The organism is Pseudoxanthomonas sp. SL93 (assembly GCF_026625825.1).
Lineage (GTDB): Bacteria > Pseudomonadota > Gammaproteobacteria > Xanthomonadales > Xanthomonadaceae > Pseudoxanthomonas_A.
Map to the genome: position 1 here is coordinate 1 of NZ_CP113065.1, position 56,460 is coordinate 56,460.

At 66.8% G+C, this 56,460-nt stretch carries 52 protein-coding genes (1 of these 52 only partly in view); 27 read left to right on the forward strand and 25 right to left on the reverse strand.

Annotated features, from left to right (window positions below; genetic code table 11):
* The coding region (gene sufB / locus OVA13_RS00005) for a Fe-S cluster assembly protein SufB (RefSeq protein ID WP_267791812.1) at positions 1 to 1,173 on the reverse strand (1,173 nt) is incomplete at its 3' end.
* Between the two features lie 15 nt (positions 1,174 to 1,188).
* Complete coding sequence (locus OVA13_RS00010; protein WP_267791813.1) at positions 1,189 to 1,647, reverse strand: SUF system Fe-S cluster assembly regulator; 459 nt, start codon at positions 1,645 to 1,647, stop codon at positions 1,189 to 1,191.
* Positions 1,648 to 1,840: 193 nt separating this feature from the next.
* Between OVA13_RS00010 and OVA13_RS00015 the strand changes: the two genes are divergently transcribed.
* The gene (locus OVA13_RS00015) at positions 1,841 to 2,044 is read left to right on the forward strand and encodes a hypothetical protein (protein ID WP_267791814.1); all 204 of its coding nucleotides are present in this window, start codon (positions 1,841 to 1,843) and stop codon (positions 2,042 to 2,044) included.
* A gap of 19 nt (positions 2,045 to 2,063) precedes the next feature.
* Here the strand turns inward: OVA13_RS00015 and OVA13_RS00020 are convergent, their stop codons facing one another.
* Positions 2,064 to 2,612 (reverse strand): c-type cytochrome, encoded by a 549-nt coding sequence (locus tag OVA13_RS00020; protein WP_267791815.1) that lies wholly within the window; start codon positions 2,610 to 2,612, stop codon positions 2,064 to 2,066.
* A gap of 153 nt (positions 2,613 to 2,765) precedes the next feature.
* On the opposite strand from OVA13_RS00020, the gene OVA13_RS00025 reads away from it, so the two are divergent.
* Entirely contained in the window at positions 2,766 to 3,233 is a 468-nt protein-coding gene (locus tag OVA13_RS00025; protein ID WP_267791816.1) for an SET domain-containing protein, read from the forward strand.
* Positions 3,234 to 3,352: 119 nt separating this feature from the next.
* Positions 3,353 to 5,563, forward strand: coding sequence for a DUF5916 domain-containing protein (locus OVA13_RS00030; protein ID WP_267791817.1), 2,211 nt, complete (start codon positions 3,353 to 3,355; stop codon positions 5,561 to 5,563).
* 9 nt (positions 5,564 to 5,572) lie between these two features.
* Here the strand turns inward: OVA13_RS00030 and OVA13_RS00035 are convergent, their stop codons facing one another.
* The 8 genes from OVA13_RS00035 to fusA all read right to left on the reverse strand — a co-directional run bounded on the left by OVA13_RS00035 (position 5,573) and on the right by fusA (position 11,649).
* Complete coding sequence (locus OVA13_RS00035; protein WP_267791818.1) at positions 5,573 to 6,145, reverse strand: DUF1439 domain-containing protein; 573 nt, start codon at positions 6,143 to 6,145, stop codon at positions 5,573 to 5,575.
* Between the two features lie 12 nt (positions 6,146 to 6,157).
* A complete protein-coding gene (locus OVA13_RS00040) occupies positions 6,158 to 6,727 on the reverse strand; it encodes a DUF1439 domain-containing protein (RefSeq protein WP_267791819.1) in 570 nt (189 codons plus the stop codon).
* A gap of 53 nt (positions 6,728 to 6,780) precedes the next feature.
* The gene (locus tag OVA13_RS00045; protein WP_267791820.1) at positions 6,781 to 7,083 is read right to left on the reverse strand and encodes a helix-hairpin-helix domain-containing protein; all 303 of its coding nucleotides are present in this window, start codon (positions 7,081 to 7,083) and stop codon (positions 6,781 to 6,783) included.
* Between the two features lie 10 nt (positions 7,084 to 7,093).
* On the reverse strand, positions 7,094 to 7,405 hold the full coding sequence (locus OVA13_RS00050; protein ID WP_267791821.1) for a DUF3861 domain-containing protein: 312 nt from the start codon (positions 7,403 to 7,405) through the stop codon (positions 7,094 to 7,096).
* Between the two features lie 99 nt (positions 7,406 to 7,504).
* Positions 7,505 to 8,074, reverse strand: coding sequence for a M23 family metallopeptidase (locus tag OVA13_RS00055; protein WP_267791822.1), 570 nt, complete (start codon positions 8,072 to 8,074; stop codon positions 7,505 to 7,507).
* A gap of 9 nt (positions 8,075 to 8,083) precedes the next feature.
* Positions 8,084 to 8,719 (reverse strand): tellurite resistance TerB family protein, encoded by a 636-nt coding sequence (locus OVA13_RS00060; RefSeq protein WP_267791823.1) that lies wholly within the window; start codon positions 8,717 to 8,719, stop codon positions 8,084 to 8,086.
* A 196-nt stretch (positions 8,720 to 8,915) separates the two neighbouring features.
* A complete protein-coding gene (locus tag OVA13_RS00065) occupies positions 8,916 to 9,314 on the reverse strand; it encodes an HU family DNA-binding protein (RefSeq protein ID WP_056878154.1) in 399 nt (132 codons plus the stop codon).
* Positions 9,315 to 9,588: 274 nt separating this feature from the next.
* Positions 9,589 to 11,649 carry an elongation factor G gene (gene fusA, locus OVA13_RS00070; protein WP_267791824.1) on the reverse strand — a complete coding sequence of 687 codons (2,061 nt, stop codon included), beginning with the start codon at positions 11,647 to 11,649 and terminating at the stop codon, positions 9,589 to 9,591.
* 207 nt (positions 11,650 to 11,856) lie between these two features.
* On the opposite strand from fusA, the gene OVA13_RS00075 reads away from it, so the two are divergent.
* From OVA13_RS00075 to OVA13_RS00105, 7 genes are all read left to right on the forward strand, one after another.
* Positions 11,857 to 12,291, forward strand: a complete 435-nt coding sequence (locus OVA13_RS00075; RefSeq protein WP_267791825.1) for an OsmC family protein — start codon at positions 11,857 to 11,859, stop codon at positions 12,289 to 12,291.
* Positions 12,292 to 12,348: 57 nt separating this feature from the next.
* Positions 12,349 to 13,044 (forward strand): alpha/beta fold hydrolase, encoded by a 696-nt coding sequence (locus tag OVA13_RS00080; protein ID WP_267791826.1) that lies wholly within the window; start codon positions 12,349 to 12,351, stop codon positions 13,042 to 13,044.
* A gap of 69 nt (positions 13,045 to 13,113) precedes the next feature.
* Complete coding sequence (locus tag OVA13_RS00085; protein ID WP_267791827.1) at positions 13,114 to 13,803, forward strand: glycine zipper 2TM domain-containing protein; 690 nt, start codon at positions 13,114 to 13,116, stop codon at positions 13,801 to 13,803.
* 156 nt (positions 13,804 to 13,959) lie between these two features.
* Positions 13,960 to 15,630 carry an amidohydrolase gene (locus tag OVA13_RS00090; protein ID WP_267791828.1) on the forward strand — a complete coding sequence of 557 codons (1,671 nt, stop codon included), beginning with the start codon at positions 13,960 to 13,962 and terminating at the stop codon, positions 15,628 to 15,630.
* Between the two features lie 67 nt (positions 15,631 to 15,697).
* Complete coding sequence (locus OVA13_RS00095; protein WP_267791829.1) at positions 15,698 to 16,828, forward strand: DJ-1/PfpI family protein; 1,131 nt, start codon at positions 15,698 to 15,700, stop codon at positions 16,826 to 16,828.
* Positions 16,829 to 16,831: 3 nt separating this feature from the next.
* On the forward strand, positions 16,832 to 17,521 hold the full coding sequence (locus OVA13_RS00100) for a response regulator transcription factor (protein WP_267791830.1): 690 nt from the start codon (positions 16,832 to 16,834) through the stop codon (positions 17,519 to 17,521).
* Complete coding sequence (locus OVA13_RS00105) at positions 17,518 to 18,822, forward strand: sensor histidine kinase (RefSeq protein WP_267791831.1); 1,305 nt, start codon at positions 17,518 to 17,520, stop codon at positions 18,820 to 18,822. Before OVA13_RS00100 ends, OVA13_RS00105 begins: the two co-directional genes overlap by 4 nt.
* A gap of 68 nt (positions 18,823 to 18,890) precedes the next feature.
* Here OVA13_RS00105 and OVA13_RS00110 read toward each other — a convergent pair whose 3' ends face one another.
* Both OVA13_RS00110 and OVA13_RS00115 read right to left on the reverse strand, forming a co-directional pair.
* The gene (locus tag OVA13_RS00110; protein WP_267791832.1) at positions 18,891 to 19,769 is read right to left on the reverse strand and encodes a PhzF family protein; all 879 of its coding nucleotides are present in this window, start codon (positions 19,767 to 19,769) and stop codon (positions 18,891 to 18,893) included.
* A gap of 29 nt (positions 19,770 to 19,798) precedes the next feature.
* Complete coding sequence (locus OVA13_RS00115; RefSeq protein ID WP_267791833.1) at positions 19,799 to 20,674, reverse strand: PhzF family protein; 876 nt, start codon at positions 20,672 to 20,674, stop codon at positions 19,799 to 19,801.
* A gap of 102 nt (positions 20,675 to 20,776) precedes the next feature.
* Here OVA13_RS00115 and OVA13_RS00120 point away from each other — a divergent pair, with 102 nt between their 5' ends.
* The 5 genes from OVA13_RS00120 to OVA13_RS00140 all read left to right on the forward strand — a co-directional run bounded on the left by OVA13_RS00120 (position 20,777) and on the right by OVA13_RS00140 (position 27,516).
* Positions 20,777 to 23,422 (forward strand): bifunctional aspartate kinase/diaminopimelate decarboxylase, encoded by a 2,646-nt coding sequence (locus OVA13_RS00120; protein WP_267791834.1) that lies wholly within the window; start codon positions 20,777 to 20,779, stop codon positions 23,420 to 23,422.
* Positions 23,422 to 23,916, forward strand: a complete 495-nt coding sequence (locus OVA13_RS00125) for a hypothetical protein (protein ID WP_267791835.1) — start codon at positions 23,422 to 23,424, stop codon at positions 23,914 to 23,916. The genes OVA13_RS00120 and OVA13_RS00125 overlap by 1 nt, the downstream gene beginning before the upstream one ends.
* Positions 23,913 to 25,268 (forward strand): UDP-N-acetyl-alpha-D-muramoyl-L-alanyl-L-glutamate epimerase, encoded by a 1,356-nt coding sequence (gene murL / locus OVA13_RS00130; RefSeq protein WP_267791836.1) that lies wholly within the window; start codon positions 23,913 to 23,915, stop codon positions 25,266 to 25,268. Before OVA13_RS00125 ends, murL begins: the two co-directional genes overlap by 4 nt.
* Positions 25,249 to 26,652: a UDP-N-acetylmuramoyl-L-alanine--D-glutamate ligase gene (gene murD, locus OVA13_RS00135; RefSeq protein WP_267791837.1), complete on the forward strand. Its 1,404-nt coding sequence runs from the start codon at positions 25,249 to 25,251 to the stop codon at positions 26,650 to 26,652. The genes murL and murD overlap by 20 nt, the downstream gene beginning before the upstream one ends.
* A gap of 129 nt (positions 26,653 to 26,781) precedes the next feature.
* Entirely contained in the window at positions 26,782 to 27,516 is a 735-nt protein-coding gene (locus OVA13_RS00140) for a dienelactone hydrolase family protein (RefSeq protein WP_267793577.1), read from the forward strand.
* Between the two features lie 51 nt (positions 27,517 to 27,567).
* Here the strand turns inward: OVA13_RS00140 and OVA13_RS00145 are convergent, their stop codons facing one another.
* Positions 27,568 to 28,566, reverse strand: a complete 999-nt coding sequence (locus OVA13_RS00145) for a polyprenyl synthetase family protein (protein ID WP_267791838.1) — start codon at positions 28,564 to 28,566, stop codon at positions 27,568 to 27,570.
* A gap of 152 nt (positions 28,567 to 28,718) precedes the next feature.
* On the opposite strand from OVA13_RS00145, the gene OVA13_RS00150 reads away from it, so the two are divergent.
* From OVA13_RS00150 to OVA13_RS00180, 7 genes are all read left to right on the forward strand, one after another.
* Positions 28,719 to 29,210: a single-stranded DNA-binding protein gene (locus OVA13_RS00150; RefSeq protein WP_267791839.1), complete on the forward strand. Its 492-nt coding sequence runs from the start codon at positions 28,719 to 28,721 to the stop codon at positions 29,208 to 29,210.
* A gap of 44 nt (positions 29,211 to 29,254) precedes the next feature.
* Positions 29,255 to 30,310: a dTDP-glucose 4,6-dehydratase gene (gene rfbB / locus OVA13_RS00155; protein WP_267791840.1), complete on the forward strand. Its 1,056-nt coding sequence runs from the start codon at positions 29,255 to 29,257 to the stop codon at positions 30,308 to 30,310.
* 17 nt (positions 30,311 to 30,327) lie between these two features.
* Positions 30,328 to 31,215 (forward strand): glucose-1-phosphate thymidylyltransferase RfbA, encoded by an 888-nt coding sequence (gene rfbA / locus OVA13_RS00160; protein ID WP_267791841.1) that lies wholly within the window; start codon positions 30,328 to 30,330, stop codon positions 31,213 to 31,215.
* Positions 31,212 to 31,769 carry a dTDP-4-dehydrorhamnose 3,5-epimerase gene (gene rfbC / locus OVA13_RS00165; protein ID WP_267791842.1) on the forward strand — a complete coding sequence of 186 codons (558 nt, stop codon included), beginning with the start codon at positions 31,212 to 31,214 and terminating at the stop codon, positions 31,767 to 31,769. The genes rfbA and rfbC overlap by 4 nt, the downstream gene beginning before the upstream one ends.
* A complete protein-coding gene (rfbD, locus tag OVA13_RS00170) occupies positions 31,766 to 32,662 on the forward strand; it encodes a dTDP-4-dehydrorhamnose reductase (protein WP_267791843.1) in 897 nt (298 codons plus the stop codon). The genes rfbC and rfbD overlap by 4 nt, the downstream gene beginning before the upstream one ends.
* 56 nt (positions 32,663 to 32,718) lie before the next feature.
* The gene (locus tag OVA13_RS00175; protein WP_267791844.1) at positions 32,719 to 34,701 is read left to right on the forward strand and encodes an alpha/beta hydrolase family protein; all 1,983 of its coding nucleotides are present in this window, start codon (positions 32,719 to 32,721) and stop codon (positions 34,699 to 34,701) included.
* Between the two features lie 152 nt (positions 34,702 to 34,853).
* Positions 34,854 to 36,785 (forward strand): alpha/beta hydrolase family protein, encoded by a 1,932-nt coding sequence (locus OVA13_RS00180; protein ID WP_267793578.1) that lies wholly within the window; start codon positions 34,854 to 34,856, stop codon positions 36,783 to 36,785.
* Between the two features lie 77 nt (positions 36,786 to 36,862).
* On the opposite strand, the gene OVA13_RS00185 is transcribed toward OVA13_RS00180, so the two are convergent.
* Complete coding sequence (locus OVA13_RS00185) at positions 36,863 to 38,674, reverse strand: peptide MFS transporter (RefSeq protein ID WP_267791845.1); 1,812 nt, start codon at positions 38,672 to 38,674, stop codon at positions 36,863 to 36,865.
* Positions 38,675 to 38,796: 122 nt separating this feature from the next.
* On the opposite strand from OVA13_RS00185, the gene OVA13_RS00190 reads away from it, so the two are divergent.
* From OVA13_RS00190 to OVA13_RS00200, 3 genes are all read left to right on the forward strand, one after another.
* Positions 38,797 to 40,785, forward strand: coding sequence for an OPT family oligopeptide transporter (locus tag OVA13_RS00190; RefSeq protein ID WP_267791846.1), 1,989 nt, complete (start codon positions 38,797 to 38,799; stop codon positions 40,783 to 40,785).
* A gap of 93 nt (positions 40,786 to 40,878) precedes the next feature.
* Positions 40,879 to 42,960, forward strand: a complete 2,082-nt coding sequence (locus OVA13_RS00195; protein WP_267791847.1) for a S9 family peptidase — start codon at positions 40,879 to 40,881, stop codon at positions 42,958 to 42,960.
* Positions 42,961 to 43,020: 60 nt separating this feature from the next.
* Positions 43,021 to 44,283, forward strand: coding sequence for a DUF819 family protein (locus OVA13_RS00200; protein WP_267791848.1), 1,263 nt, complete (start codon positions 43,021 to 43,023; stop codon positions 44,281 to 44,283).
* Positions 44,284 to 44,448: 165 nt separating this feature from the next.
* Here the strand turns inward: OVA13_RS00200 and OVA13_RS00205 are convergent, their stop codons facing one another.
* From OVA13_RS00205 to OVA13_RS00250, 10 genes are all read right to left on the reverse strand, one after another.
* Positions 44,449 to 44,673 (reverse strand): YbdD/YjiX family protein, encoded by a 225-nt coding sequence (locus OVA13_RS00205; RefSeq protein WP_267791849.1) that lies wholly within the window; start codon positions 44,671 to 44,673, stop codon positions 44,449 to 44,451.
* Between the two features lie 15 nt (positions 44,674 to 44,688).
* Positions 44,689 to 46,776, reverse strand: coding sequence for a carbon starvation CstA family protein (locus OVA13_RS00210; RefSeq protein WP_267791850.1), 2,088 nt, complete (start codon positions 46,774 to 46,776; stop codon positions 44,689 to 44,691).
* A gap of 112 nt (positions 46,777 to 46,888) precedes the next feature.
* Positions 46,889 to 47,911: a magnesium and cobalt transport protein CorA gene (locus OVA13_RS00215; RefSeq protein ID WP_267791851.1), complete on the reverse strand. Its 1,023-nt coding sequence runs from the start codon at positions 47,909 to 47,911 to the stop codon at positions 46,889 to 46,891.
* A gap of 199 nt (positions 47,912 to 48,110) precedes the next feature.
* The gene (locus OVA13_RS00220) at positions 48,111 to 50,144 is read right to left on the reverse strand and encodes a glycoside hydrolase family 97 protein (RefSeq protein WP_267791852.1); all 2,034 of its coding nucleotides are present in this window, start codon (positions 50,142 to 50,144) and stop codon (positions 48,111 to 48,113) included.
* 47 nt (positions 50,145 to 50,191) lie between these two features.
* Complete coding sequence (locus OVA13_RS00225; protein WP_267791853.1) at positions 50,192 to 51,373, reverse strand: lipoprotein N-acyltransferase Lnb domain-containing protein; 1,182 nt, start codon at positions 51,371 to 51,373, stop codon at positions 50,192 to 50,194.
* Positions 51,366 to 52,241 carry a CorC family transporter gene (locus tag OVA13_RS00230; protein WP_267791854.1) on the reverse strand — a complete coding sequence of 292 codons (876 nt, stop codon included), beginning with the start codon at positions 52,239 to 52,241 and terminating at the stop codon, positions 51,366 to 51,368. Before OVA13_RS00230 ends, OVA13_RS00225 begins: the two co-directional genes overlap by 8 nt.
* Positions 52,242 to 52,326: 85 nt before the next feature.
* On the reverse strand, positions 52,327 to 52,938 hold the full coding sequence (locus tag OVA13_RS00235; RefSeq protein ID WP_267791855.1) for a hypothetical protein: 612 nt from the start codon (positions 52,936 to 52,938) through the stop codon (positions 52,327 to 52,329).
* A 4-nt stretch (positions 52,939 to 52,942) separates the two neighbouring features.
* Complete coding sequence (gene ybeY / locus OVA13_RS00240; protein ID WP_267791856.1) at positions 52,943 to 53,431, reverse strand: rRNA maturation RNase YbeY; 489 nt, start codon at positions 53,429 to 53,431, stop codon at positions 52,943 to 52,945.
* Between the two features lie 24 nt (positions 53,432 to 53,455).
* The gene (locus OVA13_RS00245) at positions 53,456 to 54,439 is read right to left on the reverse strand and encodes a PhoH family protein (RefSeq protein WP_267791857.1); all 984 of its coding nucleotides are present in this window, start codon (positions 54,437 to 54,439) and stop codon (positions 53,456 to 53,458) included.
* A 26-nt stretch (positions 54,440 to 54,465) separates the two neighbouring features.
* Positions 54,466 to 54,759 carry a hypothetical protein gene (locus OVA13_RS00250; RefSeq protein ID WP_267791858.1) on the reverse strand — a complete coding sequence of 98 codons (294 nt, stop codon included), beginning with the start codon at positions 54,757 to 54,759 and terminating at the stop codon, positions 54,466 to 54,468.
* Between the two features lie 152 nt (positions 54,760 to 54,911).
* Between OVA13_RS00250 and OVA13_RS00255 the strand changes: the two genes are divergently transcribed.
* Positions 54,912 to 55,640: a TetR/AcrR family transcriptional regulator gene (locus OVA13_RS00255; RefSeq protein ID WP_267791859.1), complete on the forward strand. Its 729-nt coding sequence runs from the start codon at positions 54,912 to 54,914 to the stop codon at positions 55,638 to 55,640.
* Positions 55,630 to 56,460, forward strand: the 5' portion of a protein-coding gene (locus tag OVA13_RS00260; protein WP_267791860.1) for an HlyD family secretion protein. It continues 129 nt past the right edge of the window; only the first 831 of its 960 coding nucleotides appear in the window; its start codon is at positions 55,630 to 55,632; its stop codon lies beyond the right edge, outside the window. Before OVA13_RS00255 ends, OVA13_RS00260 begins: the two co-directional genes overlap by 11 nt.

The window sequence follows — 56,460 nt, forward strand, 5'->3', positions numbered from 1 at the left end:
GCTGTCGCACTGGGTGTGGTTGCGCGCGCCGTCGGCATTGCGGTCCATCTTGACCAGGCCACGGTAGGTGTTCTGGCCGCGGCCGGCGCTGATGCCCTTGCTGACGATCTTCGACTTGGTGCGCTTGCCGATGTGGATCATCTTGGTGCCGGTGTCGGCCTGCTGGCGGTGGTGCGTCAGCGCCACCGAATGGAACTCGCCGGTCGAGTCGTCGCCCAGCAGCACGCAGGAGGGATACTTCCAGGTGATCGCCGAACCGGTTTCCACCTGCGTCCAGATCACCTTGCTGCGGTCGCCCCGGCACTCGGCACGCTTGGTGACGAAGTTGTAGATGCCACCACGGCCTTCCTCGTCGCCCGGGTACCAGTTCTGCACGGTGCTGTACTTGATCTCGGCGTCTTCCAGCGCCACCAGCTCGACAACGGCGGCATGCAGCTGGTTCTCGTCGCGCATCGGCGCGGTGCAGCCTTCCAGGTACGAGACGTAGGCCTTGTCCTCGCAGATGATCAGCGTGCGCTCGAACTGGCCGGTGTGGCCGGCGTTGATGCGGAAGTAGGTGCTCAGTTCCATCGGGCAGCGCACGCCCTTGGGGATGAACACGAAGCTGCCATCGGAGAACACCGCCGAGTTCAAGGCGGCGAAGTAGTTGTCGCCCACCGGCACCACGCTGCCCAGGTACTGCTTGACCAGTGCCGGGTGTTCCTTGATGGCCTCGCTCATCGAGCAGAAGATCACGCCCTTCTCGGCCAGTTCCTTGCGGAAGGTGGTGCCGACGGACACGGAGTCGAACACCGCGTCCACCGCCACGCCGGCCAGCCTGGCGCGCTCATGCAGCGGCACGCCCAGCTTGTCGTAGGTATCCAGCAGTTCCTGCGGCACGTCGTCCAGCGAGGCGTACTTGGCCTTTGGCGCGGAGTAGTAACTGATGGCCTGGAAGTCGATCGGCGCGATCTTCAGCTTGGCCCAGTGCGGCACCGGCATGGTCAGCCAGTGGCGGTAGGCGGCCAGGCGCCACTCGGTCATCCACTCGGGCTCTTCCTTCTTCGCCGAGAGGGCGCGCACCACGTCCTCACCGAGGCCCGGGGGCAGCGAATCGGACTCGATGTCGGTGATGAAGCCAGCGTCGTAGCGACGTCCCAGCTGTTCCAGGATTTCAGCGTTTTCGGTGGCCATCGGGCTGCCTACAGGTCAACTGGCGGCGACATGCACGGCGATGGGGCGCCTGCGCGTGTCGTCGGAGGAAGGGGGAGGGGTGATCATCTGGGCCAGCGTGAAGCCGCGCAGGGCGTCGGCCACCACGTCGTTGATCAGCCGCCAGTTGGCGCGCGCGCCGCACTGGTGGGCGATGCCGCAGTGGCTCTCGCTCTGGCTGCATTCGGTCATGGCCAGCGGACCTTCCATGGCCTCGACGATCTCGACCAGGGTGATGTCGGCCGCGCCACGGCTGAGGCGATAACCGCCGTGGACGCCGCGCAGGCCTTCCACCAGCCCGGCTTGGGCCAGCGGCTTCAATACCTTGCTGACCGTGGGCGACTCCAGGCCCGAATGCTCGGCCAGGTCGGACGCACTGAGCACCTCGCCCGGTCGTGCGGCGAGCACGGTCAGGACCACGGTGGCGTAGTCGGTAAGCTTGGTGACGCGGAGCATCGGGGGAAGGGTCCAGAAAGCGTACCGAAATTGTACGCTTTTATGCCCCCGGGCTCAAACCGGCTCTTTCGCGGCCCGGACAACCTGATGAATGTCACCCGCGATGGCTGATGCCTCGCACTGATGTCGGGCATGGGGAATCCGGACCATGGGCACCGTCCACTCCAGGACGAGACCCACAGGAAGCCTCGCCATGACCACCGCGCATTCCGACTCGACCGGTTCCCGGGCCAGCCAGGGCCCCGATTACCGCCCGCTGCTGCATGCCCTGCTGGCAGGGGGTGGCGTGTACCTGCTGTGGCGCCTGGCGCGCGGGATCGGCAACCTGTTCTGGACGATCTTCGGCCTGACCTTCGCGTTCTACTGGGTATGGGCCGGTCGCGGGTTCCCGTGGTGACCCGCCACCGCCTGCTGCCTCAGTGGCCGCCCGCCGGCGCCGCAGCCGGCGCCTGGGGCAGTACCAGCGTGAAGTAGGGCGCCGGCGGCGTCCTGCCCGGCGGCAGGTAGGTCGGGGCGGGCTCGCCCGCGGGACCCAGCGACTGCACGAAACGATAGATCGCGCGGCGGTCCTCGCGGGTCATCTCGCGCACGGCGAAGTCCGGCATGATCGGCCGGGTGCGCAGGTTGGCGCTGTACTCCAGCCACTGCGCCTCGGTCATGTCCTTCAGGTGCAGGCGCAGGTTGGTGGCGTAGGTGGTGCCCCACGGGCCGTTGTACCCCAGCGGCGAACCCAGCAGCCACTGCGCCTTCTCCACCTTGCCGCCGCGTTCGGCATAGCCCGCGGTATGGCAGTCGTTGCAGCCACTGGTGCGCACCAGGTATTCGCCACGCGCCACGATCTCGGCCTCGTTCTCGATCTGCGGAGGGGGTGCCAGCGTGGACACGGTACGGGTTTCGGGGGTGGGCTGGCAGGCGGCCAGCACAAGGGCGGACAGGGAAAGAGGCAACAGGGAATGCAGGCGCATGGAGCAGGTCTGTGGGAGGGAACCGGTCTTGAAACGCAGTGGTTTGCACGCAGCGGCCATCGCGCCGCGGGCTCCGTTCAGGTCGATGGACTTGGGAAAGCCCGCCAACTAGGGGAGAATCCCCGACTTCCGCCCCACACCACCGGACGTTGCATGCCCCGCAAGATCGAAGCCCGCCAATCCGACATCCACGGCAACGGCGTGTTCGCCATCGCCCCGATCGAGAAGGGCGAGCGGGTGGTGGAGTACAAGGGCAAGCGCCGCACGCATGACGAAGTGGACGCCGACGATACCGGCGACGTCGATTCCGGCCACACTTTCCTGTTCACGCTCAACGACGACTACGTCATCGACGCGAACCACAAAGGCAACAAGGCACGCTGGATCAACCACAGCTGCGACCCCAACTGCGAAGCGGTCATCGAAGAGCACGACGGCAAGAACCGCAAGAAGGACAAGGTCTTCATCGAGGCGATCCGCGCGATCAAGGCCGGTGAAGAACTGACCTACAACTACGGCATCACCCTGTCCGAGCCGCATACCGCGCGGTTGAAGAAGATCTGGGCCTGCCGCTGCGGCAGCAAGAAGTGCACCGGCACCATGCTGCAGCCCAAGCGCTGAGCTTCCCCCTACGGCACGGATGCCGTGGACTGCCAAAAGGTTGAAATGACCGAAGGCAGGTGTGGCATCCGCGTCTCGCCGCTAACGTTCGCGCACCCGGACCACCACCCGACCTGCCCATGTCCCTCACCCGCCTGATCGCCCTGCTTGCACTGGGCCTGCCCTGCGCTGCCGTCCACGCCGTCGACATCGATGGCCGCATCGATCCGGTCGAATGGCAGGGCGCCCGGCACATCACCGATTTCCGCAAGACCCAGCCGCTGACCGGCGAGCCCGGCTCGCTGCCGACCGAAGCCTGGGTGCTGGCGACGCCGGAAGGCCTGGCCATCGCCTTCCGCAACGTACAGCCTGCCGACGTGCCGCGCACGCGGCAGAAGGTGCAGCGTGATTTCGACGAGCAGGTGGATCGCGTCAATGCCTTCATCGACTTCGATGGCGACGGCCGCACCGGCTATGCCTTCACGGTCAGCTCGACCGGCGGCATCGCCGACGAGATCATCACCAACGAGAACCAGTTCAGCAGCGACTGGGATGGCCAGTGGCAGCACGCCGTCAGCGAGGACGAGCAGGGCTGGTCGGTGGAGCTGCGGGTGCCGTGGTACACCGCGCCCATGCGCGACGGCAAGGACGGCCAGCGCACGCTGAAGGTGTTCCTGGCGCGCGTGATCGGCTCGACCGGCGAGCGCTCGGCGTGGCCGGCCGCCAGTTTCGAGCGCCCGCGCTTCCTGTCCGATTTCTCGCCGTTGACGGTGACGCAGTACGACCAGTCACTGCTGGCGGTCACGCCCTACGTGTCGGGCCTGTACGACAACGTGGGTAGTGACGGCGACTTCAATGCCGGCGTGGACGTGTTCTGGAAACCCAGCGGGCGTTTCCAGCTGACCGCCACGCTGAAGCCCGATTTCGGCCAGGTGGAAAGCGACGACCTGGTGATCAACTTCAGCGCCACCGAAACCTTCGTCAGCGACAAGCGGCCGTTCTTCACCGAGAACCAGGGCATCTTCGAGCTGACAACGCCATCGGACTTCAGCCAGCAGCTGTACACCCGCCGGGTGGGCAGCACCGGCGACATCACCGCGGCGGTCAAGTTCAACGGCAGCCTGGGCCAGGCCAACTACGGCGTGTTCGCCGCGGAAGAGGACGGCGCCACCGGCCGCACGTTCCAGGCACTCCGGCTGGTGCGCGACTTCGAACGGCAGAATGTCGGCGCCATGCTGACGTACGTGGACGATCCCTGGCGCGACCGCGAGGCCACCGTGCTGGGCGTGGACCACAACTGGCGGCCCACCGAGCGCTGGAACATACGCACCCGCCTGCTGGGCAGCCGGATCGACCAGTCCGGCGACGAGGTGCAGGACGTCGGCGCCACCGTGTGGGCCGACTACGAGATGGACCGCGGCTGGCGCCAGCAGTGGATCGCCATGCATTTCGGCAACGACCTGCAGATCAACGATTTCGGCTATCTGTCCCGCAACAGCACCAACTATCTGCACTGGGAACTGCGCAAACGCTTCACCGACATGCCGGAGACGTCGCGCTACGCAACCAAGGACTGGCGCTGGCGGGTCAGCAGCAGCCACAACAACCATGGCGACAAGCTCAACGACCAGTTCCGCATCAGCCGCCAGGGCAACCTGCGCGACGGCAGCTACGAATACGCCCAGATGAACATCAACAGCGCCGGCCTGAGCGACCTGTTGCTGCGCGGCAACGGCCTGGCGCGCCTGCCCGCCAATGCCAATGCCTACTTCGAGTACGAGCGGCCGCGGAAGGGCAACTGGGGACACGAGACGGAACTGGAAGCCTTCACCGGCGGGCTGTCGGGCAACGACAAGGTCGGCGTGGGCGTGGGCTACACGGCCACCTACTTCGTCAGCGATGCCTTCAGCCTGTACAGCGGCTTCTACGCCATCCGCAATCCCGACTGGCTGGTCTGGCAGCGGGAAAACCTGGTGGGCAGCTTCAAGCGGCGCGAGGTGGACCTCAATGCCGGCGTGGAATGGGTCATCGACGAGCGCCACGAACTGCGGGTGAAGATGCAGGTGATCGCGCTGGATGCCCGCCTGCAGGATGCATGGCGCTTCGATCCGCGGGGTTATCCGGTGGCCACCAGCGAGCCGGTGGACGACTTCAGCGTGCGCAACCTGGGTTTCCAGGTGCGCTACCGCTACGAACTGGCACCGCTCTCGTACCTGTACGTGGTCTACGCCCGCGGCGGGTACGAGCAGTTGCCGTCCACGGAAGGCATGGACGACCTGCTGCAGGACAGCTTCCGCCTGCGCGACGACGAGCAGCTGATGGTGAAGCTGAGCTACCGTTTCGAGATCTGACGCTCGGGATCAGCGCGTCCCGGCGGAGGCCGGCGCAAGCCGCAGTTCCACATGGCCGTCGCTGATGCGCAGCGAATCCTCGCTCAAGGGACCCGGGACCTGGGCCAGGTCCTCTTCCGTCAGCTGGTAGAGCGGGCGGTCGCGGGCGTAGTCCTGCATCAGCGCGTTGACCATGCCGCGGGTACCGGCATCGATGCCGGCGCGCGAAGACTGCGCCTGGAAATCCTGCAGCTGCGGATCGGTGAGATGCAGGCCGCGCGTCGCCGGGTCGTAGCGCAGTCCGCTGGTGACGGTGAAGCGACCGCTTTCGGCCTTGCCGCCCGTCACCAGGGCGACATCGTATTCCAGCCCCAGCCGGATACGGTCGCCGGGGGCAGGGATGTCCACTTTGGGCTGGCGCAGTGACAGCGTGGCGAAGCCTTCCAGCAGATCACGCTCCATGGGGAAACCGGCTTCGGCGGCGGACTGCAGCTGTGCGGCGTTGAAGCGAAGGGTGGTGGAGGCGCTGTCGTTGGCCAGCGCCAATGCGGACGCCAGCAGGGTGGCCAGCAGCAGGGCAGGACGGAACAGGGGGATCTTCATGGCGTGCGCTCCTTACTGCAGGCGGATGACGACGCGGCCATCCTCGATGTCGGTGGTGCCGATGCGCTTGCCGGACGGAAGCCGGCGCAGCACGTCGCTGTCGATGCGGTAAACCGGCTCGTTGCGCGCGTATTCCACCAGCACGGTGTTGACGAGCTCGCGCGTGCCGCCGGACAGCAGCGAGCCCGCGCCCGGCACATCCACGGCGAGGATCTCGGGATTGTCCAGGTGCAGTCCCTGCGTGGCCGGGTTGTAGCGCAGGCGACTGGCCAGCGCGAAGTGGCCGCGGCTGACGTCACGTGCGCCCAGCGCACTGACGCCGATGTCGAAATCCAGGCGCAGGCGGTTGTCGCCCGCGGGGATGCTGAGCCTCGGGTTGGTCAATGTGGCCGAGACCAGCCCGCCGAGCTCGTCGAACTCGCGCGGGAAGCTGTTGTTGAGATAGCGCTGCAGTTGCGGCTGGGTGAAGTTGACCTGGTTGCCCAACAGGCCGGTGACCGTGTTGAGCGTTTCGCAGCCCGCCAGCGCCAGCGTGGCACCGGCGGCAAGGGCGGCGATCAGGAAGCGGCGACGTGTGCGCATGGAGGGCTCCGTGGGACGTGCGGGCACCTTAGCGGCCCGTGCCTGTCCGTGGGCTAACCGGCCAGGTCGGGATCATGCTCGAAGCGGCGTTTGCGTTCGGCGGTGTAGTGCCACCAGGGCGTGGACGCGCCGCCTTCCATGAAGCGCACTGCGGCGATGAAGCAATCGCACAGGCAGGGATCATGCCGTTGGCCGGTGGCGTGGTTGACGCGCTGGTAGAGCTGGTACGGGTCCTGCCCGGTCAAGTGCGCCGGCTGGAGGATGCCGATGCCCCGCAGGTCGCCGGCGATCGAGGGGCCGATGTTGGGAATGTCTTCCAGCCGGTGGGCGTCGGCGGCGTGGCGGGCTTTCGTCATTCCAGGCAGCTTACTCCGCGTCGCGTCCGCGCTGCTTGAATTGCTGGATGAACTCACCCATGTGCGGGCGCAGCGGGGCGAATACGTCATCGCTGTCCTTGCGATGCTCCAGCATCAGGCCGCTGAGCAGCTTGGTGCCGACGACCAGCGCGGCGCGCTCGTCGCCGCTGAAGCCACGCTGCCGCTGCACGTTCTCAAGGATGCGCATCCAGTCGTCGTGGCAGGCGTGTTCGAATTCGATGGTGCATCGGCCGTTGCACTGCAGGCCATCGGATTCGATGGGCGTGACGGTGATGCGGTAACGGTGGCTCTGGTTGGGCATGGCGGCGCGAGTGTGGCGGGGGTGAGGCCACGATAGGCCCGCTGCGGCGCCGGTACGAGCATCGGCGCCGCGATGCACTGTTCCGCCGCGCTGCCGGGTTCAGCGGACGGACGGTGCATCCTGCTGGCGAAACAGCGGCAGCGGGTCATAAGCGCCCTGGCTGCCGTACACGCCGTAGTGGAGGTGGGGCGGCGTGCCGCGCGCATTGCCGGTGGTGCCGACCGTGCCCAGCGGCTCGCCAGGCTGCACCACCTGGCCCTCCGCCAGCCCGATGGCCCAATCGTCCAGGTGGGCGTAGTAATGGCGCTCGCGCCCGGGCCCCAGCACCCACACCTGCCGGCCTCCCAGTCCGCTGTCGCGCACCGATACCACCACGCCGCGGGTGGCGCTGAGCACCGGCGTGCCGCGCGGCGCGAAGATGTCCACGCCCTGGTGGGTGCGCGTGGTGCCACGCGGCGCGCCGAACGTGTCGGCGATCCGTCCCGCCTTCACGCCCTGCACCGGGACGGGCAGGGAGGCAGGCGGGGGTGCGCGTGAGATGTCCCACAGCATGCGGGCCGTCGCCATGAAGGGTTGTTTCCATGACCACGCGGCCAGCAGGGCAAGCGCGGCCAGCATCGCCGTGCTGACCAGCCAGCGGCGGAGGCGCTGCGGGGCGGTCCGCGCCATCGCGGTGGATCAGCCCGCGCCGGCCTGCTGCGCCAACTGCTTCTCCAGGTGCGCCTTCAACTCGTCGCCCAGTTTCAGCTGGCGCGCCAGTTCGTCCAGGTAGGTCCGCTCCATGAAGCTCTGCTGGTCCGCCACCATCAGGCTGGCCAGGTACATCTCCGATGCGATTTCCGGCGTGCTGCCGGCGCGCGCGACTTCGGCCGGATCCAGCGGCTTCTCGAGTTCGGCGTGCAGCCAGCCTTGCAGTTCGTCGTCGTTGCTGATGCGGGAAAATTCGCCTTCGATCACCTGGCGTTCGCGTGCGTCGATGTGGCCGTCGGCTTTTGCCGCCGCCACGAGCGCCTTAAGGATGGCCTGGCTGTGGAGTTCGGCCTGCGGCGGTGGCAAGCGGTCCACCGTCTGCGGCGTGGCACCGGCGGCGAACCCGCCCTGTTGCTGCTTGTAGTCGTTGTACGCGCGGTAGGCCATCACGCCGATGGCAGCCAGGCCACCGTAGGTGGCCAGTTTGCGCGAGGTCTTGTTCTTGCCCAGCAGCAGGCCCAGCGCACCTCCGGTCACCGCGCCCTTGCCGAAGTCGGCGTTGAGCAGGCTGCCTCCGCCATTGGAGGACTTCAGCAGATGGTCTAGGAAACCCTGGATCTTCATGCGGCGCATACCTTCGGTAGGAGGGGATACCGGAAGAGTTGCGGGCGGCGGCGGGGGATCACAAGGGTGACCGATGGCACGGCGCGCGGTTGCCGCACATCCCAGCGGTACGTCCCGGCCCGCCCGGGGGTCATCCATCCAAAAAAAAACGGGACGGCATGGCCGTCCCGTTCTGGTGACACAGGAAGCGCAGCGATCAGGCTGCGGCGTCCTTCAGCTTCTTCAGCGGACGCACCTTCACCTTCACCGAGGCGGGCTTGGCGGCGAACCACTGCTCTTCCTTGGTGAACGGGTTGATGCCCTTGCGCTTCGGCTTGGCCGGCACATTGACGGCGCTGATCTTCAGCAGGCCCGGCAGGGTGAAGGAGCCAGCGCCCTTCTTGTTGACGGAGGCGTGCACGGCGCTTTCCAGCGAGGCCAGCACGGCGCGGACGTCCTTGGCGGCCACGGCGGTAGCTTCCGCAATGTGGGCGACGAGGCCCGACTTGCTCAGCGCTTCCTTGATCGGCTTCGGCGCGGCCGGCTTTGCAGCGGCCTTCGGTGCGGCTTTCTTGGCGGCCTTTTTCGGCGCGGCCTTCTTGGTGCTCTTTGCCATAGTGTCCTGTCTCTACAGTCGGTAGGTTGGGTAATCGGGGCCGATTACGTCGGCAAGCGAAATGTAGGGCAAAGGAATCGCGCCGCCAAGAGCAGATGGGCATGCAAACCGGCTTTTTTTCGCTTTTTTTCGTTTTTCTTCGCCATGTGGCCCGCGAACGCCGCCTGCGCGTGTCGGAAACTCCCCGACGACCGCGTGTCGGGTGGTCGCGTGGAGGCGTCGCCGACAGGCGCCGGACGGTCCGCGCGGCGCCTCCCCACCTCACAATGCGCGATCAATCGTCTTCGTGGCGAGGCTTGTAACTGTCCACCAGCTTCTGCTGCTGGTTGGGCGGCACGGGTTCGTAATGGCTGAAATCCAGCGCGTAGCGGCCTTGTCCGGCGGTCATGGACTTCAGTTCCGCCGCGTATCCGTCCAGTTCGGCCAACGGCACCTGCGCCTTGACCACGATCTCGCCACGCAGTGTGTCGGTGCCGTTGATGCGCGCGCGCTTGCTGGACAGCCCGCCGGTGACGTCGCCCACCTGCGCTTCCGGCACGCTGACTTCCAGGTCCACCACGGGTTCCAGCACCTGTGGGCGCGCCTTGGCGATGGCGTCCAGGAACGCCTTCTTGCCGGCAGCGACGAAGGCCACTTCCTTGCTGTCCACGGGGTGGTGCTTGCCGTCATGCACCACCACCCGCACGTCCTGGAGGGGATAGCCGGCGATCGCGCCGCCGCTCAGCACCTGGCGCACGCCCTTCTCCACCGCCGGCATGAACTGGCCGGGGATGGTGCCGCCCTTCACCTCGTCGACGAACTCGAACCCGCCGCCGCGCGGCAGCGGTTCGATGCGCAGGAACACTTCGCCGAACTGTCCCGCGCCGCCGGTCTGCTTCTTGTGACGATGGTGGCCTTCGGCCTTCGCGCTGATGGTCTCGCGGTAGGCGATGCGCGGCGGGCGTGTCTTCACCTCCACGCCGTGCCGCTCCTTCAGGCGTTCCAGCATCACCCGCAGGTGCAGGTCGGACAGGCCGCGGATGACCGTCTCGTTCAACTCCGGCTGGTGCTCGACGACGAAGGCGGGATCTTCTTCCGCCAGCCTCTGCAGCGCGGTCGAAAGCTTCTGTTCCTGGCCCTTGCTGGCCGCTTCGATGGCCAGGCCGAACATCGGGCGGGGAAAGTCGATCGGCGCCAGGTGGATATGGTCCTCGTCGTGGCTGTCGTGCAGCACGGCATCGAAATGCAGGTCCTCGACCTTGGCGACCGCGGCGATGTCGCCGGGGATGGCCTGGTCGATCTCCACGTGGTCCTTGCCCTTCAGCTTGAACAGGTGGCCGACCTTGAACGGCTTCTTGCCGTCGTCGACGAACAGCGGCGTTTCCTTCCTCACCGTGCCCTGGTACACGCGGAAGATGCCCAGCTTGCCGACGAAGGGGTCGTTGATGATCTTGAAGACGTCGGCGATGACGTGCGCGCGCGGGTCGGGCACGGCTTCGATCGGGCGCGCGTCGGCGCCGCTGCCCTTGAAGAAAGGGGGCGGGTTGGCTTCGGCGGGGTTGGGGAACAGGCGCTCGGCCACGTCCAGCAGCTCCTTCACCCCGACACCGGTGCGCGCGGACGTGAAGCACACGGGCACCAGATGGCCTTCGCGCAGGCATTGCTCGAAGGCATCGTGAAGTTCCTCGCCGGACAGGCCGTCTTCGCCCAGGTCCAGGTAGTGCTCCATCACCGTCTCGTTGATCTCGACCACCTGGTCGATGATCTTCTGGTGCCAGTCGGCGACAGGGCCCAGGTCCGAATCGCCGGCGGACTGGCCGAAGCAGTCGATCACCGCTTTCGCGCCCTGCGCCGGCAGGTTGAGCGGCAGTACCTCGGGGCCGAACTCCTCACGCAGCGCGGCCAGCACGCCAGCAGCGTCGGCGCCCTCGTGGTCGATCTTGTTGACGACGATGGCGCGGCAGAGGTTGCGTTCGCGCGCGCGCTCCATCAGGCGGCGCGTGCCGTGCGCGATGCCCGTATCCGCATCGACCACGATCAGCACCGTTTCCACCGCGGTGAACGCCGACAGGGCCGGCCCGCGGAATTCCGGGTAGCCGGGCGTGTCGATCAGGTTGACGTGGATCGGCAGGCCCGAGGCCCCGCCGTGGTCGGTGCTGGCGATGGCGGTGTCGATGGAGTGGCCACGGGTCTTTTCGATCGGATCGTGGTCCGACACCGTGGTGCCGCGCTCAATGGTGCCTGCCACCTGGAGGGCGCCGCCGGCATGCAGCAGGGCTTCGAACAACGTTGTTTTGCCGGCGCCGGGGTGGCCTGCGAGGGCCACGTTGCGGATCTGCTGTGTGCTGTACGACATGAGGCCGTTTCTCCCTGGAATGGGTCGAAGGGCCGTCATGGCTGTCCGGGCGGAGCGCGCATCCCGTGAGCGAGGCGCTCGGCGGGCGGTCATGGCGGGCGGCCAGCATCCGCGCGCCGGGCAGGGGGGTCAAGTCGCACTGCGGAACACGCCGTGAACACCTGCCGGTGTACCCTTCGCTTCCCCCCTGACCCGAGGAACTCAGCCATGGCTTTGAAGCGTTATGCGGATGCAGTGTGGAATGGTGACCTGCAGGCCGGCAAGGGCAGCTTGAGCACGCCGCAGAGCGGCCTGTTCGAAGCGCAGAACTATTCCTTCAAGACCCGCTTCGGCGACGAGAAGGGCACCAACCCGGAAGAACTGCTGGCGGTCGCCCATGCGGGCTGCTTCAGCATGGCGTTGTCGGCGGTGCTGGGAAAGGCGGGCTTCACGCCCGACAAGATCCAGACGCGCGCCGAAGCGACGATGGAGCCGGGCATGGATCCGGGCCCGACCGTGACCGGCGTGAAGCTGATCGTCTCGGCCAGCGTGCCCGGCATCAGCGCCGCGCAGTTCGAGGAAATCGCCCAGCAGGCCAAGGCCGGCTGCGTGATCTCCCGCGCGCTGTCGGTGCCGGTGACGATGGAGGCCACGCTGCTCTGATCCCGTTGTTCCCTTGACTCCGCGTTGCCCGCAAGCCGCACGCGGGACGGTGCCGCGATGAGCGGCTTCCGTTCCGCGTTGCTGGTGCATGGCGGTGGTGGCGGTGGCTGGGAATGGAGCCTGTGGCGCGATGTGCTGGCCTCGGCCAGCATGCAGGTGAGCGCGCCCGATCTGCAGCCAACGATCAACGGCGTTGCGGCGACGCGCCTGGGCGATTACCAGCGGCAGGTGGACCGCCTGCTTAAGGCCTTGCCGCGTCCGCGGGTGGTGATGGGTGCCAGCCTGGGTGGCCTGCTTGCCCTGCGCAGCGCCGCGCACGCGGATTCCCTGGTGCTGGTGAATCCGCTGCCACCGTCTCCCTGGCATCGCGATCTCACCGCGCGCATGTGGCCCGACCTCGTCCCATGGCGGCGCAATGCGCGGCTTGCTTCCACGCGCCAGGCATTGCCCGATGCCGACGAGGCCAGTGCACTGTTCGCGTTCCGGCACTGGCGGGACGAGTCCGGTGCCGTGTTGCGCGAGGCGTACGGCGGCGTGCCGGTCGAGCGTCCTGCCTGCCGAATGCTGTTCGTCGTGTCGCAACGGGACGAGGACGTTCCGGTGACCATTGCGCAGACCATGGCGGCGGACTGGGGTAGCGAGGTGCTGCAAACGCTTTCAACCAGCCATGCCGGCCCCTTGCTGGGCAGACATGCCGCCGGCATCGCGGCGCAAACTGTCGAATGGCTAAACAAGGAGAGGGAGCCCGGCTGAGTTCAGCCGCTTTTCACCCGCGCGGCCGGAGCATGCCCCTGCGCCATCCCGGCGTTGGGGAGTCCCGACATGAAGCGTGTTTCCGCCACCCTGCTGGCCCTCGGTCTGCTGGCGTCCGGCGCTGCGTCCGCGCAGTCTTCGCGCTACTACGGGACCGACGGCCGCGATGCCTACGCCCCGCAGTACGAATACGCACGCGTGATCCGCGTGGATCCCGTCATCGACGGCGGTTACCGCACGACCGGTGCACAGCAGAACTGCTACTACCGTGACGCCGACGACGTGTACGCGCGCGATACCTACCGCAACGACCGCTATGGTGACGATGGCTACGGCTATCCCGACGATCGCCGCGACGGTTACTACGGTGACCAGCGTTATCCCGGCGGCGGCAGCCAGACGGGACGCACGGTCGCGACGGTGATCGGTGGCATCGCCGGTGCCGTGCTGGGCAGCAAGGTCGGGGACGGGAGCGGTCGTTACGTGGGCACCGCGGTCGGTTCGATGGTCGGCGGCATGGCCGGACGTTCCATCTATGACAGCGCCCAGCGGGACCGTCAGGTGCAGCGCGGTCAGGTCCGCGTCTGCGATCCGGTCCCGGTCACGGGTGCCAGTCGCCATGGCGACGACTACTACGGCGACGGTCGTGTCAGCGGATACGACGTCACCTACGAGTACGGCAACCGTACCTACCAGACCCGGACCGACCATCATCCAGGGGACCGCATCCGCGTGCGCGTGGACGTGCGCCCGGAATGACCGCGGCCTGACGCCATCGCTTCTGCGGACACATCGTCGAACGACGGGGGATCCTGCCGCAACCGAGGGGCCGCAAGGCCCCTCTTTTTATGCCGCGGTTGCCGCCGCCTCCGCTACGCCGCATAGTCCCGTCGGTCATCGATAACGGAGCAGGGCATGCAGCGTCTGGCGTGGGCAATGGGGTGCGTACTGGGTCTGGCGGGTGTCGCCCATGCACAGGTACAGGTACAGGTATTGACCGCCGCGCGCGTGCATACCTCCGATCCCGCGCAACCGACGGTGGAAGCGCTGGCGTGGGATGACACAGGGCGCCTGCTGGCAGTAGGAGAGGCCAAGGCCCTGCTCGCGAGGTACCCCGATGCCAGGCGCATCGATGCGGGTGGGCGGACGGTGATTCCGGGCCTGATCGACGCGCATGGCCACGTCATGGGACTGGGCTATGCCCTGATGCGTGCCGACCTGGTGGACGCGCGCGACAAGGCCGAGGTGATCGCGCGCCTGCGAGAATACGAAAAAACGCTTCCCCCCAATGCCTGGCTCCTCGGCAGTGGCTGGGACCAGAACGACTGGCCTGAGAAGCGTTTCCCCACCGCCGCGGACCTGGACGCCGCGTTTCCTGACCGACCGGTGTGGCTGGAACGCGTCGATGGCCATGCCGGCTGGGCCAACTCGGCCGCATTGCGGGCGGCTGCGGCGAAGTCCGCGCGTCCGCTGACCGGCGACTGGCAACCCGAGGGCGGGCGTATCGAACGCAGCAACGGTGCGCCATCGGGGGTATTCGTCGACGCAGCCATGTCGCTGGTCAACGGCGTCGTGCCCGCACCCGATGACGCCTATCGCCGCCAGGCGCTGGACAAGGCCTTGCAGGCGGCCGTGCGCAACGGGCTGACCGGTGTCCACGACATGGGGGTTTCGCGCGAAGACCTGGCGTTGATGAAAGCCGTCGCCGACGAAGGCGGGCTGCCGTTGCGCATTGATGCCTATGCCGACGGCGATGGCGCCGCGCTGGCCGATCTCTGCGCGAACGGCCTGTACCAGCATGCGGGCGGACGCCTGCAGATGCGCGGCGTGAAGCTCTATGCGGACGGTGCGCTCGGCAGCCGTGGCGCGGCGTTGCTGGAGGACTACAGCGACGATCCCGGCAACCGCGGCCTGCTGGTGACCGAACCCACCGCGCTGGAAGCGGCGATGCGCAAAGCGCACGGTTGCCATGTGCAGGTGGCCACGCATGCGATCGGCGACCGCGGCAATCGGCTGGTGCTCGATGCCTATGCGCGCGTCCTCGGCGACGAGGCCCGCCAGGATCATCGCTGGCGCATCGAGCACGCACAGGTGGTGGCGCCGGAGGAAATGCCGCGCTTCGCCACGCTGGGCGTGATCGCCTCGATGCAGCCGACGCATGCGACCTCGGACATGCCGTGGGCACAAGATCGCCTGGGCCCGGTGCGCGTCACCGGTGCCTACGCCTGGCAGCGCCTGCGTGACAGTGGCGCGCGGCTGGCGCTGGGCTCCGATTTCCCGGTCGAATCGGTCGACCCGCGGCGGGGCCTGCATGCGGCGGTGACGCGCCAGGACCGCCACGACCACCCTGACGCGGGATGGATGCCCGACCAGCGACTCAGTGCGGTGGACGCGCTGCGCGGTTTCACCGCCGATGCGGCGTATGCCGGGCGCGACGAGGCGAACGTCGGCCGGCTGGCGGTGGGCATGCGCGCCGACTTCGTCATCCTGCAGGATGATCCGCTGGCCGTGCCCGCGGCCCGGCTGGACGACCTGCGCATCGAGTCGACCTGGGTGGACGGCAAACCGGTATACCAGGCCCGCTAGGACGCATTTGAAGTCTGCTTCACAGCGGTTCTCCAGAGTGATGCACCTAACCTGGAGAATCCTCGTCATGCCTGTTCCGTCACCGCTGCTCGCGCGCTCCGCACTCGGCCTGCTGTTGGCCGCGTGCCTGACCCCCGCTCTGGCCAAGGAACCACCGAAGGTGCTGATGGTGGTCAGCGGCGAAGGCCGCGATGAAGGCAAGACGAGGCCCGGCTTCGAAATGGACGAGTTCTCGCAGGCCTACCTGATCTTCCGCCAGAACGGCCTGCGCGTGGACGTGGCCAGTCCGCAGGGCGGTGCCGTGGTGGCCGACAAGTACAACGCCAAGGAGCCTTTCAACGCACAGGTGCTGGCCGATGCCGATGCCATGCGCCAGCTGGCGCAGTCGCGGTCCACCGCCACGCTCGAGGCGGACGACTATGCCGCCGTCTATGTGGTGGGCGGCAAGGGCGCGATGTTCGACCTGCCGCGCGACACCGCGCTGAAGACGTTGCTGGCCGACGTGTACGAACGTGGCGGCGTGGTGGCCGCGGTCTGCCACGGCCCGGCGGCCTTGAGTGGCGTGCGGCTGGATGACGGTTCGCTGCTGGTGGCCGGCAAGGCGATGACCGGTTTCACCAACGAAGAGGAAACCGTGTTCGGCAAGCGCTGGGCGAAGGAATTCGCGTTCCTGCTTGAGGACCGCATGCGGGAGGAGGGCACCCGGTGGCAGGAGGCCGCGTTGATGATGCCGAAGGTGGTGGTCGATGGCCGCCTGGTGACCGGCCAGAATCCTTATTCCACCCCGGGCGTGGCGGACGCCATCGTGCGCGGGCTGGGCCTCACGCCGGTGGCCCGTACGCCTTGGCGCGACGAGGCGACGATGACGCTGGTGGCGGACTTCCTGTCGGGCCAGCAGGCGGCCGCGCGCGCTGCGCTCGCCGGCAAGCGCGATGCGTACCACGTGGAACTGATCGGCCTGCTGGGTTACTACCAGCTGCAGGCGGCTGCCAGTGACGCGGCGGTGCGCGACGCGCTGGGCATCATGCAGCTGGCCGAGCCCTACATGGCTGAACCGCAGTTGCAGCTGGGCATCGCCGAAGCCCAGTGGCGCCTGGGCCAGGTGGCACAGGCGCGCGCGACCGCCGAGCGCATACTGGCCGCACATCCCGACCTGAAGGACGCGGCCACGCAGCTGCTGGCGCGCATGGACAAGTAAGCGATGACCCGCACACGGCTGCGAATCCTGGTGGTGGAAGACAACCTGGCCTTGCGCAGCAGCATGGCCGCGATGCTGGAGGCGCAAGGCCACGAGGCGGATTTCGCCGCCGACGGCCGCACCGGCTTGCAGCTTGCCCTGGCCAATCCGCCCGACGTGCTGGTGCTGGACATCAGCCTGCCGGGCCTGGACGGCCTGCAGGTCTGCCAGTCGCTGCGCGAACGCGCCGACCGCCATGTCCCGGTGCTGATGCTGACCGCACGCGACACCCTGAAGGACAAGCTGGCCGGTTTCGAGGCCGGTGCGGATGACTACCTGGTCAAGCCTTTCGCCGGTGAAGAACTGCTTGCGCGCTGTGTTGCCCTGTCGCAGCGGCACCGCGTGGGCGAGTCCCACCTGCTGCGGATCGGTCAGCTGTGCATCGACCGCCGCAGTGGCGAGGTACGGCGCGGGGGGCAACTGATCGAACTGCAGCAGACGCCGCTCCGCATCCTGCTGGAACTGGCCGAAGCCTGGCCGCGCACGTTGACGCGCAGCGATCTGGTGCAGCGGCTGTGGGGCGATGAGCCGCCGCATTCCGATCCGCTGCGCTCGCACCTCTACCTGTTGCGGCAGGCGCTGGATCGTCCGTTCGCCACGCCGATGCTGCGCACCGTGCATGGGGTGGGATTCAAGCTGGATGCCGACGCATGAAGCGCGCGATCTGGCCGCTGCAACGACGGGTGATGCTGGCGTTTTCGATGTTCGCGCTGCTGCTGGCGGCGCTTTACGGGTTGTACGCGCTGGTGTTCATGTATGCGGTGGAGGATTCCTTCTTTGCCGCCACACTGGAACAGGAAGCGGTTGCCCAGCAGCGCAGCCAGGCGCAGTCGGGGCAGTGGGCGACACCGCGCGATGATTTCGTCAGGGTCTACACGCGTCCGGAGGATTTCCCGCCCGACCTTCTCGAGGGCCATCGAGAGGAGCCCTGGCGCAACGAGTTCGCTGGCCAGCAAGGCCGGCATTACCACCTGCTGGAGATGCGCGCGCCCGATGGCGACCGCGCCTGGCTGGCGGCCGAGGTGAGCCGCAAGCTGGTGGTGCGCCCGATGCGCGACCAGGTACTGCTGTTGTTGGCCATCACCAGTGGCGTGATGCTGTTGCTGGCGTTGGGCACGGGCTACTGGCTGGCAGCCAAGACGACGCGTCCGCTGTCGCGGCTGGTGGCGCGCGTGGAGGGCATGTCGCCGGAACGCCTGCCGCTGGGGTTCGCAAGGGAATTCGGCGACGACGAAGCCGGCGTGCTGGCGCGCGGGCTGGAAGCACTCGCGCAGCGCGTGCACGCGTTCACGCTACGCGAGCGCGAGTTCACCCGTGATGCCAGCCATGAACTGCGCACGCCGCTGGCGGTGATCCGCGGATCCGCGGAAAGGCTGGCGGCGGAGCCCGGCATGTCCTCCGCCGCCTTGGAACAGGTGGCGCATCTCCGGCAATCGGCCTGGCAGCTTGAGCAGACCATCATCAGCCTGCTGTCGCTGGCGCGCGAATCCGAAGTGCCGGATGCGCCGGCGTGCGTGCCGCTCCTGCCGGTACTGGAACGCGTGGTGGTGGAACAGTCCCTGCTGCTGGAAGGCAAGCAGGTGGACGTCGACGTCGACGTGCCGCGCAGCGCGGTGATCGAAGTACCGGCCACGGTCGCGCACATCCTGCTCTCCAACCTGGTCGGCAATGCCTTCACCCATACGCAGGCAGGCGAAGTGCACATCGGCCTGCATGGCGACCGGCTGCGGATCGCCAACCGCGGTGAGGTGAGTGATTCGCCGGTGGACGCCACGGGCACGGTCAACGCGCGCCCGGGGAGCAGTGGGCTGGCGCTGGGTCTGTCCATCGTGCGACGGCTGTGTGCGCGCTACGGCCTGCAGGTGGACACGCGACAGGCCGCCGGCACGTTCACTGTTGAACTGTCGCTGGTGCGCAGCGCCGACCAAGGCGGCCCGGCAACGGCATCGCGATGACGGGCCCGCAGCCTGGCGCGCGGCGCGTTTCAGGACGGACGGGGCGGGTCGTCACCGGCCGGGGTCGGCTACCAGTCGATCCGTCCGCTGACCACGGTGCGCACATGGCCGCCTGACCAGACATCGCCTTCGGCGTCCACGCGCAGTTGCAGGCGTGCGTCATGGCCGACTTCACGGCCCTGGCTGACGGTGTAGTGATCGCGGCCACCCGGCAGGGCATCGCGGGATTTCAGCCAGGCGGCCAGCGTGGCGTTGGCGGCGCCGGAGGCGGCGTCCTCGAAGGCCGCCGGCGCGCCCACGAAGGCGCGCACGGCCAGGTCGTAAGGCTGCCCCGCCGTGAATGCGTACGCACACACGCCCATGCTGTCGGTTTCGCGGGCCAGCGCGGTGATCGCATCCCAGTCCGGGGAGGCGCCACGCAACGTGGCCTCGTCGCTGACCTCGGCCAGCCACCAGCGGCGCCCACCATCGACCAGTGCCGGCGGCAGGTTGCCGGCGGGCAGCGCGGCCACCGCTGCGCGCAGCAGTGCGTGTGTCGCCGGGTTGCCCGTTTCGACGACGCGGGCGCGGGGCGTGCGCACGGCGATGGTGCGGGTTGCGCCGTCGCCTTCCACCCGCAACGGCAGCAGGCCGGCGATGCCTTCCTGCACCAGCAGGCCGTCGCGCGGCGTCGCCAGCCCTGCGTCCAGCACCACATGGGCGGTACCGACGCTGGGGTGACCGGCGAAGGGCACTTCACGGCGCGGGCTGAACATGCGGATCGCGTAGCTGGCGCCAGGCTGCGTGGCCGGGAAGACGAAAGTGGTCTCCGGCAGCCGCGTCCAGCGGGCGATGGCCTGCATGGCGGCGTCGTCCAGGCCTTCGGCGTCCAGGACCACGGCCAACGGGTTGCCGGCGCCGGGCCGGTCGGCGAACACGTCCAGCTGGACGTAGCGTCGGGAAGTCATGGCAGGGATTCGGGTGGGGGCCGCGCAGCTTACCAAGCCAGGCTGCCCTGGATGACCGGCTGCACCTGCCCACCGATCCAGACCTGGCCTTCCGCATCCACCTGCACCTCGATACGCCCATCGCGACCGAGTTCACGGCCCTGGCTGACGACATAGCGGCCGGCGTGGCCGGGCAGCCGATCCGCCGCATGCAGCGCGGCGGCGATGCACGCATTGGCGCTGCCGGTGACCGGGTCTTCGGGGATGTTGTCGGCAGGGCAGAACGCACGCACGACCAGGTCGTGGTCCTGGCCGTGGCCGGCGCGCCCGAAGACCGCCAGCCCCACCGCCGCGGTCGCGCGGGTCAACGCGGCAATCGCGTCCAGGTCGGGCGTCAGGGACCGCACGCAGTCCGCATCGCGCAGTTCGACCAGCCACCATCCCGGCCCGTTCTGCCACAGCGCAGGTGGAAGCGCGCCGAGAGGCAGGGCGATGCTCACTGCGTCAGCCAGCAAAGCCTGTGCGTCGTCCACCGTCACCGGGCTTGCCTGCGGTGCACGCAGGCGGATGCGTCGTGCCGCTCCCTGCCGCGCGACCTGCACCGGCAGCAGGCCCGCACCGCATTCCTGCACGAGCGCGCCGGTGTCCGGCACCAGGCCGGTCTCCAGCGCGGCCCAGGCCGCACCGACGCTGGGATGGCCCGCGAAAGGCAACTCGCTGCACGGGGTGAAGATGCGGATGCGGTAATCCGCGCCTTCGGCGGAGACGGGCAGGAAGAACACCGTTTCCGACAACTGGAGCCAGCCTGCGATGGCCTGCATGGCGGCATCGTCCAGGCCTTCCGCATCCAGCACCACGCCCAGTGCGTTGCCGGCGCCGGGGCGGTCGGCGAAGACATCCACCTGCAGGTAACGGCGAGGGCTCATGCATTGCCTCCGGGGCAGCCAGGGAGGCCATTCCGGGGAAGGGCTTCGGCTAGAATCGACGGTTCACGCCCGAAGGGTTCGGGCATCCCCCCCATTCTATCCATGCCTCCTGCCACCCCCGCACCTGATCGTTGGATCGTCCTCAAGTTTGGCGGCACCTCGGTGTCGCGTCGTCATCGCTGGGACACGATTGGCCGGTTGGCGAAAAAACGGGCGGACGAGAATGGTGCCCGGGTACTGGTAGTGGTATCCGCGCTGTCCGGCGTCACCAACGAACTCACCGCCATCGCCGATGGCGCCGCCGACAGCGGCGAGCGCGTGGCGAAGCTCGAACAGCGCCACCGCGAGTTCCTGGCCGAACTGGAACTGGACGCCGATGCCGTGCTGGGCGACCGCCTGGCGGCCTTGCGCGGGCTGCTGGTCGACCCGCGCGCCGCCACCCGCGCACTGGACTGGCAGGCCGAAGTGCTGGGACAGGGCGAACTGCTTTCGTCCACGCTCGGCGCGGCCTACCTGCGTGCGCAGGGCCTGGACTTCGGCTGGGTGGACGCGCGGCATTGGCTGCAGGCCACCTTCCTGCCCAACCAGAGTGCGTGGGCGCAACGCCTGTCGGTGTCCTGCAGCACGGCCCCCGACCAGGACTGGCGCCGTGCGTTCGCCGAGCAGCCCAACGGCCTGCTGCTGACGCAGGGCTTCATTTCGCGCCATGCCGATGGCGGTACTGCCATCCTCGGTCGCGGCGGTTCCGACACCTCGGCTGCCTACTTCGGCGCGCTGCTCGGTGCGCAGCGGGTCGAGATCTGGACCGACGTGCCCGGCATGTTCAGCGCCAATCCGCGCGAAGTGCCGGATGCGCGCCTGCTGACGCGGCTGGACTATTACGAAGCGCAGGAAATCGCGACCACCGGCGCGAAGGTGCTGCACCCGCGCTCGATCAAGCCGTGCCGTGATGCCGGCGTGCCGATGGCCATCCTGGATACCGAGCGCCCCGATCTGCCCGGTACCAGCATCGACGGCAACGCGCGCACCGTACCGGGCGTGAAGGCGGTCAGCCGCCGCAACGGCATCGTGCTGGTCTCGATGGAAGGCATCGGCATGTGGCAGCAGGTGGGCTTCCTGGCGGACGTGTTCGCGCGCTTCAAGAAGCATGGATTGTCGGTGGACCTGATCGGTTCGTCGGAGACCAACGTCACCGTGTCGCTGGACCCCAGCGAGAACCTGGTCAACACCGACGTGCTGGCGGCGCTGTCGGCCGACCTGGCGGAGATCTGCCGGGTGAAGGTGATCGCGCCGTGCACGGCCATCACGCTGGTCGGCCGCGGCATGCGCTCGCTGCTGCACAAGCTGTCGGACGTGTGGGCGATGTTCGGCCGCGAGCGCGTGCACCTGATCTCGCAGTCGTCCAACGACCTCAACCTGACCTTCGTCATCGATGAAGCCGATGCCGACGGCTTGCTGCCGCTGCTGCACGCCGCCCTGATCGAAAGCGATGCGATGCCTGTAGAGGAGACCAGTGTATTCGGTCCGCGCTGGCGCGAGATCCTGGGCGGCGTGCGTCGTCGCGGCACGCCGTGGTGGCACGGTGCGGATGACCGCAAGGCGCTGGTCGCGCTGGGCGCAGCGGGTACGCCGCGCTACGTCTACCATCTGCCTACCGTGCAGGCCCGTGCGCGCGCGCTGGCCGCGATTCCCGCCATCGATCGTCGCTTCTACGCGATCAAGGCCAATTCGCATCCTGAACTGCTGAGGGCCATCGTGGCCGAAGGTTTCGGGCTGGAGTGCGTGTCGCAGGGCGAACTGGAGCGCGTGTTCGACGCCGTGCCGCAGCTGCCCATGCAGGATGTGCTGTTCACTCCGAGCTTCGCGCCGCGTGGCGAGTATGCGTTTGCACTGGAAAAGGGCGTCACCGTCACCCTGGACAACGTGGAGGCGCTGAAGCATTGGCCTGACCTGTTCCGCGGCCGCAGCCTCTGGCTGCGCGTGGACCTGGGTCGCGGCGATGGCCACCATGACAAGGTCAAGACCGGTGGCAAGACCTCGAAGTTCGGCCTGCCGCTGTCGCGCGTGGAGGAATTCCTTGCCGAGGCGCGCGTGCTGGACATCCGGATCGTCGGCCTGCATGCGCACCTGGGCAGTGGCGTGGAAACCGCGCAGCACTGGCGCCAGGTGTTCGATGAGCTGGGCGGCCTCGCCGACCAGATCGGTACCATCGAGAGCATCGACATCGGCGGCGGACTGCCGATTCCGTACACCGCGGACGACGAACCGTTCGATCTGGACGCCTGGTCCGCCGGCCTCGCCGACATCAAGGCGGCGTACCCGAACTACCAGTTGGTGATCGAGCCCGGCCGCTACCTGGTGGCCGAATCCGGCGTGCTGCTTACCCGCGTCACGCAGGTGGTGGAGAAGCAAGGCATCCGCCGTGTCGGTGCGGACGCGGGCATGAATGCCCTGATACGCCCGGCGCTGTACGACGCATGGCACGACGTGGCCAACCTGACGCGTCTCGATGATGCCGCTGAAGACGCCTTCGACGTGGTCGGCCCGATCTGCGAATCCAGCGACGTGTTCGGCAAGCGCCGCCGGTTGCCGGCGGCCACCGCCGAGGGCGATCTGCTGCTGTTCGCCGATGCGGGTGCCTATGGTTACTCCATGGCCAACACCTACAACCTGCGTGAACTGCCGTCAGAAGACGTGCTGGAAGGCGCTACGCGGTCTGGCAAGCGTGCGGATGGGGATCGGGGCTGATGGCGCCGCGGGGCGAGTTCATCCTGACCAGCCTGCTGGCCGCGACGGGCCTGCTGGTGGCGATCGTGCTGCTGTTGGACATCGACCGCCGCATGCCGGGCATGCGTGAAATGCTGGCCGCACTGAAGCTGGTGCCGGCAGTGTGGCTGGCGACGGGATTGGGTGCATGGTGTGTCATCCGCTGGCATGGACGCGCGCTACGCCTCGGGCGGCGCTGGGCACCGGGTGGCATGACGTTGCGCACGCTGCTGATCGTTTTCCTGCTGTTTCCGTTCGCGTTGGCCACGTGGCTGCTGGCCGCAACGGGGCTCGACCAGCTCGCCGCCGCTTCGCCCGGCCACTGGCAGGAATCCCTCGGCTGGCTGCCGGTGATCGTTTTCTACGGTTCCATGATCGCCGTCGTGTTCGGCGCGGTTCCGGCTTTCATTCTTGAATACTTCGTCACCCGCCGCTATCTGCGCAGGTTGGCGGGCATCACCACGGGTCAATCATGAGCGTATTCGACAAGAGCACCGTCCGTTCCTTCCGCTTCGTCCGCTGTTCATTCGAGGCGGAAAGCGGTGTCGCGCGCCTAGTGTATGCCTTCGACGACGGCCCGGAACTGGTCGAGACCGTCACCATCCCCGGTGCTCCCTTCGCCCTGGACGAAGTGCGGGCGGCGGCGGTGGAGAAGGCCGTGCAGCTGCTCCACCTGATCACCGGCGTCAGCTACTACAAGGCGGCGGTGCCCAACGAAATCCGCATCGATGGATACGCCATCGACGCCGCGACGGCCGTGCTGCTGGAGCAGGTCTATGTGCACGGCCTGGGTGAGTTCGCCTACCGCAATGGTTTGAGCCTGCATGGGCGTGTCCGTTTCCCGGTGGGCGCGCCTGCCGGCGCCGTCGCATCGCCCGCGCGCCTGCGCGAGCATGCATTGGTCGCCATCGGCGGCGGCAAGGATTCGCTGGTCAGCATCGAGGCGCTGCGCGGCGCGGGCATCGACCAGACGGTCACCTGGATCGGCGGTTCGCAGTTGATCGCGGCCTGCGCGGCACGCACCGGCCTGCCGACCCTCAACATCGGCCGCGCGCTGGCGCCGGAACTGTTCGAATACAACCGCCAGGGCGCGTGGAACGGGCATATCCCGGTCACCGCGATCAATTCGGCCATCATGGTGGTGGCGGCGCTGTTGCACGGCGTGGACCAGGTGGTGTTCTCGAACGAGCGCTCGGCCAGCTACGGCAGCATGATCCCGGGCACCGGCGAGGTGAACCACCAGTGGTCGAAGGGCTGGGCGTTCGAGCGGGCATTCGGCGAACACGTGCAGTCGCATGTGGCGGCCGACCTGCGTTATTACTCGCTGCTGCGCCCGTTGTCCGAGCTCGCGGTGGCGCGGCAGTTCGCGCGGACCGACCACTACGACGCGCATTTCTCCAGCTGCAACCGCAACTTCCACCTGCTGGGCGAGCGCCCGGTGAATCGCTGGTGCGGCGTGTGCCCGAAGTGCCACTTCGTGTTCCTGGCGCTGGCGCCGTTCATGCCCAAGCCGCGACTGGTGGGCATCTTCGGCCGCAACCTGCTCGACGACGCGAGCCAGACGGCAGGCTTCGACGCGCTGCTGGAGTACCAGGACCACAAACCGTTCGAATGCGTCGGCGAAGGCCAGGAGTCGCGCGCGGCCATGGCGGCGCTGGGCGATCGCCCGGAATGGCGCGAGGACGTCATCGTGGCGCGCTTCAACAGCGAGATCCGCCCGCAGCTGGATGCCGCGGCGTTGAGGGTGGCGCCATTGCTCGAGATCGGTGGTGAACACCGCATCCCCACCGCGCTGTGGGAGCGACTGCGTGCGAATTTCGCAGCTTGAGGGCAAGCGTGTCGCGCTGTGGGGTTGGGGGCGCGAAGGTCGCGCTGCCCACCACGCCGTGCGCGCACGCCTGCCGTCGCTGCCGCTGACGCTGTTCTGCAACGATCAGGAAGCCGCGGATGCCGCGGCACTGGGCGATCCACGGCTCTCGGTGGAGACGGACGCGACGGCCGCTCGACTTTCGGCGTTCGAGATCGTCATCAAATCGCCGGGCATCAGCCCGAATACCCCGGTGGCGATGAGCGCAGCCGCGTGCGGTACGCGTTTCATTGGCGGCACCGCCCTGTGGTTCGGCGAGCAAGCGGGTGATGACGGCGTGGTGGCGCACACGTTCTGCGTCACCGGCACCAAGGGCAAGAGCACGACCACCTCGCTGCTCGCGCACCTGCTGCGTGCGGCGGGCAGGCGCACGGCGCTGGCCGGCAATATCGGCCTGCCGATGCTGGAGCTGCTGGATCCGCAGCCGGCGCCCGACGAGTGGGTCATCGAGCTGTCCAGCTACCAGACCGGCGATGTCGCGGCCAGCGGCGGGCGGCCGGATGTGGCGATCGTGCTGAACCTGTTCTCCGAGCACCTGGACTGGCATGGCAGCGAGGCGCGCTACATCGAGGACAAGCTGAAGCTCGTTACCCAAGCGCATCCGCGCATCGCCGTGCTCAATGCGGCCGATCCACGCCTGGCGGCGCTGGAACTGCCGCACAGCGACGTCCGCTGGTTCAACCGGGTGGACGGCTGGCACCTGCGCGAGGACGATCTGTACCGCGGCGACGTGTTCGTGATGGACACCCGGCCGCTGCCGCTGCCCGGGCGCCACAACCGCAGCAACATGTGCGCCGTGCTGACCGCACTGGAGGCGCGCGGCATCGATGCGTTGCCGCTGGCGGCGCATGCGCAGTCGTTCCGTCCATTGCCCAACCGGTTGCAGACGATGGGCACGCGCGACGGCGTCACCTGGGTCAACGATTCCATCAGCACCACGCCGCACGCCACGCTGGCCGCGCTGGAGTGCTTCGCCGGCCGACGCATCGCATTGCTGGTCGGTGGCCATGACCGGGGGGTGGACTGGTCGGATTTCGCGGCGCACATGCGTGAGGCTGCGCCCACGGCCATCATCACGATGGGCGCCAATGGGCCGCGCATCCATGCGCTGCTGGCGCCCGTGGCGGAGGAGGCGGGTTTCAGGCTGGCCGGCGTCGAAACGCTGTCAGAGGCGATGGCAGCCGCGCGCGGCGCGCTGGACGGCGAGGGTGTCGTCCTGCTGTCGCCGGGCGCACCGAGCTTCGGCCAGTACCGCGACTACGTGGCGCGTGGTCGTCATTTCGCGGAACTCGCCGGCTTCGATCCGGACGACATCACCGCCATTCCCGGTCTCGGCATCGCCTGAGGGCGATGACGCAAGCAGCGTCAAGTCTGCCCCCAGGGAGCGGCGTACACTTCGCCGATCCCCGCCGAGGAGTCGACCATGCGCCGCATCCCGCTGTTGTCCTGCCTGCTGTTCCTCCTGTGGTCGCCGATGCTGCTGGCCGCGCCTGTCGCCAAGCCGGTCGAATGGAAGATCGGCGGCGATACCTTCTCGGGCTACCTCGTCTACGACGACAGCGTGAAGCAGCCACGCCCGGGGCTGGTGATGGTGCCCAACTGGAAGGGCGCCAATGAATCGGCGATCGAGATAGCCCACCTGGTTGCCGGCGATGATTACGTGGTGCTGGTTGCCGATGTCTACGGCAAGGGCATCCGTCCGAAGACGGATGCCGAGGCCGGTCCTGTCGCCAATGCGATGCGCGCCGACCGCCCGAAGCTGCGTGCCCGCGTGCAGAAGGCGGTCGATGTGCTGAAGCAGCAGCCTGGGACGCTGGTCGATGCCACCCGCATCGGCGCGTTCGGTTACTGCTTCGGTGGCAGTACGGTGCTGGAGCTGGTCCGTGCAGGTGACGCACTGTCGGGCGTGGTCAGTCTGCATGGCGGGCTTGCGACCGACCTGCCGGCGGCGGGTCCGGTAAAGTCGCCGGTGCTTGTGCTCAACGGTGGCGACGACACCTACGTGTCAGCCGCGGAAATCACCGCTTTCCAGGATGAAATGCGCAAGGCCGGCGCCGACTGGCAGTTCGTGAATTTCAGCGGTGCCGTCCATTGCTTCGCCGAGGCCGATGCACGGAACCCGCCGGGCTGCGTCTATCACGAGCGGTCGGCGAAGCGGGCCTACCGCATGATGGCTGACTTCTTCGCGGACGTGTTCGCGCGGGATTGAGCGGAACGCCGTGCAGCGGCGCTCCTGCTCCAATGCGCGAGGGACGTGCGCTCAGTACCTGCGGGCCACCGCGTAGCGCGCAAGCCCACGCAGGGCCGCCAACGCGTCCGTTTCGGACAGGCCGTCCAAGGCGCGCTCGGCGGCGTCGGCGTATTCGGTTGCACGCTGCTGGCTGTATTCCAGGCCACCGGTCGCGCGGATCGCCGCCAGCACTTCCGGCATCGCCGCGGCATCGCCCTCCTGCACGATGGCCCGCAGCCGCTCAGCGATCTCCGCGGGGGAGTGGCGGATGGCGTGGATCAGCGGCAGCGTGGCCTTGCCCTCGGCGAGGTCGTCGCCGAGGTTCTTGCCCAGGTCGGCCGCGTCGGCGGTGTAGTCCAGCACATCGTCGGCAATCTGGAAGGCGTAGCCCAGGTTCATGCCGTAGTCGTAAAGCTTCTGCTGCATGGCGGCGTCCACACCGGACGCCAGCGCGCCCAGCCGCGTGCCGGCGGCGAACAGCACCGCGGTCTTGCGTTCGATGACCCGCAGGTAGGCCGCTTCGTCGGTATCCGGATTGTGTACGTGCAGCAGCTGCAGCACTTCGCCTTCGGCGATCCGGTTGGTGGTGTCGGCCAGCAGGCGCATCACGTCCATGCGGTCCAACTCGACCATCAGCTGGAAGCTGCGCGAATACAGGAAGTCCCCCACCAGCACGCTCGGGGCGTTGCCCCACAGGGCGTTCGCCGTGCTGCGGCCGCGGCGCAGGTCGGACTCGTCCACCACGTCGTCGTGCAGCAGGGTGGAGGTATGGATGAACTCGATGATCGCCGCCAGCTGGTGGTGATCGGCACCGGTCGGCCCGCAGGCCTGGCCCGCCAGCACCACCAGCATCGGGCGCAGGCGCTTGCCGCCCGCCGAAATGATGTGGTCGGCGATCTGGTTGATCAGCACCACGTCGGATGCCAGCCGGGCGCGGATGAGGGCATCCACGGCGGCCATGTCGGCCTGGGCGAGCGACTGGATGCCGGACAGGGCCAGCGCGGGGCGAGGGGGTTGGACGGCTGACATGCGGGTCGCGGCGGGGGAGTCGCGGAATTATAGGGGGCTGGTCGGTGTTTTCTGACATTAGGCCGGGCGTCGCAGCGATGGCCGCCGGTGCGACGGTATACTCCACTGGTCTATGCCCGCGCCTGGCGGGTGTTTCTGAACGGAATAACGATATGGCCCGTGGCATCAACAAAGTCATCCTGGTCGGCAACCTCGGCAACGACCCGGAAACCCGCTATACCCAGGGTGGCATGGCGATCACCCGCATCAGCCTGGCGACCACCAGCGTGCGCAAGGACAAGGACGGCAACCAGCAGGAACGGACCGAATGGCACCGTGTGGTGTTCTTCGGCAAGCTGGGCGAAATCGCCGGCGAATACCTGCGCAAGGGTAGTTCGGTGTACGTGGAAGGCTCGCTGCGTTACGACAAGTACACCGGCCAGGACGGCGTCGAGAAATATTCCACCGACATCATCGCGGACGAGATGCAGATGCTGGGCGGCCGTGGTGAAGGCGGTGGCGGTGGCGGTGGTGGCGGTGGAGAGCGCGCCCCGCGCCCGGCCCGTCAGGACTACGGTTCCTCGGGCAACGCCCCGCGCCGCCAGGCCCCGGCCCCGCAGCAGGCGCCGATGGACGATTTCGCGGATGACGACATCCCGTTCTGATTTTCACTGATACAAACAACACCTGTTCTGACATGGAGATTACCGTGCCGACTTGGCTCGTCACCGGCGGCGCCGGTTTCATTGGTGGCAATTTCGTCCTGCGCGCGGTCGCACGGGGCATTCGCGTGATCAACCTGGATGCCCTGACCTATGCGGGCAATCTGGATACCCTGGCGTCAATCCAGGACAACCCCCTGCATGTGTTCGTGCAGGGCAATATCGGTGATCGTGGGCTGGTGGCACGCCTGCTGGCCGAGCATCAGCCGGACGCGGTGGTCAATTTTGCGGCCGAGAGCCACGTGGACCGCTCCATCGATGGTCCCGCCGCCTTCATCGAGACCAATGTCGTCGGCACGCTGGGCCTGCTCGAATCGGTGCGTGATTACTGGAAGTCGCTGGAGGGCGGTCGCCGTGATGCGTTCCGCTTCCTGCACGTGTCGACGGACGAGGTCTACGGATCGCTGGGCGACACCGGCAAGTTCACCGAAACCACGCCGTATGCGCCGAACTCTCCTTATTCGGCGTCCAAGGCCGCCTCGGACCATCTGGTCCGCGCGTTCCACCACACCTACGGGCTGCCGGTGCTGACCACCAACTGCTCGAACAACTACGGCCCCTATCATTTCCCCGAGAAGCTGATTCCGCTGATCATCGCACGCGCGCTGGCCAGCGAGCCGCTGCCGGTCTACGGAGATGGCAGGAACGTACGCGACTGGCTTTTCGTCGGCGATCATTGCGAGGCGATCAGGACCGTCCTGCAGGGCGGCCGGGTGGGTGAAACCTACAACGTGGGCGGTAATGCCGAGATGCAGAACCTCGAGGTGGTGCACACCATCTGCCGCCTGCTGGATGCGCGTCGTCCGCGTGCGGACGGCCAGCCGCGCGCCAGCCAGATCACCTTCGTGGCGGATCGTCCCGGCCATGATCGTCGCTATGCGATCGATGCTTCCAAACTGCGCGATGAGCTGGGGTGGGAGCCGGAGTACACGTTCGAACGGGGTATCGCGGAAACAGTCGACTGGTATCTCGCGAACCAGGACTGGGTGACGCGCGTCCTGGACGGCAGCTATCGCCTGGAGCGCATCGGCGCCGCCGCCTGAACGACAAGGAATCCGTTATGACGACACGCAAGGGCATCATCCTCGCCGGCGGCTCGGGCACGCGCCTCTACCCGTTGACGCAGGCCATCAGCAAGCAACTGCTGCCGGTCTACGACAAGCCGATGATCTATTACCCGCTCAGTGTGCTGATGCTGGCGGGTATCCGTGAGGTGCTGGTGATCAACACGCCGCACGAGCAGGCCCTGTTCAAGACCCTGCTGGGCGATGGCACGCAGTGGGGCATGAACATCGAATACGCGGTCCAGCCGAGTCCGGATGGCCTAGCGCAGGCGTACCTCATCGGCCGTGATTTCGTGGGCGGACAGCCGAGCTGCCTGGTACTGGGAGACAACATCTTCCATGGTCATGGATTCACCGACGTGCTGCGTCGCGCGGATGCGCGGCAGGACGGCGCCACGGTGTTCGGCTACTGGGTCAGTGATCCGGAGCGTTACGGGGTGGCTGAGTTCGATGCCGAAGGCCGTGTCGTGGATATCGAAGAAAAGCCGGCCAAGCCGCGTTCGAACTATGCGGTCACCGGCCTGTATTTCTATGATGGCAACGCCAGCGATTACGCGGCCTCGCTCAAGCCGTCCCCACGCGGCGAGCTGGAGATCACCGACCTCAATCGTCGATATCTTGAAGCGGGCAACCTGCATCTGGAGCCGCTGGGACGCGGTCACGCGTGGCTGGATACGGGCACTCATCAGTCGTTGCTGGAGGCTTCCACCTTCATCGAAACCATAGAAGCGCGCCAAGGGCTGCGGGTCTGCTGTCCGGAGGAGATCGCCTTCGGCAACGGCTGGATCGATGCAGCACAGCTGGGGAAGCTTGCCGCGCCGCTGGCCAAGAACGGTTATGGCCAATACCTGCTTTCGCTCGCGGCACGCGGGGTGGTGCGATGAAGATCATTGAAACCAACCTGCCTGGCTGCGCGGCGATCGAGCCGGCGGTGTTCGGTGACGACCGCGGCTTCTTCTTCGAAACCTGGAACGCGCAGCGCTACGGCGAACATGGCCTGCCTACCGCGTTCGTCCAGAGCAACGTCTCCTCTTCCGCGCGCGGCGTACTGCGTGGCCTGCATTACCAGTGGCCGAACCCGCAGGGCAAGCTGGTCAGCGTACTGGAGGGCGAGGTGTATGACGTGGCCGTCGACATCCGCCGCGGCTCGCCTACCTTCGGGCAATGGGCGGCGGTGGTGCTGAGTGCGGAGAACAAGCGCCAGTTCTGGATTCCAGAAGGCTTCGCCCATGGTTTCGCCGTGCTTTCGGAGCGCGCGGTGTTCAGTTACCTGTGCACTGCGGTCTACGACAAGGTGGCCGATGCCGGCGTGCGTTGGGATGATCCCGCCATTGGCATCGACTGGCCGGTGAGCGCTCCGCTGCTTTCCGCGAAAGACGAAGTGGCACCGCTGCTGTCGGACATCGCACCGGACCGTCTGCCGGTCTATCTGGCATGAAGATCCTGCTGTTGGGGGCCAACGGCCAGGTCGGCCACGAACTGCGCCGCAGTCTGGCCCCGTTGGGTGAGGTCGTTGCAACCACGCGCTCAGGCGAATTGCCCGACGGCCATGCCTGTGAAGTCGCCGATTTCGACCAGCCCGATACGTTGCGCGGACTGGTTGAACGCATCGCGCCTGCCGTCGTGGTCAATGCCGCAGCCTATACCGCGGTGGACAAGGCAGAAGATGATGCCGACGCGGCGTTCCGTGCCAATGCCATCGCGCCCGGCGTGCTCGCCACGGCTTGTGCGGCGCGAGGCATTCCGTTCGTGCATTACTCGACGGACTACGTGTTCGACGGGCAAGGGACCCGTCCCTATCGCGAGGATGACGCGACCGCTCCGCTCGGCGTCTATGGTGCAAGCAAGCTGGCGGGCGAGGAGGCAGTGCGTGAGGCCGGCGGCCGGCACCTCATCCTGAGGACGGCGTGGGTCTACGGGACGCGTGGGCACAACTTCCTCAAGACCATGCTCCGGCTCGGCGCCGATCGGGACGAACTGCGGGTCGTCGCGGATCAAAAGGGGACCCCCACCCCGGCTTACCTCATCGCGGATGTGACAGCCCGGTTGTTGGCGCAGCTACCCCCGGTGAGCGGTACCTTCCACCTGACCGCGCGTGGCGAGACCAGTTGGCATGGATTTGCCAGCGAGATCATGGCGGGTGCCGCCGAGCGCGGCCTGTTGGCGCGCGCGCCCATGGTCACGGCCATTACTACCCAGGACTTCCCGACCCGCGCCTGTCGCCCTGCCTATTCGCACCTGGACAGGGGTTTGCTGGAGGAAACACTGGGCTTTCCGCTGCCCGAATGGCAAGAGGGACTGGCCCGGGTGCTGGACGACCTGCGCAGCTGAATTTTGGATAAACTCCCGGAGACCCGCGATGACGGTGGGCACCATAAGGGAGAGTCATGAAGCAATCGTTGAAACTGGCCGCCGCCTTGGCGGCCCTGTTGGCTAGCGGAAGTGCGTCTGCCCAGAAGCTGATTCCGGTCGAGGATTTCGTCAAGCACCCGACCTACAGCTCGGTCAAGATCTCGCCGAATGGCGAGTATCTGGCCATGACGGTAGATCGCGGCGAACAGGATCTGCTGACCGTGCTGCGCACCAGCGACCTTAGCATCGTCAAGGTCAACCAGCTGCCCGACGAGAAGAGCGTCGGCAGTTTCTACTGGACCAGCCCGAACCGCCTGCTTTTCAATTCGGTGAAGAAGATCGGCAGCTACGCGCGGCCGGCTGGCACGGGCGAATGGTATGCCGTCAATGCCGATGGGAGTCAGGCACGTCCGCTCATCTTCTACGGTACCCGCGATGCCACGCAGCGTGGCAAGACCGTGGGTGCCGAATCCTTCAGCCTGGTCGATACGCTCAAGAACGATGACGTCAACGTCGTCATGGAAGCGAACTACCAGCGTTCCTCGAACGGCGCGGGTGCCGAACTGGTGCTGATGGACACCATTTCGGGACGTCGCAAGTCGCTGGCTCGTGCACCGCGTGACAATTGCGAGATAGCGCTGGATCCGGCAAAGGAGCCGCGTTTTGCGGTCTGCTACGACACGCAGGACGAAGAAGGCAACTACTCCGATTCACATAACGAGCTCTACCGCCGCGACTCGACCGGCAAATGGTCGCTTGTCAACAGCTCCAAGGCCTCAGGCAAGCGCATCCGCATCATCAGCAGTGCGGCTGACGGCACGGTCTATGCGACGCAGGGTGATGGCAAGGCGCCGGACGCATTCGGCACGCTGGATACCGAGACGGGCGCGTTCAACAAACTGTTCCAGGATCCCGTTTCCGAAGTGGCCGGGCTGATCCGTTCGGCAGACGGTGAGAATGTCATTGGCACGATGACCATGGCCGGGGCTCCGCAGGTCAACCTGGTGAACGATCAGCATCCCGATGCCGAGATCTACGCATCCCTGGCGTCGGCCTTTCCGGGCCAGTACGTCAGTTTCTCCAGCGCAACGCAGGACAGCAAGAAGATCGTCGTATCGGTTTTCAGCGACAGCAATCCGGGCGAGTTGTATCTGTATGACCGCGACACGGGCAGGGCCCGCTACCTGATGCACAGCCGGCGCTGGCTGGACGCCAAGGACATGGGCACCATCAAGTCGGTCAGCTTCACCACGCGCGATGGGCTGAAGGTCTATGGCTACCTGACGCTGCCGAAGGGCTCGGACGGAAAGAATCTGCCGATGATCGTCAACGTACATGGTGGACCGATGGGTCCGCGCGACACCTGGGGCTTCAGCGCTGAGAATCAGATGTTCGCCAATCGCGGCTATGCGGTGTTGCAGATCAACTACCGCGGTTCCGGCGGTTTCGGCAAGGCGTTCGAGGAGAAGGCCTACGGTCAGTGGGCCCAAGGCATCATGAACGACATCATCGACGGCACCCAGTGGGCGATCAGCCAAGGCTATGCGGACAAGGACCGCATCTGCATCTACGGCGGCAGCTTTGGTGGTTATGCATCGCTGATGGCGCCAGCGCGTGAGCCCAGTCTGTTCAAGTGCGCGCTGGGTTACGTGGGTCTCTACGACGCGCAGATCCAGTTCACCAAGAGCGACACCAGCAAGAGCGAAGATGGTCTGCGCTATCTGAATCGCGCTTTCGGCAAGACGCGTGCAGAGCAGGATGCCATGTCGCCCATCAATCACGTGGACAAGATCAGGATCCCGGTGATGCTGGTAGCCGGCGCGCGGGACGCACGCTGCCCGCCGGAGCATACCGAAGCCATGGCCAAGGCATTGACGCGTGCCGGCAATCCGCCGGTTGACGTGATCATCACGTCGGGCGAAGGGCATGGCTTCTACAAGGAAGAGAACAACCTGAACTTCTACAGCAAGGCGCTTGATTTCTTCGCCAAGAACATCGGCGGCAAGGGCGCAAATTAGTTTGGCCTGCAATCGCGTCGACGAAAGCAGGCTCGACTAGGCAATACGGGCGCCGGCATGCATTGCCGGCGCCTTTTTTTCTGGAAGCGACAAAGGGGAAGGAGATGATGGGGAAGATAAAGTGGGCGTTGGCTGCACTGTTGTGGGCGTGCATGGCGACAGGTTGGGTCTCGCCTGCCCATGCGCAGGCGCAGGTGAACGTGGGTGCGTTCATCCGGAAGGACAAGTTCGAGGACATCAAGCTCTCGCCCAATGGCGATTACTACGCTGCCACGGTGCCTTTGGAGGACCGTACGGTATTGGTGGTCATGAACCGAGCGGACAACAAGGTGACCGGCACGTTTGCGCTCGACAAGAACACTCATGTGCACAGCTTCGCCTGGGTCAACAACGAACGCGTGCTGATTGCCATTGCAGAGAAGTTCGGTCTGCTGGACAAGCCGCTTCCGACCGGTGAGCTGTATGCGGTCAATGCTAATGGCGGACAAGCGACGATCCTGGTGGGATACCGCATCAATACACAGCAGGTTGGTACCAGTATCCCGCAGAAGCAGTCGGAGCGGGTCTGGGCTGGACTCGTGGATACGTTGCCTGATGACGACAAGAATGTTGTCGTAGCCATCAGGCCTTGGGGTGAGAACACCTATACCCGTGCCGATCTGCTGGACGTATATACGGGACGTCGCAGACCCGTGGCGCGTGCCCCGGTACCGAATGCTTCGTTCGTGACGGATAACAAGGGTGTCGTCCGTTTCGCGCACGGTTCAAGTGCCGACAATGCCTCCAAACTTTTCTATCGCGAAGGTGACGGCAAAGAATGGCGCTTGATAAACGACGAGAATCTCAGTGGCCTGATCGAGTGGCCGTTGGGCTTCAGCACGGATCAGTCGGTGGCATATCTCCAGGTGCAGAACAAGGCGGGCCCCGACTCGATTGTTTCGTGGGACATGCAGGGCGGTGAGCGTAAGGAACTCCTCCGCAACGACAATGTAGATCCGGATGCCATCATCAGGTCGCTTGGGCGTGACAAGGTTCCCGTGGGGGCATTGTTCACGAACGGGAAACCAGAGACGCGATTCTTCAGCGCCGACAGTCCGGAAACCCGTCTCTATAGAAGCATGGAAGCAGCGTTTCCCGGTGAATCCGTCTTCGTTACCTCGAACACGGAAGATGGTCGGCTCGCGCTCGTCCAAACGTGGTCAGACCGCAATCCTGGCGACTTCTACCTCTACGACATTCAAGCCAAGAAGGTCGGCTACCTGCTGAGCAAGCGCGATTGGCTCGACCCCGAAGCAGCCGGCACTGCTACGCCAATCCGTATTCCGGCGCGCGATGGTTTGGTATTGCATGGGTACCTTACGCAGCCGAAGGAAAGCAGTGGCAAGAACGTCCCCTTGATCGTGTTCCCCCATGGTGGGCCTTACTCCGTCCGGGATCGCTGGGGATTTGATCCGGATGTCCAGATGATGGCTGCCGCTGGCTACGCCGTGCTGCAAGTGAATTTCCGGGGCTCGGAAGGCTACGGTCGTGCCTTTGAGCAGGCCGGTGCCCAGCAGTGGGGCAACAAGATGCAGGACGATCTGACGGATGCCACGTTGTGGGCGGTAAGGCAGGGTATCGCAGCCAAGGATCGCATCTGCATCTATGGCGCCAGCTACGGCGCATATGCCGCTCTTGTCGGAGTGGCGAAAGAGCCCTCGCTTTATCGTTGTGCCGCCGGGTATGTTGGTGTTTACGACCTGCCAATGATGCAGCGGGGAGATGCGCGGGCTAACCGTCGTCTGGGCCGCTGGTCCAAGGAATGGGTTGGTGAGGGCGACATGCTGGCCACTGCCTCACCGGTGAACATGGCACAGCAGATCAAAGTGCCGGTATTCCTGGCGGCTGGTGGTGAGGATGAGATTGCCCCGATCGCCCACACCGAATTGATGGAGCGACGCCTGGCGGCGGCGGGAGTGCCTGTCGAAAGCCTGTACTATAAAACTGAGGGGCACGGGTTCTATACCGAGGAACACCAACGCGAGTACTACACCCGCCTGCTCGCGTTCTTCCATCGCCACCTGGGTGGCGCGACGGCCAAATAGGCATTGGTCGAGCGACTCGTGAGGAAGAAGAACGGCGCCGCAAGGCGCCGTTCTTCTGTGAGGTGCCGCAGATCGCGTTACTTCACGCCGTGCATCATCCGGCGCAGCAGCGGGGCCGCGATGAAGGCGAGCAGCGCGCAGCCCAGTCCTATCCACATCAGCAGCCAGAACAGGTCGGCATACCTGCCGGCCGCTTCCGCGACGTCCAGCGATTGGCCTTCGGGCACCTCAATGGCGGCGAGTTTGCCGAACAGGGCGGCCAAGGCTTCCGAAAACGCCGTCGCCAGGAACCACGTGCCCATCATCAGCCCCACCACGCGCGGCACCGACAGCTGGGTGACCGCCGACAGGCTGACCGGCGCCAGGCACATCTCCCCGATCTCCAGGACCAGGTAGGCCAGCACCAGCCACCACACACTTGCCATCTGCCCGGTCTCGCCGGCCTGCTGCGCGGCAATGGCCAAGGGTACGAACGACAAGCCCGCGAAAGCCAGGCCCAACGCCGACTTGAACGGCTTGGAAGGATCGCGTCCCCGGCGCCCGAGGCCCGCCCACAACCAGGCGAACGCGGGCGCCAGCAGTACCAGGAACAGCGCGCCCAGATAGGTCAACGAACCCGCTGTCTGTGGCAACACCACGCTGTCGCGCAGCATCATGACCAGCATCAGCGCCGCCACGCCGATGAACAGCACACGCGGCGCTTTCGAGGCAGGATCGCGTTCGGACATGCGCGCGGCCACCACGAACGACAGTGGCGCCAGCAGCAGCGACGCCATCGACCACGGCGCGCGCGAAAGGAACAGCCCCACGTTGGTCCACAGGTTGTCGGACCACACCATCACTTCCTGCGGCTGCACAAGCGAAGGTACCAGGTCCTTCGTCAGCAGGCGGTCGGTGAACATCACCCAGGAGCCATAGGTCTGCTCGTACAGGGTGAAGAACACCAGGCACATGAAGATCATCGCCATCAGTGCCAGCATCTGCTGGCGCTGCACTGGCGTGCATTGCGTAGTGATGAACCAGCCGAACCATGCCAGCACCACCAGCAGCACGACCAGCATCAGCATCAGCGCCAGCGAAATCTCGCCGCCCAGCGCGAACGCGCCATTGGCCGCCGCCCACAGCAGCCAGGCGATGGGCAGCACGCCGGCCAGCGCGCCGGCGTAAATCAGCCACTCACGCGGCACGCCCAGCACGCGCGTGCGCAATGCCGCCGCGTCGTTGGGTTCGGCATGGCCTTGCAGGTACTTCTGTCCCCACAGGAACATCGCCAGCCCCAGCAGCATGCCGATGCCCGCAGCGCCGAAACCGTACTTCCAGCCCAGCGTCTCGCCCAGGTACCCGCACACCAGCGAAGCGAACAGCGCCCCCAGGTTGATGCCGGCATAGAACAGGCTGAAACCGCCGTCGCGGCGCGCATCATCCGGCGGGTACAGTCGCCCGACGATGGTGGAGATGTTCGGCTTCAGGAAACCCACGCCCATGATGATCAGCGCAAGCGACAGGTAGGTCAGGCGGAGCGCGCCTTCGTCACGCGTGACCACGCCGCCGTCGGAGACCGCCGCCGTGCCTTCGAACGCCATGCCGGCGTGCCCCAGCACCAGCAACACGCCACCGAACACCACCGCCTTGCGCATGCCCAGCCAGCGGTCGGCCAGCAGCCCGCCGATCACCGGGATGCAGTACACCAGTCCGCCGTAGGCGCCCAGCAGGTCATAGCCGGCGTTGTCGCCGAACAGGTGGTACTTGGTCAGGTAGAGCAGCAGCAGCGCCTTCATCCCGTAGAAGGAGAAGCGCTCCCACATCTCGGTGAAGAAACAGACGTAGACACCCTTGGGATGGCCGAGGAAGTCGTCGCGGCCAGGGGAGGCAGGGGGAGGGTGGGGCAAGGGCCGCTCCGGCGGGGTGGTCGCCGCCGAGTATAGCGGCGGGTCCGGCGTGGCCCGTCCCGTGGCTGGACTTGCCGGGGGGCAACCGCTAGCGTGTCCGCTTTCGCCTTTCGGGAATACCCATGACCTCGCCGGGAACGCCACAACTCACCTTCCGCGCCGTCGTGCTGGCCATCGTGCTGGCCGTCGTGCTGTCGGCCGCCAATGCCTACCTGGGCCTGTTCGCCGGCCTGACCGTGGCCACCGCCATACCGGCGGCCGTCGTCTCGATGGGCGTGCTGCGCCTGCTGGGCGGCGGCACGATCCTGGAGAACAACATCGTGCAGACCGGTGCCTCGGCCGGCTCATCGATCGCGGCGGGCGTCATCTTTACCATCCCGGCGCTGATCATCCTGGGCTACTGGCAGGACTTCCAGTATTCCTGGGTGCTGGCCATCGCCGGCCTGGGCGGCCTGCTGGGCGTGCTGTTCTCGGTGCCGCTGCGCCGCTCGATGATCGTCGAAGAGCCGCTGCCCTTCCCCGAGGGCAAGGCCGCGGCGGAAGTGCTGAAGGCGGGCGAGAATCCCGGTCCGGGCCTGAAGATCCTGGCGTTCTCCGCCGCCATCGGTGCCGTGCTGAAAGTCGCCGCGCACAGCGGCATGCGCCTGATCCCGGATACCGCGGCCGGCGCGGGCTTCTTCGGCAAGTACCTCGGCTACCTGGGCACCAACCTGTCGCCGGCGCTGCTGGGCGTGGGCTACATCGTCGGCCTGAACATCGGCATCGTGGTGCTGTCGGGCAGCATCCTGTCGTGGCACATCGCCATTCCGCTGTACCACATGTTCTTCATGGGTACCGATCCGGCGCTGGCGCAGAGCATCGCCGGCGCGGGTGCCGAAGACGTGGCCGGCGCCATCTGGTCGGCCAAGATCCGCTACCTGGGTGTGGGCGCCATGCTGATCGGCGGCGTGTGGACGCTGTTCTCGCTTCGCAAGTCGCTGCTGTCGGGCGTGAAGAGCGGCATCGCCGCCGCGCGTGCCGGATCGGGCGGTGCGGAAGTCGCGGAGACCGAGCGCGATCTGCCGATGAAGTGGATGCTGGTGGCCTTGGTGGTGTTCGTGCTGCCCTTGTTGCTCCTGTACCAGGCCATCGTCGGCATGTGGCACGTCAGCATCCCGATGGCGATCATCATGATCGTGGCGGGTTTCCTGTTCGTGTCCGTCTCGGCCTACCTGGCCGGCCTGGTGGGTTCGTCGAACAACCCGGTGTCGGGCATCACCATCGCCACCATCCTGTTCGCCTCGGTCGTGCTGCTGCTGTTGCTGGGCGAGAGCGGGCGCATGGCGGTCGGGGTGGGGGGGGCGCCGCTGGGCGCGGTCGCCGCGATCATGATCGGCGCGGTGGTGTGCTGCGCGGCGGCGGTGGGCGGCGACAACCTGCAGGATCTCAAGGCCGGCTACATCGTCGGCGCCACGCCGTGGAAGCAGCAGCTGATGCTGGGCATCGGTGCGTTCTCCTGCGCGCTGATCATGGCCCCGGTGCTGAACATCCTGTCCGAGGCCTACGGCATCGGCGCGCCGACGGCCGAACATCCAAACCCGCTCTCCGCACCGCAGGCCACGCTGATGGCCTCGGTCGCCAAGGGCCTGTTCGGCGGCGAACTGCCGTGGGGCATCATCGCCATCGGCGCCGTCATCGGTGCGGTCATCATCGCCACCGACGAGGTGCTGAAGGCCCGGAAAAGCAGCTTCCGCGTGCCGGTGCTGGCGGCCGCCATCGGCATCTACCTGCCGCTGGAGCTGATGGTGCCGATCTTCCTCGGCGGCCTGCTGGCATACCTGGTCGAGAAGCGCCACGGCATGGTCGGCACCAAGGACGAGGAAGCACGCGACCGCCTGCACCGCCCGGGCACGCTGTTCGCCGCCGGCCTGATCACCGGCGAGGCGTTGATGGGCATCGCCGTGGGCGTGGCCATCTACGCCACCAAGGATCGCGACGTGCTGGTGCTGCCGGAGGCGTTCCAGCAGGGTGAGGTCGTCGGCCTGGTGATCCTGGCCATCGTCGGCTGGCTGCTGTACCGCACCGGCGCCAAGTCGAAGGCGCTGGGCGACGTGGAGCCCGGTCCCCGCTGACCGGACACATGGCGCAAAGGCGTGACCTCACGCCTTTGCGCCGCGGCGCGCTTAGCGCCTACCATCGGGGTTTCCCTGTTGCCGGAGCCCCGGATGAAGCTGAAATCCGCCCTGTTGCCCCTCTACCTGCTGGCGGCGCTGCCGTCACTGGCTGTCGCCCGCGGTCTGGACGTGCGCGACCTGCAGAAGCTGGACCGCGTGTCCTCGCCGGTCCTTTCGCCTGATGGCGGCACCGTGGTGTTCGCCAAGCGCATCGTCGATGCCGAGGTGGTCAAGGCCAGCAGCAGCCTGTGGGTGCGCAACCTGCTGACCCGCGACATGGCGCCGCCCAAGCGGCTGACACCGGAAGGCTGGAGCGTCAATTCGCCCTCGTTCTCGCCGGACGGCAGGACGGTCTATTTCCTCAGCGCCAAGTCCGGCACGCAGCAGTTGTACGCGCTGCCGATCGCCGGTGGTACGCCGCGCCAGCTGACGGCCTTCGCTCTGGACGTGGCCAGCTACAAGCTGTCGCCGGATGGGACGCGCGTACTCTTCAGCACCGATACCTTCGCCGAGTGCAAGGCCGACTTCGCCTGCACGAAGAAAAAGCTCGACGACACCGCCGCGAAAAAGAGCTCCGGCGTGGTCTACGACGGCCTGTTCGTACGCCACTGGGACACCTGGGCCGATGGCCGTCGCAGCCGCCTGTTCGTCGCGGCGCTGCCGCAGGGCAAGGCGAGGGCGGTAGGCGTCGCCACGTCACTGAGCGATGCGATCGACGGCGATGCGCCGTCCAAGCCGTTCGGTGGCGCCGATGAATACACCTGGTCGCCGGACGGCAACGCCGTCGTCGCCGCGATCCGCGTGGCGGGCAAGAGCGAGGCGTGGTCCACCAACTTCGACCTGTACCAGTTCGCTGCCGACGGCAGCACGGCACCGGTCAACCTGACCGCCGCGAATCCGGCGTGGGATACCGGTCCGGTGTTCAGCGCCGACGGCAAGACCCTCTACTACCGGGCGATGAAGCGGCCCGGCTTCGAAGCCGACCGCTTCGGGCTGATGGCGATGGACGTCGCCACGAAGCAGGTGCGCGAGATCGCGCCGACGTGGGACCGTTCCGCCGATGGCATCGCGCTGTCGCAGGATGGCAAGACGATCTACACCACCGCGCAGGACGTGGGCCAGCACCCGCTGTTCGCGGTGGATGCGGCGAACGGCGAGGTGAAGAAGATCGTGGGCGATGGCAGCATCTCGTCGTTCGAGATCGCCGGCGATACGCTGGCGTTCACCCGCAACACGCTGAAGAGCGGCGACCAGCTGTTCGTCACCACCACGGCGGGCGAGCCCTTGCGCGCCATCACGCCCAGCGCCGGCGACATGCTGAAGGACGTCCAGTTCGGCGACTACGAGCAGTTCACCTTCAAGGGCTGGAACAACGAAACCGTGCATGGCTACGTGGTCAAGCCGCACGACTACGTGGAAGGCCGGAAGTACCCGGTCGCGTTCCTGATCCATGGTGGCCCGCAGGGCAGCTTCGGCGATGGCTGGAGCTACCGCTGGAATCCGCAGACGTACGCGGGACAGGGCTATGCGGTGGTGATGATCGACTTCCACGGTTCCACCGGCTACGGCCAGGCCTTCACCGATGCGATCAGCCAGCACTGGGGCGACCGTCCGCTGGAAGACCTGCAGAAGGGCTGGGCCGCCGCGCAGAAGAAGTACACGTTCCTCGATGGCGGCAAGGCCTGCGCGCTGGGCGCCAGCTACGGCGGCTACATGATCAACTGGATCGCCGGCAACTGGTTCGACAGGAACGGCAATTCGCCGTGGAAGTGCCTGGTCAACCACGACGGCGTATTCGACCTGCGTTCCATGGGTTACGTCACCGAGGAGCTGTGGTTCACCGAGTGGGAGAACGGCGGCACGCCGTACGAGGTGTCCAAGAACATCGAGAAGTTCAACCCGGTCAACCACGTTGCCAAGTGGCGCGTGCCGATGCTGGTGGTGCAGGGCGAGAAAGACTACCGCGTGCCGGTGGACCAGGGCCTGTCCACGTTCACCGCGCTGCAGCGCAAGGGCATCGACTCCAAGCTGCTGTACTTCCCCGACGAGAACCATTGGGTGCTGAAGCCGCAGAACAGCATCCTGTGGCATGACACCGTCAACGGCTGGCTGAAGCAGCATATCGGCCAGTGAGCCGCACCGGCCGTGGCGGATCCCGTCGCCACGGCCCGTCCATCCTGACGGAGTCATCGCATGGCCGTTGAAAGCGTGGAGCCATCCACCGCACTGATCCAGAACGACATCGTCCTGTTCGGCCTGATCGCCGCCACCCTGGGCGTGGTCTTCTGGACGTCCTCGCGCGATACGGGCTTCTTCAAGAAGTTCTACACCTACGTGCCGGCGCTGCTGCTGTGCTACTTCATTCCCGGCATCTACAACAGCATCGGCCTGATCGATGGCAACGCGAGCAAGCTCTACAACCCGGTCGCCAGTCGGGTGCTGCTGCCCGCCGCGCTGGTGCTGCTGACGCTGACCATCGACCTGAAGGGCGTGCTGAAGCTCGGTCCCAAGCTGCTGGCGATGTACGCGGGCGCGTCGATCAGCGTGATGCTGGGCGCGTGGGTCGCGTTCTGGCTGATGGGCCTGATCCATCCCGAGACGGTGGCCGGCGATACCTGGGGCGGCATGGCGGCACTCGCGGGCAGCTGGATTGGTGGCGGCGCCAACATGCTGGCGATGAAGGAAGTCTTCGCCGTGGATGAAACCACGTTCGGCCAGTTCGTCGTGGTGGACGTCAGCGTCGGTTATGTGTGGATGGCGGTGCTGATCTTCCTGGCCAACCGTGCACAGGCGATCGATGCACGCACCGGCGCGGACACCCGCGCGATCGAGGATCTCAAGGAGCGCCTCGCCAACTACCAGAAGCAGCACGAACGCGTCACCACGCTGCCTGACCTGATGGTCATCCTGGGCATCGCGTTCGGTACCGTCGGCCTCTCGCACGCCATCGCAGGCCCGGCATCGTCATGGTTCGCGCAGAACGTCTCGTGGGCAAGGCAGGTCAGCCTGCACGAACCCTTCGTGTGGGTCGTCGTGCTGTCGACCTTCGTGGGCCTCGGCCTAAGCCTGACCCGTGCGCGCACGCTGGACGGTGCGGGCGCGTCGAAGATAGGCGCGCTGTTCCTGTACATCCTGATCGCCTGCATCGGCATGCAGATGGACATCGGCTCGCTCGCCGACAAGCCGTGGCTGCTGGCGCTGGGCCTGATCTGGATCCTGGTGCACATCGTGCTGCTGCTGTTGCTGGCCAGGTTGCTGCGCGTACCGTTCTTCTATTTCGCGATGGGGTCGCAGAGCAACATCGGCGGCCCGGCCTCGGCGCCGGTGGTGGCGACCGTGTTCCACCCGTCGCTGGCACCGGTGGGCGCGCTGCTGGGCGCATTGGGCTATGCGACGGGTACCGTCGCTGCCTATGTCGTCGGCGTGGTGCTGCGTGGGATGGCAGGGCAGGGCTGACGCGGGGGCTGTGTACTGTAGGAGCGACGTAAGACGCGACCGGAAACACCAACGTCGCGACTTACCGATGCCGGCGGCATGCCGGCACCAGTCCCACCGGAAAGCCGGAACGAAAAAGGGCGAAGCCACTGCTTCGCCCTTTTCGTTTCCACTACCGCTGGAACCTCAGCAGCAGCGGAATCCGCTCCGGCCACCGAACCTGGCTTCCTGCCGCTCGCGGAAGAACGTCTTGTAGTCCATCGGTTCGCGGTCCGGATGCTTCTCCAGGATGTGCCGCACGTAATTGTCGTAGTCCGGGATGCCGCAGCAGAGGCGTGCGGTCTGCACCAGCCTTCGCCACACACGCTTGTGCGTGGCGAAGTGTTCCAGTGGGACGAGTTGGGTACCCATGTCGCCGTCTCCCGGTTACAGCCAGACCTTCTGCTGCTCATCGCTCAAGGCGACGAACGGTGTTTCACGATCGCTGCGTTCGCTGTTGCGGCGTGCCTTCAGGATGGCCCGCACCGCGTACAGCAGCACGGTGAACACCACGAACAGGAACAGCACGGTCAGGCCGGTGTTGACGTAACTGTTGACCACCACCTGCTGCATCTGGCCCACGGTCTTCGCGGTTCCCAGCAGCTGCCCGTCGGCGATGGCGCCCTGGTACTTCTTCGCCTGCGCCACGAAGCCCACGGCCGGGTTGGTGTCGAAGATCTTGATCAGGCCCGCGTAGGTGGTGCAGATCAGCAGCCAGATCGCCGGCACCACGGTGACCCAGGCGTAGCGGTCGCGCTTCATCTTGAACAGCACCACGGTGCAGAGCATCAGGGCGATGCCGGCCAGCATCTGGTTGGCAATGCCGAACAGCGGCCACAGCGTGTTGATGCCGCCCAGCGGATCCACCACGCCCTGATAGAGGAAGTACCCCCACAGCGCCACGCAACCGGCCGTGCCGATGACATTGGCGCCCCAGGAGTCCGTCCTTCGTAGCGGGGGGATGAAGTTGCCCAGCAGGTCCTGCAGCATGAAGCGGCCCGCACGCGTGCCCGCATCCACCGCGGTCAGGATGAAGAGTGCTTCGAACAGGATGGCGAAGTGGTACCAGAACGCCATCATCGCGTCGCCGCCTGGCAGGGCATCGTGCAGGATCACCGCGATGCCGACCGCCAGGGTGGGCGCACCGCCGGCACGCGAGATGATGCTGCCTTCGCCGATGTCGCGGGCGGTCTGCTCGAGTACCTCGGGCGTCACCACGAAGCCCCAGCTGCTGACCTTGGCGGCTACCTCGACCGCGCTGGTGCCGATGGCGGCAGCCGGGCTGTTCATGGCGAAGTACACGCCCGGCTCGATGATCGAGGCGGCGACCAGCGCCATGATGGCGACGAACGATTCCATCAGCATGCCGCCGTAACCGATGTAGCGCGCATGCATTTCATTGGCGAGCAGCTTGGGCGTGGTGCCCGAGGAGATCAGCGCATGGAAGCCCGACACCGCGCCGCAGGCGATGGTGATGAACAGGAACGGGAACAATCCGCCCTTCCACACCGGGCCATCGCCGGTGCTGGCGAACTGCGTCAGTGCCGGCATCTTCAGCGAGGTCACTTCCGGGCTGGCGATCACGATGCCGATGGCCAGCGCCACGATCACGCCGATCTTGAGGAAGGTGGACAGGTAGTCGCGCGGTGCCAGCAGCAGCCACACGGGCAGCACGGCGGCGACGAAGCCGTAGCCGATCAGCATCCAGGTGATCTGGGTGCCGGTGAAGGTGAAGGCGGGGCCCCAGGTGGGGTGCGCGCCGACCTTGCCGCCGAACCAGATGGCCAGCAGCAACAGCACGATGCCCACCACCGAGATCTCGCCGATCTTGCCGGGGCGGATGTAGCGCATGTAGATGCCCATGAAGATCGCGATGGGCATCGTGGCGATTACCGTGAACATGCCCCAAGGGCTTTCGGCCAGGGCCTTCACCACGATCATCGCCAGCACCGCCAGGATGATGATCATGATCAGGAACGCGCCGAACAGGGCGATGGTGCCGGCCACCTGGCCCATCTCCTCGCGTACCAGGTCGCCCAGCGAGCGGCCGTCGCGACGGCTGGAGATGAAGAGCACCATGAAGTCCTGCACCGCACCGGCCAGCACCACGCCGGCGATCAGCCAGAGCATGCCGGGCAGGTAGCCCATCTGCGCGGCGAGCACCGGCCCCACCAGCGGACCTGCACCGGCGATGGCGGCGAAGTGGTGGCCGAACAGCACGTGCTTGTTGGTCGGCACGTAGTCCAGGCCATCGTTGTGCAGATGGGCCGGCGTGGCACGGCGGGGATCCAGCCCCATCACGTTCTTCGCGATGTAGAGGCTGTAATAGCGGTAGGCCACCAGATAGATGGACACCGCCGCCACCACGATCCACAGCGCGCTGATCTGCTCGCCCTGGCGCAATGCGACCGTGCCCAGACAGAAAGCACCCAGCAGCGCGAGCGCTGCCCACCCGATCTTGGAAAAACCGTTCATTCGGTAACCCTCCGGCAAGTCCGCACAAGGGTCACCCCATGCGGAGGTGGGGTCAATCCGTAATCCCGGATTCGGCCTTCGACTTTGGTCGCAATCCGACGGCGTACTGGTTTCAGAGCCAGCGCGAGCGCTTGAACAGGCGGTACAGGCCGAAGCAGGCCAGCGCCACGCCGGCGATCAGGAGGGGATAGGCGAAGCGGCCGCCGAGTTCCGGCATGTGCTTGAAGTTCATGCCGTACCAGCTGGTGACCAGGGTGGGCGCCGCCAGCAGGGCGGCCCACGCACCCAGCCGCTTGACGGTCTCGCCCTGGGCCAGCGTCACCATCGACAGGTTGACGCTCAGCGCGGTCGTCAGCATTTCGCGCAACGTGTCGGTGTACTCGTTGACGCGCAGCACGTGGTCCTGGACATCGCGGAAGTACAGGCGCACCTCGTCCGGTATCAGCGCGCTCTGCGAGCGCGTCAGCTGGGCCAGCACGTCCTGCAGTGGCGCCACGGCCAGCCGCATCTGGGTCAGTTCACGCTTCAGGTCATACAGCTTCACCACCGTGCCACGCCGGTAGGTGTCGGCGAAGATGTCCTTCTCCAGCGTGTCCAGCGTCTGTTTGAACTGGTCGATGATGGGACGGTAGTTGTCGACGATGTAGTCGAGCACCGCGTACAGGGCATACGCGGGCCCGAGCGGCAGCAGGTCGGACTCGCGTTGCACGCGTTCGCGCACCGGCGCGTAGGACAGCGATGCGCCATGGCGCACCGTCACCAGGTAGCGCGGCCCCAGGAATGCATGCGTTTCGCCGTAACGGATGCGGTCGTCGACCACCTGCGCGGTGTGCACGGCCACGAAATAGGAATTGCCGTAGGCTTCCAGCTTCGGGCGCTGGTGCGCGTTCTGCGCGTCCTCGACGGCCAGGTCGTGCAGGCAGAATTCTTCCTGCAGCTTCTTCAGGATGGTGTCGGCGGGCTCATACAGGCCGACCCAGACGAAGCTGCCGTCGTCGATCGCCAGCACGTCACTGATCTCATCCAGGCCTATGTCGCGCCGCGTGCCGTTCTGGTCGTAGACCACGCAGTTGATCACGCACGTGGGCAGGGCGGGTTTGGCTGCGGCGGCGGTGACGTCGTTCATGCCGCGCATCCTGCGCCAGAACGACGGCGTCCGACAAGTCCGCCCATTCAATGTAGCAGCGACGTCAGTCGCGACCGCGGCAATGATGTTCCGTGAAGGCCGTCATGCACGGATCCAGTGCCTGCGCCGTAGGACTCCTGCGTCGGGACCTTGGGGCGCTCTGTGTTCGCGGTCGCGACTCACGTCGCTCCTACAGAAGCCCCGGGAGTCACTGCGCCACGAAGCGGATAGCCTGGCCGCCGCCCGGCGCCAGCTGCAGGCTCAGCGTGTCGGTACGGGTCACGGCGCGTTCTTCGATCACGATGTCCTGCGGTGCGGTCTTCCAGTGCGCCTTGGCGCCATCGCGGTAGATCTGTGCCGTGTAGCGGCGGCCGGCATCGAGGAAGGACAGCGGCACCGTCAATGCACGCCCGTTCTCGTCGGTCAGTGCGCCCAGGTACCAGTTGTCGCCGCCGCGTTCCTTGCGGGCGATGGTGACGTAGTCGCCGACTTCGCCGTTCAGCACGCGCGTGTCTTCCCAGTCCACCGGTACGTCCTTGATGAACTGGAACGGCGCGGGGTTCTTCTCGTAGTTCTCCAGCAGGTCGGCGGCCATCTGCAGCGGGCTGTAGATGACCACGTACAGCGCCAGCTGCTTGGCCCAGGTGGTGGCCACGCCGTCGGGCGCGCGCGTCTTCATGCCGAAGATGCCGGGCGTGTAGTCCATCGGGCCGGCCAGCAGGCGGGTGAAGACCAGGTTGGCCTCGTGTTCCGGCGGATTGCCGGGCTGGCCCCACGCACTGAATTCCATGCCGCGCGCACCCTCGCGGGTCACCCAGTTGGGATACGTGCGGCGCAGGCCGGTGTCCTTGATGGGTTCGTGCGGATTCACGGCGATGCGGTGACGGGCGGCCTCCGTCACCACCTTCATGTGGTGGCGCGCCATGTCCTGGCCTTCGTGCCAGGCGTAGTGGCGCTTGCCGTCCGTGCCGGTGACCTTCGCCTGTCCGGCATCCGCCACGTAGCCGGTCTTCACCGCCGGCACGCCGACGCGCTGGTACAGGGCGAAGGCGTCGCCGAGCTGGGTTTCGTAATGCGCGGCGTTGCCCGATGTCTCGTGATGGCCGATCAGCACCACATTCTTCGAGCGCGCATAGGTGCTCAATGCCTGCAGGTCGAAGTCGGGATAAGCCTGGGTGAAGCTGAAGTCCTCGCCGTTGCCGAACCAGTCGCCGTCCCAGCCGACATTCCAGCCTTCCACCAGTACGCCGCCGAAGCCGTGCTTCGCGGCGAAGTCGATGTGCTTGCGCACGTTCTCGTTGGTGGCGCCGTGCTTGACGCCGGAGGCCCACGTCTTCAGCTCCAGGTGCATCTCCCACCACACGCCGACGTACTTCATGGGCTTCACCCACGACATGTCGCCGAGCACGTTGGGTTCGTTGAGGTTGAGGATCAGGCTGGACATCGCCAGGCCCGCCGCATCGTCGCTCAGCTGCAGGGTGCGCCACGGCGTATTGAAGGGGGCGTTGCGGACCACCTTGCCCTCGCCCAGGCCAGGCGTCAGGTCGGCCCTCAGCTTGCGGCCTTCCACGCGGGTCAGGTTCATGCCGCTGTAGTCGACCAGCGCGGCCTCGTGGATGGACAGGTGCGTGCCATCGTCGAACTTGAAGGTGATCGGCGTCTGCGCATCACCGACCTGCTGGACCGGTGTGCGGTGGTAGAGATACTCCTCGCGGTTCCACTCGCCGGCGGGAATCCACCACGCGGTCGCGTCGCGGGCGAGGGTGAACTCGGTGAGTTCCTCGCTGATCTTCACCTGCCGGAGGTCCGGCTGGTCGGGGAAGACGTAGCGGAAACCCAGGCCGTCGTCGTACACGCGGAACACGACATCGAAACTGCGGAAGGGCTTGGCCTTCTCCTTCAGCGTGACTGTCAGTTCGTTGTAGTGGTTGCGGACGAAGCGCCGTTCGCCCCACGGCTGTTCCCAGCGGTCGTCGGCGGTACGGGTGCGCGGGTTGCCGATCACCAGGTTGCGTTCGAACTTGGGCGCGTCAAGCAGGATGAAGCCCAGTCGCGATGGTGCGATCACCGGCTGGCCCTTGCGCGAGACGGCATAGGCGGGCCGTCCGTCGTTGTCGGTGGACAGTTCCACCACCACGCTGCCATCGGGTGACGCCACGCGTGCCGCGGGCGCGGTCTGCGCGGATGCGGTGGCGATGGAGGACGACAGCAGCGCGATCAGCGCAATGGCGGAACGGAACATGCGGGCCTTCGGGTCGATCCGAGTGAGGCCCGCATCCTGCTGCAGGGCTACCGCCGCGACAAGCGGGCCGGCATGAATACGTATGCGAATGCCAGGTGGATGGGCAGCAGCAGTGCGATCCACGACTGGTTGTACTGCAGCCGCAACGGCAGCCAGTGCAGGAACCACGCGACAAGCGCGCCGAACGCCACCGCCGCCATCAGCCATCCGAACCACGCCGGCGGCGTGCGGCGCCGCAGCACGGCAATTGCGCCGGGAATCAGCAGCACGCACAGCGGATTGAGCAGCAGCAGGTTGCGGTTCGCCCAGGCCGCCCAGTGGTCGGTGAAGCCCCACAGGTACACCAGCAGGCCACCGGCGATGAAGCACACCAGCCACAGCGGAATCCCGATCAGTGCCGCCGCGCGCGGCCACCGGCGGCCAGCGAGCGCGATCAGCACGGCGACGGCCATGCCCACGCCCAGCCAGGGCAGCCAGCGGCGCGGCACCTCGGCCGGTTCCGGCGCGATGCGGTGCGGCAGCAGCTCCATCTGCGACTGCACCAGCGGACGGCCCGCCGTGTTCTTCGCTTCGCGCAGGCTGTCGGCCAGGCGCATCGGCACGTAGGCTTCCTCCCAGCGCGACATCGGCTTGTCGGCCGACGGTCCCAGCCCCACGTCGAAGCCCAGCCACATCCACGTGGCCGGCGACGCCAGCCGCACCGCCTCGCTGCGGAACGTGTTGCCGCGGGAGCGGCCGGCCAGCTGCGATTTCAGGCCACCGCCGAGCGCCGCATCCAGCGCGTCGCGTACCTGGGTGGAGCAGTTGGAAGTGAAGTAGTCGTAGCGGTAGCGCGCATTCTCGGGCTTGCTGCGCTCGGCCAGCGTGTCCGCCAGCGACTGCGCCTGCTCCGGCGTCAGGTCCAGCCATTGCAGCGACACGCCGCGACCGGTGTCGCGGTAATGCACCAGGTCCTGCTCGAACGGCAGCGCGACCAGGTAGTACTGCATGTAGCCCTTGGCGAAGTTGCCGACGAAATTCGCCTCGCCGGGATCGAAGAACCCGAAGTTGTACGAGACCGCGTCGCCCGACGCGGGGTCGACCACCACGATGGCGTTGTGGCCGAAACGCTCGAAGAACACTTCGCCGGGCTGCATGGTCGCCACGCCGATGCGGGGCGCCGCCCAGGCGCAGAGCGACAGCAGCCACAGCGCGCCCAGCAACGCCAGGCGCGCGGGGAGGTTACGCATCGGGAAGCACTCCGACGTGGAACGCATGCACGCGGCGCGCATCGGCGTTGGCCACGCGGAAGGCGAAGCGGCCCAGCGTCAGCTCTTCGCCGGTCTCGGGCAGGTGGCCGATGGCGGCGGTGATCAGACCACCGACGGTGTCGTATTCGTCGTCGGGGAATTCCGCGCCGAAGCGCTCATTGAAATCCGCGATGGGGGTGAGTGCATCCACCACGTACTGGCCATCGGCCTGGGCGGCGATCAGCGTCGAGCCATCCTCGGCGTCATCGTGTTCGTCGTCGATCTCGCCGACGATCTGCTCCAGCACGTCCTCGATGGTGACCAGCCCGGCGACGCCGCCGTACTCGTCCACCACGATGGCCATGTGGTTGCGCGACAGGCGGAATTCCTTCAGCAGCAGGTTGAGCTTCTTCGACTCGGGAATCAGCACCGCCGGGCGGAGCAACTCATGGATGCTGCCGGGGCCGTTGTCAGCCACCACGCCGCGCAGCAGGTCCTTGGCCAGCAGCACGCCGAGGATCTCGTCCTTGTTGTCGCCATGCACGGGGAAACGGGAGTGGCCCGATTCCACCACGTCCTTCATCAGGTCGAGGAAGCGCGCCTCGGCCGGCAGCGACACCATCTGCGCGCGCGGCACCATGACATCCCCCACCGTCAGGTCGGCCACCGCGATGGCGCCCTCCATCATCCGCAGGGTGTCGCCGGCAATCAGCCCGTCGGACTGGGCATCGCGCAGGACGGCGACGAGGTCGTCGCGTGTGGAAGGTTCGCCGGAGAACGCCGAGCTCAGGCGGTCCAGCCAGGAGCGCCGCTTCTCCGGGATCTTCTCGGAGGCTTCCGGCGCAAGCGTACTGTCGTCTTCAGACATCTCGTGGGGGCATGCGCCCGCGGGGGCGGGCGTGGCCTCCAGTCTAACCCGGTTGGGCGGGCCCGAAGTAGGCCCCCGCGCGCTGTCAGCGGGCGTCTCGGGCGGGCGGCGACGCGTCGGCCGGGGCCGGCGGGTCCTGCTCCGGCACTTCTTCCTCGGGCAGGTCAAGGCTGTAGCTGCAGCCGACCAGGGTCTTGCCGGGGTGCGAGGACACGTTGCTGACGTTGAGGACGACGGATTCGATCATCGTGCTGCCCGACACCGCATCGTGTACTTCGTTGCTGACCAGTTCCTTGCCGAACATCGCCTTGGCGGGCGTGTCGATGGCGGTTTCCAGATCCAGCTGCCTGGCCAGCGGACGTGGATCGGGCAGGTCCAGCACGGCGATGACGCTTTCGCCGGCGAAGGCGATGTGGTCGGTGTCGTGGCCGAACACGCGGATCGGCGCGACCAGCCTGAACTCGGTCATGAACATGTTGGTCTGCGGCAGCGGCTGCCAGCCCATCGCGACGGCCGTCAGCGGCGTCTCGAGCGCAGGTGCCAGCGCCATGAACTCGGGCCGTTGCCCTCGGCATTCGATGAGCGCCGGCAGGTCGGGTTTCGGCGGAACGGCGGTTTCCTGTGCGCCCGACGGCAGCACGGGGATCAAGGCCAGCACGGGCGCCAGCACCGGCACCGTCAGCAGGGTTCGCAGCATGCAGTCAGTCTTCCGCGTAGGGGTCGGCAATGCCGAGTTCGGCCAGTATCTCGCGTTCCAGCTGTTCCATGCATTCGGCCTCCTTGTCGTCCTCATGGTCCCAGCCCAGCAGGTGCAGCGCACCGTGCACGGTCATGTGCGCGTAGTGCGCTATCAGCGGCTTCTTCTGTTCCTTCGCCTCGCGTGCCACCACCGGCGCGCAGATCACCAGGTCGCCCAGCAGCGGCATCTTCACGCCCTTCGGCAACTTGACGCCTTCGGCCATCTCGGCCGGGAAGCTCAGCACGTTGGTGGCGTAGTCCTTGCCGCGGTAGTGGCGGTTGAGCGCACGGCCCTCCTTGCTGTCGACGATGCGGATGGCGAGGTCGGCTTCGCGGATGCGGCCCTTCAGCGCCGCCGCCACCCACTTGCGGAAACTCACCGGCGACGGGATGCCGGCGCGCGGGAGCGCGTAACTGACGGAGACTTCGAGGCGGACGGGGCCCTGGGTCATGGCGATCGCTGTCAACGGAGGGGATCAGGCAGGGCCGCTTTCCGCATCCTTGCCATCACGCGCATCGTAAGCCCGCACGATCTTCGCCACCAGCGGGTGGCGCACGACATCGCGGCTGGTGAAGAAGGTGAACGAGATGCCTTCCACGCTGCGCAGCACCTCCAGCGCGTCCTTCAGCCCGGATTTCTGGTGCTTGGGCAGGTCGATCTGGGTCAGGTCGCCGGTGACCACGGCCGTGCTGCCATAGCCGATGCGGGTCAGGAACATCTTCATCTGCTCGATGGTGGTGTTCTGCGCCTCGTCGAGGATCACGAACGCATCGTTGAGCGTGCGGCCGCGCATGTAGGCCAGCGGCGCGATCTCGATGACGTTCTTCTCCAGCAGCTTGACCACCTTCTCCACGCCCAGCATCTCGTACAGCGCGTCGTACAGCGGGCGCAGGTAGGGGTCGACCTTCTGCGTGAGGTCGCCCGGCAGGAAGCCCAGCTTTTCGCCGGCTTCCACCGCGGGCCGCACCAGTACCAGGCGCTGCACGCGCGATTCGTTGAGCGCCTCCACCGCGCTGGCGACGGCGAGGAACGTCTTGCCGGTGCCGGCGGGACCGATGCCGAAGTTGATGTCGTGCGTGGCGATGGCGTGCAGGTATTGCGCCTGGTTGGCGCCGCGGCCGCGCACGGTGCCGCGCTTGACCTTGATGGCCACGTCCTGCGGCTGGTAGTCCGCGTTGGCCACGTGGTCGACGTTGGCGGCATTCAGGCGCAGGTGGATGGCCTCGCTGTCGAACGCCTCGCCATCGGCTTCGGCGTACAGCGAGCGCAGCAGTTTCTCCGCGGCCACCACCTGGGTCTCCGGGCCGGTGATGCGGAAGATGGCGCCGCGGTTGGCGATCTCCACGCCCAGGCGCAGTTCGATCTGCCGCAGGTGGGCGTCGAACGGACCGGCCAGGTTGGCCAGCCATTCGGTGTTGTCGGGTTCCAGGGTGAATTCGCGCTTGCTGGGGGAGGTCATCGGGCAGGGCTTCAAAAGGTGGGCGGTCAGTGCCGCGTTTCGTGGTCCATGTCTTCCACCGGCCACTGGTGGAAGACGTAGGCCTCGTCGTCGATCAGTGCCTGGTCGAAGGGCTCTTCGTCCGGGGCGTCGTCGCGTCCGAGTTGCTCGGGTTCCTCTTCCACCCCGGTGACCTGCCAGCCGTTCTCGCGCAAGAAGTCGCTCGCTCGCTGGATGGGGTCCGTCGCCAGGCCGGGCATCTGGTAGCAGAGGACGTACGCACCCCCGAACTGCTCGAACTCCGGCGTGCCGGGCAGCGGCCGCGCATCGAGCACGAACACCCACAAACGGGGGCTGTCCTGGGAAATGGGAACGTCCTTGGGGGAGCGGGGGAAGAGCGGTGCAGGGTAGCGCGACACCCCCGTAGGGACCAGTCAACGCCGTTCGTCGGCACGAGATTGAAATTTAATTAATCGAGTAATTAAATAAGACCATGACGAAGAAACCTGCCTCGCATGCCATCCACCCGAAGGCCCCCTCGGCGCCTGGTGCCACCTCCACCCCGACCGCGAAACCGCCGCGCAAGCGGCAGCCCGGGCGCCGTTCCACCGCCGATGCGGTCGACCTGCGCGCACGGCTGCTGGATGCCGCGCTGGCGTGTTTCGTGCGGCGGGGCATCGCGGTCACGTCGCTGCGGGACATCGCCAGCGAAGCGGGCGTGACGCCGGCCCTGGTGCACTACTACTTCGGCGACAAGGTGCAGCTGCAGCAGGCCGTGGTGGCCGAGCGCCTGCTGCCGGTGGTGGCGCAGATGCGCGCCCCCGTGGCGGAGGCTGGCGACGACGTCGCCGCGCTGATCGCAGGCTTCGTGCAGGGCATCTGCAGCGTGGTCGCCCAGCATCCGTGGCTGCCCACGCTGTGGGTGCGCGAGATCCTCTGCGAGGGCGGCGCGCTGCGCGACATGATGATCAGCCAGGTTGGCCCGATGCTGCCGAAGATGATGGCCGGCCGGTTCGCCGCCGCGCAGCAGGCCGGGCAACTCAACCCGGACCTGGATCCGCGCCTGCTGATGGTCTCGCTGATCGGGCTGACCATGTTCCCGCTGGCCAGCGCGCCGATCTGGCGGCAGCTGTTCGGCGCCGACGACATCGATTTCAACGACCTGCGCCGGCACACGCTGGTGCTGCTGGACCGTGGACTGGAGCTGGACCATGCGAAATGAACTGCCACGCGCCGCGCTCGCGGCCGCGATCCTCATGCTGGCGGGATGCGCCGCCGACACCCCCCGGGCCCTGGGCACGCTGGAATGGGACCGGGTGACGCTGCCGTCGCCGGTCGCGGAGAAGATCGTGCGCGTCGATGTTCGCGAAGGCCAACAGGTGGCGGCCGGTGCGCCGTTGCTGCAGCTGGAACTGACCCGCACCCAGTCGCAGCTGGCGGCCGCGCAGGCGGAGGCCACGCAGAGCCGCGAGGCACTGGCGGAACTGCGCGCCGGTCCGCGCGGCGAAGCCATCGCGCAGGCGCGCGCCAGCCTCGCCGCCGCGCAGGCACAGGTCCGCGATGCGGATGCCTACTACGCGCGCCTGCAGCCGTTGGGGCGCCAGCGCCTGGTCGCCGCGGCCGAAGTGGATCGCGCGCGCGCCGCGTCGCAGAGCGCGCAGGCCCAGGTCCGGGTGGCGCAGGCGGCGTTGCTGGAACTGGAGCGCGGCACGCGCATCGAACAGGTCGCGCAAGGCGAGGCCGCGGTCGCTTCGGCGGACGCGCAGGCGCGCGTGCAGGCGGTGTCGCTGGAGAAGCTCAACATCACCGCACCGCGTGCGGGCCGCATCGACAGTCTGCCCTACAAGCTCGGCGACCAGGCGCCGGTGGGCGCGCCCCTGGCGGTGATGCTGGTGGGCGAGGCGCCGTACGCGCGCGTCTATCTGCCGCAGGCGCTGCGCAACCGGCTGAAAGTCGGCGACACCGCGCAGGTGCGCCTCGATGGCCAGCAGAAGACGTACGCCGGGCGCGTGCGCATGATCCGCAGCGAACCCAGCTTCACT

Excerpts from the sequence above, each read along its gene's own strand:
- OVA13_RS00010 (WP_267791813.1), bottom strand. The coding sequence starts at position 1,647 with ATGCTCCGCGTCACCAAGCTTACCGACTACGCCACCGTGGTCCTGACC.
- OVA13_RS00015 (WP_267791814.1), top strand. The coding sequence starts at position 1,841 with ATGACCACCGCGCATTCCGACTCGACCGGTTCCCGGGCCAGCCAGGGC.
- OVA13_RS00020 (WP_267791815.1), bottom strand. The coding sequence starts at position 2,612 with ATGCGCCTGCATTCCCTGTTGCCTCTTTCCCTGTCCGCCCTTGTGCTG.
- OVA13_RS00025 (WP_267791816.1), top strand. The coding sequence starts at position 2,766 with ATGCCCCGCAAGATCGAAGCCCGCCAATCCGACATCCACGGCAACGGC.
- OVA13_RS00030 (WP_267791817.1), top strand. The coding sequence starts at position 3,353 with ATGTCCCTCACCCGCCTGATCGCCCTGCTTGCACTGGGCCTGCCCTGC.
- OVA13_RS00035 (WP_267791818.1), bottom strand. The coding sequence starts at position 6,145 with ATGAAGATCCCCCTGTTCCGTCCTGCCCTGCTGCTGGCCACCCTGCTG.
- OVA13_RS00040 (WP_267791819.1), bottom strand. The coding sequence starts at position 6,727 with ATGCGCACACGTCGCCGCTTCCTGATCGCCGCCCTTGCCGCCGGTGCC.
- OVA13_RS00045 (WP_267791820.1), bottom strand. The coding sequence starts at position 7,083 with ATGACGAAAGCCCGCCACGCCGCCGACGCCCACCGGCTGGAAGACATT.
- OVA13_RS00050 (WP_267791821.1), bottom strand. The coding sequence starts at position 7,405 with ATGCCCAACCAGAGCCACCGTTACCGCATCACCGTCACGCCCATCGAA.
- OVA13_RS00055 (WP_267791822.1), bottom strand. The coding sequence starts at position 8,074 with ATGGCGCGGACCGCCCCGCAGCGCCTCCGCCGCTGGCTGGTCAGCACG.
- OVA13_RS00060 (WP_267791823.1), bottom strand. The coding sequence starts at position 8,719 with ATGAAGATCCAGGGTTTCCTAGACCATCTGCTGAAGTCCTCCAATGGC.
- OVA13_RS00065 (WP_056878154.1), bottom strand. The coding sequence starts at position 9,314 with ATGGCAAAGAGCACCAAGAAGGCCGCGCCGAAAAAGGCCGCCAAGAAA.
- fusA (WP_267791824.1), bottom strand. The coding sequence starts at position 11,649 with ATGTCGTACAGCACACAGCAGATCCGCAACGTGGCCCTCGCAGGCCAC.
- OVA13_RS00075 (WP_267791825.1), top strand. The coding sequence starts at position 11,857 with ATGGCTTTGAAGCGTTATGCGGATGCAGTGTGGAATGGTGACCTGCAG.
- OVA13_RS00080 (WP_267791826.1), top strand. The coding sequence starts at position 12,349 with ATGAGCGGCTTCCGTTCCGCGTTGCTGGTGCATGGCGGTGGTGGCGGT.
- OVA13_RS00085 (WP_267791827.1), top strand. The coding sequence starts at position 13,114 with ATGAAGCGTGTTTCCGCCACCCTGCTGGCCCTCGGTCTGCTGGCGTCC.
- OVA13_RS00090 (WP_267791828.1), top strand. The coding sequence starts at position 13,960 with ATGCAGCGTCTGGCGTGGGCAATGGGGTGCGTACTGGGTCTGGCGGGT.
- OVA13_RS00095 (WP_267791829.1), top strand. The coding sequence starts at position 15,698 with ATGCCTGTTCCGTCACCGCTGCTCGCGCGCTCCGCACTCGGCCTGCTG.
- OVA13_RS00100 (WP_267791830.1), top strand. The coding sequence starts at position 16,832 with ATGACCCGCACACGGCTGCGAATCCTGGTGGTGGAAGACAACCTGGCC.
- OVA13_RS00105 (WP_267791831.1), top strand. The coding sequence starts at position 17,518 with ATGAAGCGCGCGATCTGGCCGCTGCAACGACGGGTGATGCTGGCGTTT.
- OVA13_RS00110 (WP_267791832.1), bottom strand. The coding sequence starts at position 19,769 with ATGACTTCCCGACGCTACGTCCAGCTGGACGTGTTCGCCGACCGGCCC.
- OVA13_RS00115 (WP_267791833.1), bottom strand. The coding sequence starts at position 20,674 with ATGAGCCCTCGCCGTTACCTGCAGGTGGATGTCTTCGCCGACCGCCCC.
- OVA13_RS00120 (WP_267791834.1), top strand. The coding sequence starts at position 20,777 with ATGCCTCCTGCCACCCCCGCACCTGATCGTTGGATCGTCCTCAAGTTT.
- OVA13_RS00125 (WP_267791835.1), top strand. The coding sequence starts at position 23,422 with ATGGCGCCGCGGGGCGAGTTCATCCTGACCAGCCTGCTGGCCGCGACG.
- murL (WP_267791836.1), top strand. The coding sequence starts at position 23,913 with ATGAGCGTATTCGACAAGAGCACCGTCCGTTCCTTCCGCTTCGTCCGC.
- OVA13_RS00140 (WP_267793577.1), top strand. The coding sequence starts at position 26,782 with ATGCTGCTGGCCGCGCCTGTCGCCAAGCCGGTCGAATGGAAGATCGGC.
- OVA13_RS00145 (WP_267791838.1), bottom strand. The coding sequence starts at position 28,566 with ATGTCAGCCGTCCAACCCCCTCGCCCCGCGCTGGCCCTGTCCGGCATC.
- OVA13_RS00150 (WP_267791839.1), top strand. The coding sequence starts at position 28,719 with ATGGCCCGTGGCATCAACAAAGTCATCCTGGTCGGCAACCTCGGCAAC.
- rfbA (WP_267791841.1), top strand. The coding sequence starts at position 30,328 with ATGACGACACGCAAGGGCATCATCCTCGCCGGCGGCTCGGGCACGCGC.
- rfbC (WP_267791842.1), top strand. The coding sequence starts at position 31,212 with ATGAAGATCATTGAAACCAACCTGCCTGGCTGCGCGGCGATCGAGCCG.
- rfbD (WP_267791843.1), top strand. The coding sequence starts at position 31,766 with ATGAAGATCCTGCTGTTGGGGGCCAACGGCCAGGTCGGCCACGAACTG.
- OVA13_RS00175 (WP_267791844.1), top strand. The coding sequence starts at position 32,719 with ATGAAGCAATCGTTGAAACTGGCCGCCGCCTTGGCGGCCCTGTTGGCT.
- OVA13_RS00180 (WP_267793578.1), top strand. The coding sequence starts at position 34,854 with ATGGCGACAGGTTGGGTCTCGCCTGCCCATGCGCAGGCGCAGGTGAAC.
- OVA13_RS00190 (WP_267791846.1), top strand. The coding sequence starts at position 38,797 with ATGACCTCGCCGGGAACGCCACAACTCACCTTCCGCGCCGTCGTGCTG.
- OVA13_RS00195 (WP_267791847.1), top strand. The coding sequence starts at position 40,879 with ATGAAGCTGAAATCCGCCCTGTTGCCCCTCTACCTGCTGGCGGCGCTG.
- OVA13_RS00200 (WP_267791848.1), top strand. The coding sequence starts at position 43,021 with ATGGCCGTTGAAAGCGTGGAGCCATCCACCGCACTGATCCAGAACGAC.
- OVA13_RS00205 (WP_267791849.1), bottom strand. The coding sequence starts at position 44,673 with ATGGGTACCCAACTCGTCCCACTGGAACACTTCGCCACGCACAAGCGT.
- OVA13_RS00210 (WP_267791850.1), bottom strand. The coding sequence starts at position 46,776 with ATGAACGGTTTTTCCAAGATCGGGTGGGCAGCGCTCGCGCTGCTGGGT.
- OVA13_RS00215 (WP_267791851.1), bottom strand. The coding sequence starts at position 47,911 with ATGCGCGGCATGAACGACGTCACCGCCGCCGCAGCCAAACCCGCCCTG.
- OVA13_RS00220 (WP_267791852.1), bottom strand. The coding sequence starts at position 50,144 with ATGTTCCGTTCCGCCATTGCGCTGATCGCGCTGCTGTCGTCCTCCATC.
- OVA13_RS00225 (WP_267791853.1), bottom strand. The coding sequence starts at position 51,373 with ATGCGTAACCTCCCCGCGCGCCTGGCGTTGCTGGGCGCGCTGTGGCTG.
- OVA13_RS00230 (WP_267791854.1), bottom strand. The coding sequence starts at position 52,241 with ATGTCTGAAGACGACAGTACGCTTGCGCCGGAAGCCTCCGAGAAGATC.
- OVA13_RS00235 (WP_267791855.1), bottom strand. The coding sequence starts at position 52,938 with ATGCTGCGAACCCTGCTGACGGTGCCGGTGCTGGCGCCCGTGCTGGCC.
- ybeY (WP_267791856.1), bottom strand. The coding sequence starts at position 53,431 with ATGACCCAGGGCCCCGTCCGCCTCGAAGTCTCCGTCAGTTACGCGCTC.
- OVA13_RS00245 (WP_267791857.1), bottom strand. The coding sequence starts at position 54,439 with ATGACCTCCCCCAGCAAGCGCGAATTCACCCTGGAACCCGACAACACC.
- OVA13_RS00255 (WP_267791859.1), top strand. The coding sequence starts at position 54,912 with ATGACGAAGAAACCTGCCTCGCATGCCATCCACCCGAAGGCCCCCTCG.